At 68.9% G+C, this 57,671-nt stretch carries 46 protein-coding genes (2 of these 46 running past the window's edge); 13 read left to right on the top strand and 33 right to left on the bottom strand.

From position 1 onward, the window contains the following. Window positions 1-769 carry the 3' portion of a cystathionine gamma-synthase gene (locus VD997_07135; GenBank protein HYE61754.1) on the top strand. The gene continues 386 nt to the left of window position 1, outside the view, so only the last 769 of its 1,155 coding nucleotides appear in the window; its start codon lies off the left edge, out of view; it ends in the stop codon at window positions 767-769. A gap of 17 nt (window positions 770-786) precedes the next feature. Here the strand turns inward: VD997_07135 and VD997_07140 are convergent, their stop codons facing one another. Next, complete coding sequence (locus tag VD997_07140) at window positions 787-1,983, bottom strand: hypothetical protein (protein ID HYE61755.1); 1,197 nt, start codon at window positions 1,981-1,983, stop codon at window positions 787-789. Window positions 1,984-2,255: 272 nt separating this feature from the next. On the opposite strand from VD997_07140, the gene VD997_07145 reads away from it, so the two are divergent. Next, complete coding sequence (locus VD997_07145) at window positions 2,256-4,532, top strand: hypothetical protein (protein HYE61756.1); 2,277 nt, start codon at window positions 2,256-2,258, stop codon at window positions 4,530-4,532. Between the two features lie 461 nt (window positions 4,533-4,993). On the opposite strand, the gene VD997_07150 is transcribed toward VD997_07145, so the two are convergent. The 3 genes from VD997_07150 to VD997_07160 are packed head-to-tail and all read right to left on the bottom strand — an operon-like array spanning window position 4,994 to window position 7,491. After that, window positions 4,994-6,163 carry a hypothetical protein gene (locus VD997_07150; GenBank protein ID HYE61757.1) on the bottom strand — a complete coding sequence of 390 codons (1,170 nt, stop codon included), beginning with the start codon at window positions 6,161-6,163 and terminating at the stop codon, window positions 4,994-4,996. A 44-nt stretch (window positions 6,164-6,207) separates the two neighbouring features. Beyond that, entirely contained in the window at window positions 6,208-6,645 is a 438-nt protein-coding gene (gene arfB, locus VD997_07155; protein ID HYE61758.1) for an alternative ribosome rescue aminoacyl-tRNA hydrolase ArfB, read from the bottom strand. Between the two features lie 9 nt (window positions 6,646-6,654). Then, window positions 6,655-7,491, bottom strand: coding sequence for a CPBP family glutamic-type intramembrane protease (locus VD997_07160; GenBank protein HYE61759.1), 837 nt, complete (start codon window positions 7,489-7,491; stop codon window positions 6,655-6,657). Between the two features lie 115 nt (window positions 7,492-7,606). On the opposite strand from VD997_07160, the gene VD997_07165 reads away from it, so the two are divergent. After that, window positions 7,607-8,443 carry an indole-3-glycerol phosphate synthase TrpC gene (locus VD997_07165; GenBank protein ID HYE61760.1) on the top strand — a complete coding sequence of 279 codons (837 nt, stop codon included), beginning with the start codon at window positions 7,607-7,609 and terminating at the stop codon, window positions 8,441-8,443. Between the two features lie 35 nt (window positions 8,444-8,478). Then, a complete protein-coding gene (locus tag VD997_07170) occupies window positions 8,479-9,918 on the top strand; it encodes a TlpA disulfide reductase family protein (GenBank protein ID HYE61761.1) in 1,440 nt (479 codons plus the stop codon). A gap of 107 nt (window positions 9,919-10,025) precedes the next feature. Here VD997_07170 and VD997_07175 read toward each other — a convergent pair whose 3' ends face one another. The 4 genes from VD997_07175 to VD997_07190 are packed head-to-tail and all read right to left on the bottom strand — an operon-like array spanning window position 10,026 to window position 13,137. Further along, window positions 10,026-11,387: a glycosyltransferase gene (locus tag VD997_07175; GenBank protein ID HYE61762.1), complete on the bottom strand. Its 1,362-nt coding sequence runs from the start codon at window positions 11,385-11,387 to the stop codon at window positions 10,026-10,028. Beyond that, entirely contained in the window at window positions 11,387-11,782 is a 396-nt protein-coding gene (locus VD997_07180; protein ID HYE61763.1) for a HEPN domain-containing protein, read from the bottom strand. Before VD997_07180 ends, VD997_07175 begins: the two co-directional genes overlap by 1 nt. Further along, window positions 11,779-12,105: a nucleotidyltransferase domain-containing protein gene (locus tag VD997_07185; GenBank protein HYE61764.1), complete on the bottom strand. Its 327-nt coding sequence runs from the start codon at window positions 12,103-12,105 to the stop codon at window positions 11,779-11,781. The genes VD997_07180 and VD997_07185 overlap by 4 nt, the downstream gene beginning before the upstream one ends. 39 nt (window positions 12,106-12,144) lie before the next feature. Beyond that, complete coding sequence (locus VD997_07190) at window positions 12,145-13,137, bottom strand: tRNA pseudouridine synthase A (GenBank protein ID HYE61765.1); 993 nt, start codon at window positions 13,135-13,137, stop codon at window positions 12,145-12,147. Between the two features lie 224 nt (window positions 13,138-13,361). Here VD997_07190 and VD997_07195 point away from each other — a divergent pair, with 224 nt between their 5' ends. Further along, window positions 13,362-15,980, top strand: a complete 2,619-nt coding sequence (locus tag VD997_07195; GenBank protein HYE61766.1) for a choice-of-anchor X domain-containing protein — start codon at window positions 13,362-13,364, stop codon at window positions 15,978-15,980. A 153-nt stretch (window positions 15,981-16,133) separates the two neighbouring features. Here the strand turns inward: VD997_07195 and VD997_07200 are convergent, their stop codons facing one another. The 3 genes from VD997_07200 to VD997_07210 all read right to left on the bottom strand — a co-directional run bounded on the left by VD997_07200 (window position 16,134) and on the right by VD997_07210 (window position 18,968). Next, complete coding sequence (locus VD997_07200; GenBank protein HYE61767.1) at window positions 16,134-16,904, bottom strand: prepilin-type N-terminal cleavage/methylation domain-containing protein; 771 nt, start codon at window positions 16,902-16,904, stop codon at window positions 16,134-16,136. Window positions 16,905-16,969: 65 nt separating this feature from the next. Then, window positions 16,970-17,359 carry a DUF2946 family protein gene (locus VD997_07205; protein ID HYE61768.1) on the bottom strand — a complete coding sequence of 130 codons (390 nt, stop codon included), beginning with the start codon at window positions 17,357-17,359 and terminating at the stop codon, window positions 16,970-16,972. Between the two features lie 154 nt (window positions 17,360-17,513). Next, window positions 17,514-18,968: an alkaline phosphatase gene (locus tag VD997_07210; GenBank protein HYE61769.1), complete on the bottom strand. Its 1,455-nt coding sequence runs from the start codon at window positions 18,966-18,968 to the stop codon at window positions 17,514-17,516. 305 nt (window positions 18,969-19,273) lie between these two features. On the opposite strand from VD997_07210, the gene VD997_07215 reads away from it, so the two are divergent. Continuing rightward, window positions 19,274-20,074 (top strand): helix-turn-helix domain-containing protein, encoded by an 801-nt coding sequence (locus VD997_07215; protein HYE61770.1) that lies wholly within the window; start codon window positions 19,274-19,276, stop codon window positions 20,072-20,074. 76 nt (window positions 20,075-20,150) lie between these two features. On the opposite strand, the gene VD997_07220 is transcribed toward VD997_07215, so the two are convergent. Further along, complete coding sequence (locus tag VD997_07220; GenBank protein ID HYE61771.1) at window positions 20,151-21,512, bottom strand: alpha/beta hydrolase; 1,362 nt, start codon at window positions 21,510-21,512, stop codon at window positions 20,151-20,153. 66 nt (window positions 21,513-21,578) lie between these two features. Between VD997_07220 and VD997_07225 the strand changes: the two genes are divergently transcribed. Further along, window positions 21,579-22,253 carry a helix-turn-helix domain-containing protein gene (locus VD997_07225; protein HYE61772.1) on the top strand — a complete coding sequence of 225 codons (675 nt, stop codon included), beginning with the start codon at window positions 21,579-21,581 and terminating at the stop codon, window positions 22,251-22,253. Between the two features lie 199 nt (window positions 22,254-22,452). Here the strand turns inward: VD997_07225 and VD997_07230 are convergent, their stop codons facing one another. Beyond that, the gene (locus tag VD997_07230) at window positions 22,453-23,487 is read right to left on the bottom strand and encodes a glycosyltransferase (GenBank protein ID HYE61773.1); all 1,035 of its coding nucleotides are present in this window, start codon (window positions 23,485-23,487) and stop codon (window positions 22,453-22,455) included. Window positions 23,488-23,671: 184 nt separating this feature from the next. Here VD997_07230 and nadA point away from each other — a divergent pair, with 184 nt between their 5' ends. Then, entirely contained in the window at window positions 23,672-24,937 is a 1,266-nt protein-coding gene (gene nadA, locus VD997_07235; GenBank protein HYE61774.1) for a quinolinate synthase NadA, read from the top strand. A 58-nt stretch (window positions 24,938-24,995) separates the two neighbouring features. Here nadA and VD997_07240 read toward each other — a convergent pair whose 3' ends face one another. Both VD997_07240 and VD997_07245 read right to left on the bottom strand, forming a co-directional pair. Continuing rightward, a complete protein-coding gene (locus tag VD997_07240) occupies window positions 24,996-25,343 on the bottom strand; it encodes an HU family DNA-binding protein (GenBank protein HYE61775.1) in 348 nt (115 codons plus the stop codon). 346 nt (window positions 25,344-25,689) lie between these two features. After that, complete coding sequence (locus VD997_07245) at window positions 25,690-26,628, bottom strand: hypothetical protein (GenBank protein HYE61776.1); 939 nt, start codon at window positions 26,626-26,628, stop codon at window positions 25,690-25,692. A gap of 69 nt (window positions 26,629-26,697) precedes the next feature. Here VD997_07245 and tsaB point away from each other — a divergent pair, with 69 nt between their 5' ends. Further along, window positions 26,698-27,405 carry a tRNA (adenosine(37)-N6)-threonylcarbamoyltransferase complex dimerization subunit type 1 TsaB gene (gene tsaB, locus VD997_07250; protein ID HYE61777.1) on the top strand — a complete coding sequence of 236 codons (708 nt, stop codon included), beginning with the start codon at window positions 26,698-26,700 and terminating at the stop codon, window positions 27,403-27,405. A gap of 18 nt (window positions 27,406-27,423) precedes the next feature. On the opposite strand, the gene VD997_07255 is transcribed toward tsaB, so the two are convergent. From VD997_07255 to VD997_07265, 3 genes are read right to left on the bottom strand one after another with little or no spacing between them, the layout of a single operon-like run. Continuing rightward, window positions 27,424-27,846 (bottom strand): PIN domain-containing protein, encoded by a 423-nt coding sequence (locus tag VD997_07255; protein HYE61778.1) that lies wholly within the window; start codon window positions 27,844-27,846, stop codon window positions 27,424-27,426. Then, window positions 27,833-28,063, bottom strand: coding sequence for an antitoxin AF2212-like protein (locus VD997_07260; GenBank protein HYE61779.1), 231 nt, complete (start codon window positions 28,061-28,063; stop codon window positions 27,833-27,835). The genes VD997_07255 and VD997_07260 overlap by 14 nt, the downstream gene beginning before the upstream one ends. 33 nt (window positions 28,064-28,096) lie before the next feature. Further along, the gene (locus VD997_07265; protein ID HYE61780.1) at window positions 28,097-29,062 is read right to left on the bottom strand and encodes a cysteine synthase family protein; all 966 of its coding nucleotides are present in this window, start codon (window positions 29,060-29,062) and stop codon (window positions 28,097-28,099) included. Between VD997_07265 and VD997_07270 the strand changes: the two genes are divergently transcribed. After that, window positions 29,022-30,041 carry a TIGR01777 family oxidoreductase gene (locus VD997_07270; GenBank protein HYE61781.1) on the top strand — a complete coding sequence of 340 codons (1,020 nt, stop codon included), beginning with the start codon at window positions 29,022-29,024 and terminating at the stop codon, window positions 30,039-30,041. The genes VD997_07265 and VD997_07270 overlap by 41 nt on opposite strands. Here the strand turns inward: VD997_07270 and VD997_07275 are convergent. Next, on the bottom strand, window positions 29,983-30,870 hold the full coding sequence (locus VD997_07275; GenBank protein ID HYE61782.1) for a TerC family protein: 888 nt from the start codon (window positions 30,868-30,870) through the stop codon (window positions 29,983-29,985). The two genes, VD997_07270 and VD997_07275, sit on opposite strands and share 59 nt — an antisense overlap. A 220-nt stretch (window positions 30,871-31,090) precedes the next feature. Here VD997_07275 and polX point away from each other — a divergent pair, with 220 nt between their 5' ends. Continuing rightward, window positions 31,091-32,902, top strand: coding sequence for a DNA polymerase/3'-5' exonuclease PolX (gene polX / locus VD997_07280; protein HYE61783.1), 1,812 nt, complete (start codon window positions 31,091-31,093; stop codon window positions 32,900-32,902). Here polX and VD997_07285 read toward each other — a convergent pair. From VD997_07285 to recR, 7 genes are all read right to left on the bottom strand, one after another. After that, entirely contained in the window at window positions 32,899-33,402 is a 504-nt protein-coding gene (locus VD997_07285) for a hypothetical protein (protein HYE61784.1), read from the bottom strand. The two genes, polX and VD997_07285, sit on opposite strands and share 4 nt — an antisense overlap. 85 nt (window positions 33,403-33,487) lie before the next feature. Further along, window positions 33,488-34,732 (bottom strand): NAD-dependent epimerase/dehydratase family protein, encoded by a 1,245-nt coding sequence (locus tag VD997_07290; GenBank protein HYE61785.1) that lies wholly within the window; start codon window positions 34,730-34,732, stop codon window positions 33,488-33,490. A gap of 331 nt (window positions 34,733-35,063) precedes the next feature. Then, window positions 35,064-36,062, bottom strand: a complete 999-nt coding sequence (locus tag VD997_07295; protein ID HYE61786.1) for an NAD-dependent epimerase/dehydratase family protein — start codon at window positions 36,060-36,062, stop codon at window positions 35,064-35,066. A gap of 101 nt (window positions 36,063-36,163) precedes the next feature. Further along, complete coding sequence (locus VD997_07300) at window positions 36,164-36,505, bottom strand: hypothetical protein (GenBank protein ID HYE61787.1); 342 nt, start codon at window positions 36,503-36,505, stop codon at window positions 36,164-36,166. A gap of 61 nt (window positions 36,506-36,566) precedes the next feature. Beyond that, complete coding sequence (locus VD997_07305) at window positions 36,567-36,854, bottom strand: hypothetical protein (protein ID HYE61788.1); 288 nt, start codon at window positions 36,852-36,854, stop codon at window positions 36,567-36,569. Window positions 36,855-36,909: 55 nt separating this feature from the next. Continuing rightward, window positions 36,910-38,550, bottom strand: a complete 1,641-nt coding sequence (gene rpoN, locus VD997_07310; protein HYE61789.1) for an RNA polymerase factor sigma-54 — start codon at window positions 38,548-38,550, stop codon at window positions 36,910-36,912. Window positions 38,551-38,646: 96 nt separating this feature from the next. Then, on the bottom strand, window positions 38,647-39,324 hold the full coding sequence (gene recR / locus VD997_07315; GenBank protein ID HYE61790.1) for a recombination mediator RecR: 678 nt from the start codon (window positions 39,322-39,324) through the stop codon (window positions 38,647-38,649). A gap of 37 nt (window positions 39,325-39,361) precedes the next feature. On the opposite strand from recR, the gene VD997_07320 reads away from it, so the two are divergent. Then, entirely contained in the window at window positions 39,362-40,918 is a 1,557-nt protein-coding gene (locus VD997_07320) for a glycosyltransferase family 39 protein (GenBank protein HYE61791.1), read from the top strand. A 397-nt stretch (window positions 40,919-41,315) separates the two neighbouring features. Here the strand turns inward: VD997_07320 and VD997_07325 are convergent, their stop codons facing one another. The 7 genes from VD997_07325 to VD997_07355 form a co-directional block, all read right to left on the bottom strand. Then, window positions 41,316-41,666, bottom strand: a complete 351-nt coding sequence (locus VD997_07325) for an RNA-binding protein (GenBank protein ID HYE61792.1) — start codon at window positions 41,664-41,666, stop codon at window positions 41,316-41,318. Window positions 41,667-41,927: 261 nt separating this feature from the next. Continuing rightward, window positions 41,928-43,832 (bottom strand): PKD domain-containing protein, encoded by a 1,905-nt coding sequence (locus VD997_07330; GenBank protein ID HYE61793.1) that lies wholly within the window; start codon window positions 43,830-43,832, stop codon window positions 41,928-41,930. Between the two features lie 139 nt (window positions 43,833-43,971). After that, a complete protein-coding gene (locus VD997_07335; GenBank protein ID HYE61794.1) occupies window positions 43,972-46,011 on the bottom strand; it encodes a trypsin-like peptidase domain-containing protein in 2,040 nt (679 codons plus the stop codon). Window positions 46,012-46,489: 478 nt separating this feature from the next. Beyond that, window positions 46,490-48,616, bottom strand: coding sequence for a lamin tail domain-containing protein (locus VD997_07340; GenBank protein ID HYE61795.1), 2,127 nt, complete (start codon window positions 48,614-48,616; stop codon window positions 46,490-46,492). A 318-nt stretch (window positions 48,617-48,934) separates the two neighbouring features. Next, the gene (locus VD997_07345) at window positions 48,935-52,597 is read right to left on the bottom strand and encodes a matrixin family metalloprotease (GenBank protein HYE61796.1); all 3,663 of its coding nucleotides are present in this window, start codon (window positions 52,595-52,597) and stop codon (window positions 48,935-48,937) included. Window positions 52,598-52,692: 95 nt separating this feature from the next. After that, window positions 52,693-54,249 carry a PQQ-dependent sugar dehydrogenase gene (locus tag VD997_07350; GenBank protein ID HYE61797.1) on the bottom strand — a complete coding sequence of 519 codons (1,557 nt, stop codon included), beginning with the start codon at window positions 54,247-54,249 and terminating at the stop codon, window positions 52,693-52,695. Between the two features lie 101 nt (window positions 54,250-54,350). Continuing rightward, window positions 54,351-56,195 (bottom strand): hypothetical protein, encoded by a 1,845-nt coding sequence (locus tag VD997_07355; GenBank protein ID HYE61798.1) that lies wholly within the window; start codon window positions 56,193-56,195, stop codon window positions 54,351-54,353. Window positions 56,196-56,559: 364 nt separating this feature from the next. On the opposite strand from VD997_07355, the gene VD997_07360 reads away from it, so the two are divergent. Continuing rightward, window positions 56,560-57,671, top strand: the 5' portion of a protein-coding gene (locus VD997_07360; protein ID HYE61799.1) for a hypothetical protein. Its footprint extends 778 nt past the window's final position; 1,112 of the gene's 1,890 nt are visible here — the first part of the coding sequence; it begins with the start codon at window positions 56,560-56,562; its stop codon lies beyond the right edge, outside the window.

Consider the following 57,671-nt stretch of genomic DNA (forward strand, 5'->3'; position numbering starts at 1 on the left):
CATGGAGGCCGCGAAGGCGGCCTTCAAGCCCAGCACCAAGCTGGTGTGGCTGGAGACGCCCAGCAACCCGATGCTGAAGGTGATCGATATCGCGGCGATGGCGAAGATGGCCCGGCAGCACGCGGCGCACCTGGTGGTGGATAACACCTTCGCGACGCCTTTCCTGCAGAACCCGCTGGCCCTGGGCGCAGACATCGTGTGCCACAGCGCGACCAAGTACCTGGGCGGGCACAGCGACCTGGTGGGCGGGGCGCTGATGGTGAGCGACGAGAAGCTGGCGGAGCGGCTGCGCTTCACGCAGAACGCCGTGGGCGCGGTGCCCAGCCCGATGGACTGCTTCCTGATCCTGCGGAGCACCAAGACGCTGCACGTGCGGATGGAGCGGCACTGCCAGAACGCGATGGAGATTGCGAGCTGGCTGAGCAAGCACCCCAAAATCGAGAAGGTGATCTACCCGGGGCTGGCCAGCCACCCGCACCATGAGCTGGCGAAGCGGCAGATGAAGGCCTTCGGCGGGATGATCTCGGTGGTGCTCAAGGGAGGGCTGTCGGCCGCGAAGAACTTCCTGGAGCGGGTGGAGCTGTTCTCGCTGGCGGAGAGCCTCGGCGGGGTCGAGAGCCTCATCGAGCACCCGGCGATCATGACCCACGCTTCCATCCCCGCCGACGCGCGGGCCGCCCTGGGGATCGTGGACGGCTTCGTGCGCCTGAGCGTGGGGATCGAGGATGTGCAGGACCTGATCGGGGATATCGAGGCGGCACTCAAGTAATCACCGCGCGGTGAGCCTCAGTCCCAGAACACGCGGATGACGCCGGCGCCGCCGGCGGCGGCGGGCGGGGTGTTGCTCGCCTCGGCACCGTTGCCGCCCTGACCGGCGCTGATCACCGGGAGCGGCGCGACCGAGGGCGAGGAGTTGCCGCCGACACCGAGGGGCCCGGGGCCGCAGAAGATCGACGATGGGAAGCCGCCGGCGCAGGCGGGGCCGCGCCCGATACCGCCCATGCCGCCGACGTTGTTGGCCAGGATGTTGCCGCTGCCCAGGAGCTGCGCGGGCGCGCCCGAAGCGCCCGGCGCGCCGGAGGGCGGGTGCGAGCAGCTGCCGGTGGTGTTGATGCTCGCGTGGGTCGTGCCCTGCCCGCCGCCGCCGCCGCCGAAGGCCCGCAGCACCACCGTGGCCCCGCGCATGACGGTGGAGTTCTGGCCGGCCTGCCCGGCGCCCGCGGTTGGGGAGCCGCCCTGGCCGACGACGAGCGTGAGCGTTTCGCCAGGAGTGACATCCAGGATGGCACGGACGTAGGTGCCGGCGGCCCCGCCGCCCCCCGCGCCGGGGAAGGGGCCGGTGCTTGAGCAGTTGGCCGCGGCGATACCGGGGCCGCGGTTTCCGCCCGCGCCGCCACCGCCGTACATGTCGACGCCCAGGCGTGTGACGCCGGCAGGGACCACGAACGAGTGCGAGCCGACGGGGAAGGTCTGCGCGTTCGCGGGCGGGAGCGGGGCCCCCATCGTGAGCGGGTACCAGAACTGGCCGTCGGAGCCCTCGAAGCGGTTGTTGGCCGCGTTGTAGCGGAGGGCGCCGGGCATTGGCGGGGACTGCGCGGGCACGGCGTGGGCGTACACGGCCTTGGGTGCGGGCGTCAGGCTCTGGCGCGGCGTCATGGTGGTGTAGCCCGTCGCGCTCGCGCAGGTCCCGGCGGCGCCGGGACGGACCTGGACCTCCAGAAAGGCGTCGCCCACGGTGGGCGCGGTGAGCGGCACGATGACGGTGAACAGGCCGTTGACGACGGGCACGTCGTCGGCGCACACGACGCCGGAGATGGGGCTGCCGCCGGTCTCGACCCCAAAGAGCGTGAAGCGCACGTCGTAGGCGCCGTTGGCGGGCTGGCCGGCCTCATCCAGCCGTCCCTGGTAGGTGAAGCTGGTGGACTGGGCCTGCGCCGCGATGAAGCTGAGCAGGAACGCGAAGAGACAGGTGATCGCCCGCATGGCGGTAGCTCCCTCGGGGTAAAGCCCCAGCCTACCCGCATCTCCCTCTGCTGCAAGGCGATGTGCGGTGATCGGGAGCGCGTCACCTCGCCGACAAGCGGACGCGTGACGCCGACGGCATTTTTCTCAGACCCGGGCCAACGCGGCCGGGCCGTTGAGGGCTTGTAACCGCAGGCGAGGGAACTGGTTGGATCACCCGCCTCCGAGGGGGATCGGAGCGGCGCGAGAAGGTTTTCACCGCGCCACCCTCCGGGAGGGGGCACATTCGAGCCATGCGACTCCCCCACTGCTCCGCCCGTCCCGCCTGCCTCGCCGTCGTCGCGGCTGCCGCCGCGCTTGCTCCCAGCGCGCTGGGGCAATCGTGCAACCACAACACGTGGCGGTCGCCCGCGCTGGTTCCGACGTACGCCGGGTGGGTGATCGATCTCGAGATGTGGGACCCCGACGGGCCGGGGTTCGCGCCCGCGGCCATCGTGATGTCGGGCATCATCCCGGGCGGGCCCAACGAGGTCATCGGGTACTGGGACGGGGCGGCGTGGGTCACGCTGGATCGGGCCGCGGTGCGGAACGCGCGGGGGCTGGCGGTGCTGCCCGACGGGACGCTGATCGCGGGGGCGACCTTCCGTCAGCCCAACGGCGTGTTCGTCGACGGCGTCTCGCGCTGGACGGGGACGGCGTGGGAGCTCATGGGCGGGGCCTTCAACGGCTTGGTGCAGCACGTGGACGCGACTCCACAGGGCGAGATCGTGGTCGCGGGCGGGTTCACCTCCGTCGGCGGCGTGAGCGCCCGGCACGTGGCGCGGTGGGACGGCACGGCGTGGGTGGGGCTGGGCGGGGGGATCACCGACTCGGGCAGCCCGGGCCTGGACCCGCGGGTGGACCACCTGGTGGCGCTCAGCGGCGGGCGGGCGGCGGTGGCGGGGCTGATTGGGGCGACCGCGGACGGCCCCGCGGGGCAGTTCGCGTACTTCGACGGCACGCAGTGGCAGAACATGGGCATGCCGACGCCGGCGGGGGTGCGCACGGTGGGTCGGGCGCCGAGCGGTGACCTGGTGGTGGGCGGCAACTTCACGTCCATCGGCGGGGTCGCGGTGCCGCGTCTGGCGCGGTGGACGGGGACAACGTGGGCGGCGGTTGCGCCGGGCGTGCCCATGGGCGTCGGCGCGCTGGACTTCGCCGCGGACGGACGGCTGCTCATCAGTGACGGCGGGCGGGGGGCGCGGTGGGACGGCACTGCGTGGGAGGGCCCTGGGCCCTTCATCACGGAGTTCCGCGGCCTGATGGCCCTGCCCAGCGGCGACGCCGCGGTGTGGGGGATGTTCAGCAGCGCCAACGGCATCAACGCCCACGGAATCGGGCGGTTCGAGGGCGGGCAGTTCCGCTCCATCCAGGCGGGGGTGCCGGTGCGGCCGCTGGCGATGACCGTCGACGCCGCGGGGCTGGCGGTGCTGGCGGGCGAGCCCTGCCCGGGGTGCGTGCCCGGCACGGTGGTGCGGTACGACGGGCGCGACTCCACGGTGCTGGGCTCGTTCAACCAGAAGACCTACGCCCTGGCCACCATGGCCAACGGCGACATCGTGGTGGGCGGGGCGTTCACCAATATGACGGCGCCCTACGGCTTCCTGAACGTCAACAAGCTGGCGCGGCTGAGCTCGACGGGTGGGGGCGGGGGCACGTGGACCGCCCTGGGCTCGGGCGTGGCGACCAGCAACCACGAGGTCGCGGAGGTGTTCGCCCTGGCGGTGACGCCGTCCAGTGAGCTGATCGCGGGGGGGCGGTTTGATACCGCGGGCGGCGGGGCCGCGGCCAACGTCGCCCGCTGGAACGGCAGCGCGTGGTCGCCGCTGGGCGGGGGGCTGGCGGGGCGGGTGTTCGCCCTGGCGGTGACGCCCGCGGGCGAGGTGATCGCGGGCGGGCGCTTCGAGCAATCGGGCAGCTCCAACATCGCCCGCTACAGCGGCGGCGTGTGGACACCGATGGGCGTTGGCCTGGGCGGCGCGGGCGATCAGGTGAACGCCGTGCACGTGCTCCGCGACGGGCGGGTCCTCGCGGGGGCGAGCAACGGCGTGGTGGCGGTGTGGGAGGGCGGGGTGTGGCAGCCGGTGGGCTCAGCATTCAACGGGCGGGTGCTGTGCGTCATGGAGGACGCGCACGGCGGGCTGTACGCGGGCGGGGACTTCACCGCCAGCGGCGTCGAACCGACGCTCCGCGGGGCCAAGTGGGACGGGGCCAAGTGGGTGCAGCTGGCCTTCGGGTTCAACGACTGGATCGGGTCGATGCGGATGCAGGGCGGGGACCTCGCGGTGGCGGGCTCCTTCTCCACGCTCGGGCACCCCGCGGGCGGGTACGCCCGGCTCATCTTCCCGCACGCGGACTTCAACGGCGACGGGGACTACGGCACCGACCAGGACATCGAGGCGTTCTTCGCCTGCATCGGCGGGCACTGCTGCCCCACCTGCGGCTCGGCGGACTTCAACGCCGACGGCGACCTGGCGACCGACCAGGACATCGAGTCGTTCTTCCGGGTGCTGGGCGGGCACGCGTGCTGAGGGGGAGTTGAGCGCGAAGGGCGCGAAGGGGAGCGAAGGCGCGAAGAGGGAAGGCAGGTACGCGGAGTTGCGCGGAAGGGCGGAGTTGCGCGGAGAAAGGCAGTGCGAAAGGATGCCGCCTTTCTACTTCGCGATTCTGTCATCTGAGAATGACTCGATCCGCTTTTGCGATCTGCTCTTCAACCTGCCTTCAACTCCGCGCGACTCCGCCCTTCCGCGCCACTCCGCGTACCTGCCTTTATTCTTCGCGCCTTCGTCCGCCTTCGCGACCTTCGCGTTCAGAAGGCGTTCGATCGCTTGCGCGATCGGCTCTTTTCGCTGCCTTCCTCCGCGCGACTCCGCCCTTCCGCGCAACTCGGCGTACCTGCCTTTCCTGCTTCGCGTCTTCGCTCCACCTTCGCGACCTTCGCGTTCAAAGAGGGGTTCGATCGCTTGCGCGATCGGCTCTTTTGGACGCGCGGCTATTCCAGCACGAAGGACCGCTCGCGCCAGAGTTTTTCCAGGCGCTCCGCCATGCCGCCCTTCTCCGGCAGGCGCTGGGCGCACGCGGCGAGGAGGTCGACGAGGTTCTCAAAGTCGGAAAGGGCGATGAACTCGCGGGCGACCTTCGGCGGGCTGGTGTTGGTCCCCGCCTGCACGGCGGTCAGGTCCGCCATGTTGTGGTAGTTGCCCAGGGGCAGGCAGACGCAGGTGGACTCAAGGCCGGCATGGAAGAACACCGACGCCTCGCAGGCGCCCCCGGCCATGAGCTTGCGCTGCCACTTCCACGCGGGGGCGTCGGCGAGCTTCTGCGAGGCGGTGGGCTGGGAGCCCCCGGCGATCTCTTCTGCCCGCTTGGCGATGGCGTCGGTGAGGGTGGGGCTGAAGACGGAGATGCGGTCGCCCACGCGGACGATGGGGCCGCCGCCGATGGGGGATTCGGGGAAGCTGCGGCTGTTCTCCAGGGCGATGACGCGGGCGTTGCGGGGAATGGTGCCGTGGCGCACGGCGGCGATCGCGCCGATGAAGCCGATCTCCTCGGCGCGGGTGAAGAGCAGGGTGGGATTGGAGGCGGGGTCGTCGAGGGAGACATCCAGGGCGGCGAGGGCCGCGGCGGCGGCGGCCATGTCGTCGCACGCCTGCGTGTGCACGAGGCCGTCGATGAGCTCGGCGGGGCCCACGTCCCACACGCCCACGTCGCCGACGGTGAGGTCGGCCCTGCCCTGCAGCTCCGCGGTCCAGAACTTGAAGGGCTCGGTCTGGCCGGTGGCCCCGGTGATGCGGGCCTTGTGCCGCTGGCCGTCGCGGGAAGCGAGCACGACGCGGGCGTCGGTGAAGTAGTCGTCCATGACCCCGCCGCGGAAGGAGAGCTCGACGACGCTGGGGGCCACGACGCGCTCGACGACGAAGGCGGGGTGGTCGAGGTGTGCGGTGAGCCAGAGGGGGCGTTCGGGCTGCGGCTTGGTTCGGTGGGAGATGACCAGGTTGCCGGAGGGGTCCTTGTCGAGCTTCAGCTGCGGGCGGGCCGCGGCCCAGCGCTCGATCCACTCGATGACGCGGTGCTCGCGCCCGGAGGCGGTGGGGATGTCGGTGATCTCCAGCAGCCAGGCGAGGTGCTGCTGGCGCTGGGCGGGGGTGATGGGCACGGTCATGGCGGATGGTACGGGCCGCAGCGATCGCTCTTGTGGCGGGGTGCCTAGTCGTCGCCGCCCTGACGCCGCTTCTTGACCTCGCCGCGGCTCTTCTTCTCGCTGAGGCGGCGTTCCTTGGCGCCGCGGCTGGGCTTGGTGGGGCGGCGGACCTTGGGGGCGACCAACGCGCGCTTGACGAGGTCCTGCAGGCGCTCGGTGGCCGCGGCCTTGTTCTGGCCCTGGGAGCGGTGCTCGTCGGCGGTGATGAGCAGGTCGCCGGCCTCGGTGACGAGCGAGGGGGCGAGGCGTGTGAGGCGGTTGAGCTGAGTGCCTGTCAGCGGCAGGTCGGCCAGGCGCACGCGGAGCTGGCAGCGGGTCGCCCGCTTGTTGACGTTCTGCCCGCCGGGGCCGGAGGACGCGGAGAAGCTGTAGTCCAGCAGCCCCTCGGCGATGAAGAGGCCGGGGGCGAGCCGCACCGAAGAGGATGGCGTCTCCGCGTCCACGCTGCGACCTTAGGTGATGAGCACGGCCACGACCACGTTCATCGCGTTGAAGGCCATGTGCAGGGCGATGGGCACGGCGATGCTCCGCGAGCGCTCGAAGGCAAAGCCCAGGCACACGCCGAAGACAAACAGCGTGCCCACCGCATACCACGGCACGCCCGTGCTGACGTGGGCGAGGGCAAAGAGCGCTGCGGTGATTACGATCGCGGCCCAGGGGCGGCGCGAGAGCCGCAGGATCCCCGACTGCAGGAAGCCGCGGTAGACGAGCTCCTCGTGGATGGGGGCGAGGACGACCGCAACGGCGATCATGACCCAGGCCCAAGGGTCGCCGCCGTCGCTGGTGATGGTGCGGAGGGCAGGGTGGGCGATGGGGTCGGTGACGCGGGTGGAGGTCTGCAGCTCGTACGCGAGCTGGAAGACCCCGGAGCAGAAGTAGAGGATGGGCACGCACAGGGGCAGGCAGACAAGGCCGAGGGCGAAGGTGCGCGGGCGTGCGGTGAGGCCCGCCGCGGGCGCGGCTCGGCGGATCATGACCGCGAGAAACCCGGACACGGCGAGGGCCACGGTGAACGACGCGGCGCCGGTGATGGCCATGCCGCGTGTGCTCGCCGGGTCGGTGCCGCCCAGCAGCAGCATCGCCGGCAGGCTGCCGAGCATGAGGCCGGCGTAGCCGACGATGGACGCGATGAACCAGAAGGCGGGCTCGATGGGCGCGAGGTCGCGGAGGCCGCGTGCCAGCACGCCCGGGCGCAGCGTGCGCGTAGACCACAGGAGCCAGAGCACGCCCAGGGAGAACGCGAGCGCGGCCCAGGTCGACCACGAGGTAAGGAACGCTTCACCGGGCATTGCGGCGGCTGTTTCACCAGTTGGGGCTAGAGCTTCAGGAACGGGGGTCGTCCCGGTCTGCGCGTGCGCACGCGGGCTCGGGAAGAGGGCCAGGGCAAGGCCAACAATCAGGGGCGTGCAGGACGAACGCGTGACGCTTGAACGGATGGTCGAGCACAAGCGGCGGCGGCTGGCGGAGGCCAAGGCCCGGACGCCGCAGCATGAGCTGGAGCTGCTGGTCGCCCAGGAGGAGCCGCCGCGGAACTTCTTCCGCGCGGTGACGCGGCGCCGCGGGTTCCACGCCACATCGGTGATCGCGCAGGTGATGCGGCGCAGCCTGGGCAACGGGCTGCTGCGGCCGGAGTACGACGGCGAGGGGTACAGGCCCGCGGACATCGCCAGACGTTATCACGCGGCCGGGGCGTCCGCGATCGCGTGCGTGACCGAGGAGGACCATCATGGGGGGAGGCTGGACGACATCCGAGCGGTGAAGGAGGCCGTGCACCTGCCGGTGATGCGGTGGGACGTGATCGTGGACCCGTGGCAGCTGTGGGAGAGCCGCGCCGCGGGGGCGGACGCGGTGCTGCTGATCGCGGACATCCTGCGCGAGGGGGAGCTGGTGGATCTGCTGATCCTGGCGCAGCAGCTGCAGATGACCACCCTGCTGGAGGTGCACGACGTCGAGAGCCTGCTGCGGGTGCGGCCGCACTATGGGTTCCCGCACCGGAGCTATGCCCTGCTGGCGATTGACAACCGCGACCCCACGACGATGAAGGAGGACCTGCGGACGACGCTGCGGCTGGCGGACCTGGTGGAAGACCGTGCTACCTTGGTGTCCGAGGCGGCCGTGCACGACCGCGACGACCTGCTCAAGTTGCGTGGGGTGGGCGTACGGATCGTGCTCGTCGGCGAACACCTGCTGCGGAGCGACGACCCCGGGTTCGCGCTCCGGCAGCTGCTCGGGTCTGATTGAGAGAGGTCCCCAGCGGACCGTTGGAGAGGTTGATCATGCGGACGACGGCGATTTCGCGGGTGCTGTGGCTTGTGCTCACCGCGGGCGGGGCGGTGGGTGTGGTTGGTGCTGCGCACGGGCAGGAGAAGTCACCCGAGGATGGGGGGCAGCCCGCGAGCGCTCCGCAGCCGGAGACGCCCGCTACGCCGGCACCCGCGGAGGGCGCCGCCCCGGCTGCTTCGACCGATCCGGGGCGGGCGGTCTTTGAGCAGGCCCGCGAGGCGGTGAAGCGGGCCCAGGCGTTCACCTACCACGCGAAGTACTACGGCACGGGCGGCATGGAGATGTACACCTCGCGCGTGGAGGCCGACGTGCGGCTGATGCGCTCGCCGCGGGGCACGGCGTGGCTGGGGCGGGCCATCGGCACGGGCGAGAGCCGCTCGCTGCCGCGGTTTGAGATCGACGTTGGCTGGCGCGAGATCACCAACGAATGGATCGACCACAAGGAGAAGAAGCTGTTCGAGAAGAACAAGCGCGACTCCAAGGGCGTCGCCTTCACCATGGGCAACAGCGCCCGCCTCGAGGAGCTGGTGGACCCGCAGCCTTTCAAGAACGAGCTCGCGGCGGGCGTGACGTACGAGGTGGAGCCGGCGGTCGAGTTCGCGGGCGTGACCTGCGACTCGATCCTGGTCAAGACCGGACGGACGAACGTGCGGTGGCTGATGGGGCAGCAGGACAAGCTGCCGCGCAAGCGCGAGGCGGTGCTGAACAGCAGCACGGTGTCGGGCACGATGGTGATCGAGCTGCACGACATCAAGGCGGACGAGAACCGCCCGCCTCGGATGACCGAGGAGATGGTGCGGGTGGCCCTGCCCGAAGGCTACACGGAGGAGCGGGTGGCCCCGCCCCCCCCACCGCCGCCGCCCCCGCCGCCCCCCGCGCCGATGCCGATGGAGTCGGGCAAGGGCGACCCCATGCCGAGCCCGGGCAAGGGCGAGGAGCCCGCGCCGCCGCCGAAGGTGGAGGAGCCCCCGCAGCCCACGGTGCAGATGGCCCCCGACTTCGAGTTGAGCACGCCCACGGGGGAGAAGGTGTCCGCGGCCTCGCTGCGCGGGAAGGTGGCGGTGCTGCAGTTCGGCGGCTCGTGGTGCCTGCCGCTGCGCGACGCCAACCCCGAGGTCCAGGCGATGGCCTCGGCGCTCAAGGACCGCGGCGTGCAGGTGTACTACGTGAACGTGCGGGAGAAGAACCCGGCGCAGATGGTGGATGAGTTCGGCAAGGCGGGGTTCACCTTCGGCGTGCTGCTGGGCGGGGATGAAGTAGCCAAGGCGTTCGGCGTGAAACGCTACCCGACGTACTGCGTGATCGACCCGAGCGGGATGGTGGTGGCCCGTGAGGCGGGGTACACCAAGGACGCGACCATCAACGCGGTGCGGCAGGCGGCGGAGGCGGCGCTGGGGGGGGCGGCGCCCGCGCCGAGCACGGCGGGGAAGTAGCCGGGGGGAGGGCTTTCGGCCCGCACGAGGGGCTGAGGAGCGCGGCTAATTGCGGGTCGGGGAGGCGGGCTTTCAGCCCGCAGTCAGGACCAGAGGAAGTGTGCGGGCTAAAACCCCGCCCCCCCGGGGTTGAGTGCCTTTGCATAGACCTGCTCGAGGTCGCTGATCATCCTCTCGGTGGAGAAGAGTTCGGCGCACTCGCGCTGGCCTCGGGCCGCGAGGGTTTGCCGCTCCTGCGGGTGCGCGGCGCACCAGAGGATCGCTTCCCGGAGCTTCTCGAGGTCGGCGAGGGGGACGAGGCGGCCGGTCTGCATCTCGCGGCAGGCCTCGCCGGTGCCATCCACGTCGTAAGCCACCGGGCACACGCCCGCGAGCAGGGCCTGCGGCACCGTGCGCGGCAGGCCCTCGCGGTAGCTGGGGTGGGCGAGCACGTCCATCGCCCGCATGAGGGCGGGGATTCGCTGCGGGGGGACCAGGCCGGTGATGAGGACCTGAGGCGGTGAGTCGGTGAGACGGTGAGACGGTGTTGGCGCGCTGCTTGCCCGGTCGAGTTCGGTGACGGTGAGGCCCATGGCGCGGGTCTTCTCGATCAACCGCTCGCGCCACCAGCCATTGCCGACCCAGAGCAGCTTCCACTGCGGGTTACGCCTTAGGTCGTCGGCAAGGGCGTCGAGCAGGTCGTCGTGGCCCTTGTGCTCGGCGAGGCGGGCGACGGTGCCGATGACGAAGTCGGTGTCGTTGAGGCCCAGTTCGCGCCGGACCTCGCCGCGCGATTCGCCGGGCGCCGCGTGCAGGAATGGGGCGGTCTCCATGCCCGAGCGGACGGTGACGTACTGCTCGGGAAGCCCGATGCCGCGGGCGAGGAACTGGCGGGTCATGGCGTCGGCGACGCTGACGATCGTGTGGCAACGCTCCGCCGCGTGCCGCTCGGCGACGGTGTAGATGAGGTTGTTGAGGCGGACCTTGGCGCGCTTGAGGGGGCCGCCCTCGATGGGCATGAAGGGCGGGCCGTGGATGGTGTGGGCGACGCCCGGGCGCAATCCCGCGATGCACTCCGCGACCTCTGCTGGCTCACCGTGCGGGCCCTTTGCCAGGTAGGTTTGCATCGTCATTCGGCAACGACTTGCCCACCCAGCACGGCGGCCAAGGATGCCCGCTTTCGACGAGTGCGTGTGCACGATGTCGGGCTTGATGTCACGGATGAGCGCGAGCAGCTCGCGCTCGGCACGCCAGTCGGAGAGTGGGTTCACCTCCCGCACCAAGTGCGGGACGACGTGCGTGGTGATCCCGTGCCCCTCAGGTGTGCGGAAGTTCTCCACCCGCTCCAGCAGCGAGCCCTCGGGGCCGTAGATCGGCCCGAACGCGAGGTGCACATCATGCCCCAGGCGCGCCTGCCCTTCGCAGGAGAGCACGGTGTTCTCCTGCGAGCCGCCGAGGATGAGGCGGGTTGAGATGTGGAGGATGCGCATTAGACGAGAGGTCGGAGGATCGTCCAGATTGAGTGTGCGATTCGCTGCAGGTCCGCCACGTTCGCCGGCGTAAGTCGCGGCCCGGGGTAGCGGAACCGTACAGCAGCGGCGGAGAGCTTGAGCAGGTCCTGCACCGACGCGGTCGGACCGATCGCGAACTGGCCAAGCAGCTGATCAAGCACTTCCAGGTCGTGCGTCTTCGGCGGGGTCACGCCCTTCTTCGTGAGCACCGCCTTCATCAGCTTCTCTGTGGCCTGCTGGTACAGGAACCCGACCTGATCAAGGTGTGGCCTCTGAGCACCCGACTCGCGCCGTGCCATATCAAGGTCCGCTTCAGCGATCTGAACCCACTCGAGAACCAGCGCCGCGACAGGGTTCGAGGGCACCTGGCTCACGCCGCGGCCTCGTACAGCACGCGCCCGCGATCAACCGCCTCGCGGATGATCGGGTCGCCCCCCTCGTAACGCCACTTCATCTCCTCAGGGGTCCTCACGATCACGTCGATTGGAAACCGGTGCGGATGGATCCGGGCCGCAATCTCGGAAGTGATGTCCAGCCATGAACCGTCGTAGGGCATCACGACAAGCAGATCGACGTCTGAATCGTCATGCGGAGTTCCGTACGCGCGGGACCCAAAGAGAATCACCTTCCGCGGCTTGAACTCAGCCGCGATCTTGGCGGCGAGTTCCTGGATGTCGCTTTCGGTGACCGTGAACATGCACCCATTGTATCGGCTGGGGCCGGGCCACTGTTCGAGCTAGTACCTGATCCACTCCAGGCACAACCCCTCCGGCGGCATGGTGCTGCCGGCCTGGCGGCGGTCTTTGCTCGCGATGATCCGGGGGATGTCGTCCGGCGTGAGCCGCCCGCGCCCGACGTCGGCGAGGGTGCCCGCGATGATGCGGACCATGTTGTAAAGGAAGCCGTTGCCGCTCACGTCGATGCGGATGCGGTCCTCCGCGGCGCGGGTCACGGTGCAGTCGTAGATGGTGCGGACGGTGGTCAGCCGCCCGTGCCCGGCCGCGGCGAAGGCCGCGAAGTCGTGCTCGCCCGTCAGGTGCTTCGCGGCCTCGTGCATGCGGGCGTGGTCAAGGGTCTCCCACACGTGGGCGACGTAGCGGCGGTCCCACAGGGGGCGGGTGCGGGAGGCGTGGATGGTGTAGGAGTAGCCCTTGGCCCTGGTGTCGCCGATGGGGTCAAAGTGCGAGGCGACCGGCTCGATGGAGGTGATGAGGGCGTCGGGGGGAAGGCGGCCGTTGAGGGCGTAGAGCAGGCGGTCGGTGCCGCGGGAGAGGGGCCAGCCAGAGTGGCGGGGGCTTGTTGGAGGGGTGTCGTCGTCAACCCGGGACTTCGCCCCGAGCGGCTCAGTCCCGGCGTCGTCATCGCCCGAGCAGCTGAACGCGGCGACCTGACCCTTGGCGTGGACCCCAGCGTCGGTGCGGCTGGAGCCCATCAATATGACGGGCTCCCGCACGATCTCGCGCACGGCCCGCTCCACCACGTGCTGCACGGTCCGGAGCTGCACCCGCGGCCGGTCCTCGCCCTCGCGGTGCACCGACCCCTGAACCTCCAGTTTCAGCTCCCCCGCGGTGCCGCGCCGGATGCGGTCCTCGAGGGTGGCGTGCGTGGCGCCCGCCTGGTGGGGGCGGGCCTGGGGGTTGGCGTGCAGAGCGTCGGCGAACGGCTCCTGTTTCTGCCAGCCGCAGAAGTCGGTGCCGTCGTAGGCGATGGTGAGCTTGTACCGGGGCACTGGGTGAGGGTAGCTCGAACCGGGTTTTGGCCGATGGAGCGGCACGGACGGTCTGTGGGGCGAAGGCCCAGGCCAGAAACAGACAGCGGTGTCCGCTGCGGGTTCAAGATTCCATTCAGTTTTTCCGGTTTACGGGAACCCATGGGCGCGGTACAACGGCAGGCGGCCGTTCGGCCAGTTCTCGCCTCGTTCGTGGATGTGGTCCCTCAACTTGTGGAGGAGTCATGAGTCGCAACCGGATGTTCGGGGTCGGTGTGTCCAGCGCGCTCGCGCTCGCGTGCGCGGCGTATGCCACGCCTCAGGAAAGCGTTACGTTCAACAACGTCATCACCGAAGGGCTGCTGGGCGACCCTGCGAACACGGTGCTGACGCACACCTTCACCGGCACCTACACGGTGACGAAGCTGCGGCTGAACGCCTCTCTCTTCTCCACCAGCACCGGCACGTGGCCGGCGGACTCCCGGATCCAGGTTCAGACCCCCTCGGGCCAGATTTTCGAGGTTCAGCCGTTCACACAGATCGGCGGGTTCACCTCGGTGAGCACCCCCGGCGACTTCATCGTGAACATGCCCAACCCCGAGGTGGCCGCGGGCACATGGACGTTCACGTTCTTCGAGGATTACAACGACACCGGCACCGACGCGTACTGGGAACCCGCGGTCATCACGCTCGATAACGAAGCCCCGCCGCCGCCGCCGCCCCCGGCCAACTTCCAGGAGATCGAGGGCAACGACATCAAGGACGCTGCCAACCTCGTCATTGACATCGCCGCGGGCCAGACCGTCGGTGGCCTGACGATGGGCGCCAGCACCACCACCCCCGGCAACACCTCCGCCGACTACTTCAAGGTCAAGACCCGGACGGCGCCCTCCGGGATTTACCGCCACCGGCTCTCGTTCGTGTCCACGGGCGGCACCGCCGTTCCCACCGCCAGCATCCGCGGCCTCAGCCAGACGGACGGATTCATCAACCCCGGCACCGACGTGGCTGTGCAGACCGCCGCCACCACGACCGACCCGGCCAGCACCGTGCAGTGGTACGGCTTCGGCCGGCAGGAAGAGCTGTACGTCGCGGTGATGGGGTCCTCGGCCTCCAACACCGAGTACCGCGGGACGTATGACGTCTCCCCGGTGACGCCGATCGAGGCGGGCTCCTTCATCACCGGCGAGATCACCATCGACCGCGACCCCGGCAACTTCGCCGACGCCGACTTCATGGTGTACGACAGCACCTTCACGGCGATGCCCGGATATTCCAACGACGGCGGCAACACACTGACCCGCAACTTCGAGCCGGGCACCTACTACATCGCCTTCAGCAACTGGAACACGGCCAACGATCAGCCCGCGCCCATCGACGACACCTACCCCAGCGAGAACGTGATGGACTTCCCCAACGTGGTGGTGAACAACAGCACCTCCACGTTCGCGAACATGAACATCCAGGTGACCGACATCACCGGCGCCCCGACGATCATCACCGGGTCCAAGGACGGGTTCTTCGACGTCGTGTGGTACCGCTTCACGGTGGCCAACCCCACCGGCCCGATCCCGCCGCGGGGTACCGGGACCGCGATCCCGGGCACGGCCCAGATCACGAGTGACGTGCTGCTGACGGTGCAGGCGTACGCCGGCATCAACCCGCCCAGCACGGGCCTGCAGGTGCGGGCCGACCTGACCAGCCTCAACGGCGGGGCGAACCAGGCGTTCTATGACGATGGAACCCACGGCGACGAGGCCGCGGGCGACAACGTGTTCAGCTACCTGGCCACGCTCGCGGAGCCGATGACCGCGGGCCCCGTCAGCGTGCCCTTCACGGTGTCCGACGCCGAGCTCCGGACCGGCACCGGCACGATCACGTTCAACGCCACGGCCGCGCCCACGGGCGGCTGCTGCGTCGCGAGCGACTGCAGCCTGATGTCCGCCTACGCGTGCAACCAGGCGGGTGGCACGTACCGGGGCAACGGCTCTGATTGCGGCAGCGTCAGCTACAACTTCAGCGACAGCAACATCGAGTTTGCGACGATCTCGGGCACGGGCGTCATGCTGAACACCGTGTCGAACTGCGACGACTGCACCGAGTCGGTCGCGCTGCCCTTCACCTTCAACTTCTTCGGCACCGACTACACCACGATCTACGTGTCCTCCAACGGCAACGTGCAGTTCGGCGGGTTCGGCAGCGCCGCGTACTTCAACACCGGAATCCCCAACACCGGCACGCCCAATGATGCGGCGTACCCCAAGTGGGACGACTACGACACCTCCGACTCCACCGGTTACGGCCAGGGCTCGATCTTCATGCAGGAGTTCGGCACCGCGCCCAACCGCCGCGTGGTGATCGAGTGGAACAACGTCACGCAGTTCACTGCCGCTGCTACGTACCCGTTCACCTCCGAGACCTTCCAGGTCATCCTGCACGAGGGCAGCAACAACATCGAGTTCGCGTACGGCTCCAACTCGCCGGTGGACACCTCCGGCTTGAACCAGGGTTCGGGCACGGACGGCAGCGGCGGCGACTGCACCATCGGCGTTGAGAATGCCTCGGGCACGACGGCCTACAGCATCCCCAGCGCCGGGTTCAACTTCGGGGCCCAGCTGCTGACCTTTACCAACACCCCCGTGTGCGGCAACCCCTGCCCCGGCAATGAGTGCGGCCCGCAGGACTACAACGGCGACGGCGACAGCGGCACCGACCAGGACATCGAAGCCTTCTTCGCCTGCCTGGGCGGCACCTGCTGCGAGACCTGCTACTGCCAGGGCAGCGACTTCAACGGCGACGGCGACTTCGGCACGGATCAGGACATCGAGGCGTTCTTCCGCGTCCTTGGTGGCAACCCCTGCTGAGTTGCAGTTGACATCCCGATGAACGATCAACCCCCACGGGCCCGCGCCCGTGGGGGTTTTCTCTTGAGGAGCCGATCGCGCAGGCGATCGGTCTTCCCATACGGAAGTGCAAGACACGGAGAAGAACTCGATCGCTCGCGCGATCGGCTCTTTTCAGGGCTCCGCGTCCGGCAGCAGGGCGTCGTCCTCGTCTTCGGTAAAGAACCGCAGGTGCGTGTCGAGCGTGCCCTGGGTGACGCTCACGCCGTCCCGCTGCTCGTCTCCTCCCTCGCCCATCCACTCGTTGTGGTGGTACATGTTGGGGTCCTGCTGCCCCGCCAGGCTGCGGGTGCGCACGAACTCCGCGTGCTGATCGGTGAACGCCACGCACATGCCCTCCCCGCCCCAAGCGGCCGAGAGCGTCCGGCCCAGCCGGTAGTCGGCCCTGTCGCCGATATAAACGATCGGTTTGAAGGCGCGCAGCACCTTCACATCGTTGTCGAAGGCGAAAGAGGCGTGGAAGCGGACGCGGGCGATGGAGCCCGGGTCGATGGTGGTCGCGGCGTCCACCTCTGCTCCGTCAAACGTCGCGAGCACCGGGCGGCGGTCGTCGGTTTCCAGGGGCGAGAGCGTGTCGCCGGCATTGGGGTTGATGAACGCCTGCGCGGGCAGGCTCTGGACTTTCGCGAGCAGGCTCAGACCCAGGAAGGCCTTCTCGTCCGGATCTTCCATTGTGGGCAGCTGATCCTTGTACTCATGCGAGTACGCGGCCATGGCGATGCCCAGGTCGTGCAGGCGGGCGAGGGTGACGGTCTGACGCGAGGCGCGCCGGGCCTTGCCCAGCGTGGGAAGCAGGATGCCGATGAGCAGCGCGATAATGGCGATGACCACCAGCAGCTCGATGAGCGTGAACGCGCGGACGCGGTCACGGCGTGCGTGAGGCATGGTGTGGCTCCGTGGATGGTGGGTGTGGGCGCGCTGGGCGCGCCTGTGAGTGCGGTGTCGTGAGTTCAGGCGGCCGTCAGGCGCGGCGGCCCGCGGGCGGTGGCCTGTCTCACGAAGCACACCGCCGGGTGCTCGTCCTGTGCGAGCTCGATCACGACGGCGAGCGGGGCGTGGAGAAAAAGAGCCGTCGGTGCAGGCAGGTCACGCGGGCCGGCATGGAGCACGGCATGGCAGACCTCGCACGCTGGCTCCTCATCGTGGTGATCGCGGTTCTCGTGCTCGTTGTGCGCGTGCTCGTCGTCTGCACGCTGCTCTTCGGGGCGCTCACAGTGGGCGAGCTCATCGCCCCCGGTCTGGTGGCCCGCGTGGTCGTGGTCATGCCACAGCGGCGATGCCGCCATCAGCAGCAGCGCGACGATGCAGGCCAGAGCCGGGATGGACCGCGGGAGGGCCATGTGAGAACGCGTTCTCATTATGGCATGGCGCGGCGGTACGGCAAGCTGAAAAGAGCCGATCGCGCGAGCGATCGGAATCGGAACCAGCATTTCACGCTTCACCAGCCCGGCAAGCACAAAACCGATCGCTTGCGCGATCGGCTCTCTACTGAACTCAGTCGTCGTTCACGCCCCGAGCCGGCTCGATCCGGTGCTCCATGCCCGGCAGCAGCTTGGGCGCGGGCAGCTGCATCGCGCTCACCATCAGGCGGTGCAGGTCGGTGTTGTCGAGCGCGGGCGTGAGCAGCTCGCTGCCGGGGCCCATCGCGGTCACCTCGACCATGTCGGAGGTGTGGTTGGGGCCGGTGAAGGCAACGCCCAGGTGGTCGGCGAGCAGGCCGCCGAGCACACTGGTCCACACGCTGGCCTGGCTGAACGCGGCCGTGCGGCGCTTGCTCACCGCCATGGCCAGCAGCGTGCGCTCGTCCTGGTCGAGCCCGATGCCGGTTGCTGCCTCCACGATCTCAGCGACCGCGGCGGGCTGGGCCTCCGCGGGCCGCTTGGCCAGCTCCTCCCAGATCCAGTCGAACGAGTGCTTGACGTTGTTGATGCGCTGGAAGGCCTCGCGCCCGGGCTTGCCGTAGAGGGTGAGGCCGGGGTTGGCGTTGGCGTGGTCGGTGGTGACGATCAGCAGCGTGTCGTCGCGGCCCTCCATCCAGTGCAGCACTACCTGAAGCGCGAAGTCGAAGTCGATCTGCTCCATGATCAGGGACGCGGCGTCGTTGTTGTGGGCCGCGTGGTCCACACGCCCACCCTCGACCTGCAGCACGAAGCCGGCGGGATTCTCCAATCTCTTGAGCGCTACGCCTGTCATTGTGGAAAGTGCGGGAACCTCCGGCGTCCGTTCGAACACCATGGGCACATGGTCCTGTGCGAAAAATCCCAGCAGTCGTCCCTGGCCGGCGGTCAGCAGCTCGGCCTTGTTCCGCGCTACCAGCAAGCCGGGATGCTGCTTGAGCAGCTGGTCCGGGAAGTGCTTCCCACCCCCGCCGAGCATCACGTCGACGCCACGCTCCAGCATCTGCTGCGCGATGGGCTGCCACAGGTCGCGCTTGGGCACGTTGGCGACGAAGCTCGCCGGAGTTGCGTGCGTGACACGGGTGGTGGTCACCACACCCGTCCGTTTGCCGCTCTGGCGGGCGTGCACGAGGATGGGCACCAGCTGCTCACCCTCGTTCGAGATGTTGATCACGCCGTTGTTGACGTGGACCCCGCAGCCCCACGCCGACCCGCCCGCGGCCGAGTCCGTCACCCAGGCGTCAGCCGAGTAGGTGGTGGCGGTGCCCCGCCGGACCCCCTCGCGCGACCACAGGGAGACCCAGTGCGACGGCCGCCCCTCACGCTGGCGGTAAGCCAGATCGGCCAGGGTCAGTGTCCCCGTGCTCATGCCGTCGGAGACCATAAAGATGATGTTCTTCGCCACCCGCGCTGTGGGAGGCGTCGCGGGCGGCCCCTGCTCCCGCGCCTGGGTGGCTCGGGTGGGGCCGGCGCCCAGAGCGGCGCCTCCCACGCCGAGGGCGGCCAGGGTGGAGGAGGTCCGCAGGAAGGAGCGGCGGTTGATCGGGGGCATGGGTGGAGAGCGTACCGGGGTTGGGGAGGCCGCAAGGTCGGCTTGGCAGAACCTTTACAGATGCCGCCCGCCCGTTCCCCGTCCGCGGAACCGCGCGTGGCCCGTGCGGGGGAGGCGAAGCCGCGACTCCACCGCTGCCGCACAGTGCTTTGGAACCCGGCCCCTCCGGAATCCGTACCGCTGCCTGGGTCCTTGAGGAATCCGGCGGGTTCGGGTAGCCTCATCCCCCCGGTCCACAGGCAAGTGCCACTGGCGGCTTGCCCGCCGGACCGACAACGATCTCGCAGTCACCGGAGCGTCGCCCCATGGACAAGATGTTCTATTCGATCGAAGAGGCCGCCCAGAAGCTCGGCAAGACGACGGACCAGGTCCGCGACATGGCCGCGCGGGGGCAGCTCCAGGAGTTCCGCGACCGCGACGCCCTGGTGTTCAAGCGTGAGCAGGTCGACCTGCTTGCCGGCGACGACGTGATCCCGCTGGCCGACAGCGGCGAGCTTGAGCCCCTCACCCTTGCCAGCAGCGGCAGCGCCCCCGGCCTCGTTGAGGCCAAGGAGTCGACGGGCATCAACATCTTCGAGGCCGAGGGCACCGACGAGGCCGACCCGTCGGCCGTGACGCGCGTCACCACCTCGCCCGGCTCGCTGGTTGACCCCGGCGACAAGAGCGCCAGCGGCAGCGGCGGCCTGCTCGACATGACCCGCGAGCCCGACGACACCTCGCTCGGCGCCGACCTGCTGGGCGATGTCTACGGCAGCGAGACGATGGCGGCGCAGACGGCCGCGGAGCCGGCGATCACCGACGGGGGCGGCGCCCTCTTCGAGACGCCCGGCGCGGTCATGGAGACTACCGAGACCACCACCGCGATCGCGATGATCCCCGCCGAGCCCTACGACGGCGCGGCCAGCGGCTGGATGGGCGGCCTGGCCCTGGGCGCGATCGTCGCGATCGGCCTCGCGGCGTTCACGCTCATCATCGGCCTCACCAGCACCGCCGGCGGCGGCATGCTGAAAATGATCGGCGACCAGTACATGATCTTCGTGGGCGCGGCCGCGGCGTGCCTGGTGCTCTTCGCGGGCATCGGGTTCGTGCTGGGGAAGAAGAGCTGAACGCGATCCACAACTGAGTGAAATGAGAAACGGCCGCTCGTGCGGCCGTTTTCTTTTGTTCGGATCGTAGAGCGAATCACTTCGAGCGCTCGAGCATCCACGCCTTCACCGCGTCGAGCACTTCGGGATCGATGGTCGTGGCGATGGTGCCGTACTCCTCGAGGCCGCCTGTGGTGGCGGGCTGGAAGAGGTGGTTGCACTTGGGGAACACGCGCACGGTCGCGTCCTTCATCGGCTTGAACGCGGCATCCAGCGCGGGCCGGTTGTAGGACGCGGGCACCTGCACGTCCTTGCCGCCCAGCAGCGCGAGCACGGGAACGCGGACCTTCTTGAGGTCGTTGCGGATGTCGTTGGCGAGCAAGTCGCGCATGCCGGGCGAGCGGAGCTGCTTGAGGGCCTCATCGACCTCGGCCTCGGGGATGTCCTGCACGCTGGTCTGCGCGAGCATCAGGGCGCGGGCGAGCTCGCGCAGCTTGCTCTCGGGGGCGTTGGCCAGCACGCCGTCGAAGAGCGCCTTCGCCGCCTTGCACACCTTGTCAGCGCCCTCGTCGCTCATGCCTGCGGCCTTGAAGATCGCGCGGTTCTGCTCGGCGAGGTTGCTGGCCCCGTCGGTGCCGATGCCAGCGAGCAGCACGACCCACGCGACCTTGGGGTCGTTCGCCGCGACGCGGGCCGCGACCTCGGCCCCCTGGCTGTGGCCCAGCAGGCCGACGGAGCCAATGTCCTTGCGGGTGCGGAGGTGGCGGACGCACGCTGCGGCGTCGGCGACGAGGTCGGTGAAGCGGCTGGCCACGCCGGTGGACTGGCCGACGCCGCGGTCATCGACGCGGAGCACGGCGAACCCGGCGCGGGTGAGGTGGTCGGCCCACACCAGGAACGGGCGGTGGTCAAAGAGTTCGCTGTCGCGATTCTGGGGGCCGCTGCCGGTGATGAGCAGTACGGCCGGGAACGGGCCCTCACCCTGCGGCAGCGTGAGCGTGCCCGCGAGCTTGGCGCCGGCGGACTGCACCGTCACCTCCTCGCTGCGGTATGGGAACGGCGGCTTGGGGTCCTGCGGGCGACGCACGGCCTCCGCGGTGGTGCGCTTGAGGGTGAACGGGAACGAGCCGCCGCTCTGGGTGAACTGGCCGGTCATCTCGTCGCCCTTCACCGTGCCCTTGAACGACGGCTCGCCGGGGACCTCGGGCATCCGGAACGTGACGGCCGGCGGCGTGTACGTCACATCGCTGAGCTTCATTGCGGTGACGCCCTGGTCGGGGATGTCGATTGTCGCGGCGGTGTCGGTCGTGAACTTGACGCGGATGCCGAGCTTCTGGCCCATCACGTCGATGTGGCCGGACCAGAGGCCTTTGACGCCGTCAGCGATGGGGGCAGCAGCGAGGGCGGTGGCGGAGATGACCAGCGCGGCCATGGCCGCGAACACACGGGCGAACTGCATCGGGGAACCTCCTGAAGGCCGCGCCCCACCCGGCGCGTGCTTTGAGTTTTTGGTATTATTCTCAATATGCCGCGCCAGTCAATACGCGTCAAGGGGAAGGGCGTTACACGAACGCCCAAGAATGGCGGTCCCACGGGCACGCAGCTGCCGTCGCGTCGGCCGCTGATGACGCTGACGACCTCGAAGCAGGTGCGGGCGATCGCCAGCCCCGTGCGGCTAGAGGTCATCAGCTTCCTGGTGTCACTGGGGCCGTGCACGGTGGCGGAACTGGCCGCGGCGATGGACCGGCCCGCCGACGGCCTGTACCCGCACCTGAGGGCGCTCGTACATGCGGGCGTTGCGGTCGCGGCGCGGCGCGAGCCGGGCCCGGGCGAAGGGCGTGGCGAGGCGGTGTTCGATGCCGCGGCCGATCACTTCAGCACCGAATGGGACGAGGAGACTGGTCGTGGCACGGCGGCGTTCATGGAGGTTTCGGATGCGGTGCTGCGGGCAGCGGGGCTGGGGCTGCGGCGGGCGTTTGAGGCAAGGGCCGTGCGGCTGACGGGGGACAAGCCGAACCTCACGTGCATGCACGAGAGCGGGTGGGTGGACGAGGAGACGCTGGCGAAGGTGATGGGGCACCTGCGCGAGGCCCGCCGCCTGCTCGTGGAGGGTCGCACGCAGCGACGCGGGCAGCTGGTGCAGATGACAACGGTGCTGGTACCGACGGTGAGGAAGCGGGGAGCGGCAGAACGAGAATGAGAGCGCGAACGGCAAAGGCGGGCGCACATCTTGCACGTTCGTTACGAGCCCGGAACGTAGTGACGGGTTCTCGGGGAGACCTGCGACACCCGGCACGCCGGCACGCCCGTCAACGAGAGCAGCACCGCCCGCTCACTTCGTGGGCGGACGCCGCGCGAAGACTCGTCGGGGCTCGTTACGAACGTCGTCTGTTTTCGATTCACTCCGGCCACTCGACCTGCATCGGCCGGTTCTCCGCCGCGGCGATGAGGCCAGCGCGCCACATCCAACGCTTGAGCAGCAGGTGCTGCTGGTACAGCGCATCGCGGAGGGTCGCGCCTGCGGGGCCGTCGAGCAGCGAGGGCGGGAGCTGCGTGAGGGCACGGAAGGTGGGCAGTGCCCGGGCCGCGCCGGTGCGCTCTCGGCGCACGAACTCGCGCGAGTAACTCAGCTCGGGGGCCTCGTTCACCGCCCGCCCGAAAGTGGCGCGGGCGAACGCGGGCGAGGTCTGGGCGACGCCGAAGGCCGCGTAGCCGAGAGAGAACTCGCGGGTCAGGTACGCGTCGGGCTCCATGCGGTGGTCGTGCCACAGGCGGGCATCGGGGCGGTAGAGCACGGGCGCGCTGAAGCGTTCCTTGAGCTTGAAGGCAATCTCGTTGTCCTCGTAGCCGTACCAGGCGGGGAAGACAGTGAAGTTGCCGACCTCACGCACGGCCTGCGTGGGCATCGACATGTTCAGCCCCCACGCGTGGCGGAAGCCCCAGTCCTTGTCGGGTTGTGCGAGTGACTCGGGGGTGTCCATGCCGTTGTAGAAGAACACCATCGACGTCTCTCGCACGAGCCGGTCGAAGAGACGGTCGGGCTGGTGCACCACCCACGGCGATGCCCCGCTGATGACGACCACGCGCCGTTCCGCCCGGGCCTGCTCGTGGGCCCTCAGGTGCGCCTCGAGGAACCCCGGCTCGGGGAGCACGTCGTCGTTGGTTGACAGCAGCACCCACCCGCGGACCGTCGCCATGAGGCGGTTGCGCACACCGGTAAGGCCGACGCGGTCGCCTTCGACCAGCCGCACACTGCCGCGGATCCGCTCGGGGCAGGCGCGACGCGCGGCCTCCGCGCCTTCGGGGTCGTAGCCGTCGAAACCGATGAGCACCTCGAAACGAGATGGGTCGAGCGTCTGCTCGCCGAACGCGCGGAGGCACGCGTGCAGCTTCTCCGGACGCCTGTAGGTCGGGATGATCACACTTATGTCCACGTGAATGGGTTATCGGCCGGTCTCGGCGGGGCGGGTGAACGGAGCAGGCCCTCGCTCGCGCGTCGGGCTCGTTGGACGAAGGCAAGCACCCGAGCGGGTGGATATGCACGTGGTTACCGCGCGAGAGGCGATCCTGCGAGCCGCTCCCTGACGGTCGCGGTTCTTATCGCACCTACAATCACCCATGCTCTGGCAACCGCCCCTCCCAGAGTCCTACACGAAGATGACGCCGGAGAACCTCGCGGCCGCGATCTCGACGCGGCGGCGGGAGCTGGGCGACCAGCTGGTCATTCTGGGGCACCACTACCAGACCGACGAGGTCATCCAGCACGCCGATATCACCGGCGACTCGCTCAAACTCTCGCAGCAGGCAGCGCTTGTCGCCGCCAGCGGGAAGGTGAAGTACGTCGTGTTCTGCGGCGTGCACTTCATGGCCGAGACCGCCGACATGCTCACGCCCGAGGAGGTCGCGGTGATCCTGCCCGACCTGTCGGCCGGCTGCTCGATGGCCGACATGGCCCAGTACGACGACACCGTGCAGGCGTGGGAGGACATCCACGCGAGCCTCGCCGAGCAGGGGTGGAAGGGGACCATCGTCCCCATCACCTACGTGAACTCGTCCGCGGCCATCAAGGCCTTCGTGGGCGAGCACGGCGGCGCGTGCTGCACCAGCAGCAACGCGGGCGAGGTGTTCCGGTGGGCAATGAGTGGCGGGACCACCGGTCGGGAGACCGGTGCCACCCAGGACATCAAGGTCCTCTTCCTGCCCGACCAGCACCTGGGGCGCAACACCGCCTCCGCTTACGGCATTGATACGAAGGCCCACACCTGCCTCTACGACCCGCGCCTGACCCGGCGCGGCCACGCGCTTGGCGGGGCCACGCCCGAGCAGCTGCTGGCCTCGAAGGTCATCCTGTGGGCGGGCCACTGCTCGGTGCACAAGCTCTTCCGCCCCGAGCACTGCGACCAGATCCGCGCTGAAAACGCCGCCAACCCTGACGCGGAGCCCACCACGATCCTCGTGCACCCCGAGTGCGCGAAGGAGGTGGTGGACAAGGCCGACCTTGCGGGCTCGACTGAGTTCATCATCCGCACCATCCGCGAGGCCTCAGTCGGCTCGCGCTGGGCCATCGGCACCGAGGTGCACCTGGTGGCGCGCCTGGCGAAGGAGGCCGCGGCCAGGGGCGTGGCGGTGCGGATCCTCAGCGACTGCCAGTGCCTGTGCACGACGATGTACCGCATCGACCAGCCGCACCTGCTGTGGGTGCTGGACAACCTCGCGGGCGACTCGGCGGGGCGCGACCCCAAGATCAAGAAGCCGAAGGTCGTCAATCAGGTCAGCGTGCACCCCAAGGTGCGCGAGCTGGCGCTGCTGGCGATCGACCGCATGCTGGCGCACGCCGGCAGCGGGAGCGTCAAGGCAGGGCCCACAACGGGCGCGAGGGCATAGGTCCTATAGGTCTTATGAGTCCTATAGGTCCTATGAGTGTTTGGGTTGTCCTGCGGTGTTAGACCCCGACCTTGGCGCCGCTCTTGACCTCAACGATGGGGGCGTGGCCGTTGCGGTGCACGTCGAGTTCGACGCTCTCGCGCATCAGGCGGCCGACCTTGAACTTGACGGCCCGCTTGGCCGGGACCTCGACCTTCTGCATGGTCTTGGGGTTCTGGGCGAGGCGCGCGGCCCGCTCCTTGACCTCGAACACGCCGAAGTCGCGGAACTCGAGCCGATTGCCCTTCTTCAGTTCCACGATCACCTGATCCAGGAACTCCTGGATCGCCTTCTTCGTGTCGGCGCGCTTGAGCTTGGTCCGCTCGGTGATGCGCTCGATGAGGTCCTTCTTCGTGATCGTGGCCATGCGTCGGGTCCTTGTTTCCGCGTTGCGTTCGCTTCCCACTCATCCGTCGGGCGTGGCGGTGGCCTGCCCACTCCCCGCTTATTCGCGGGGCGTCCCACACGTGACTTTTCACCATTGCACTCGCACCGGAAAAGACTCAGGAGTTGCTCGTCCGGTGTTCCCTCCGCCTGCTGTCATCCTCCCACGAATGACGGCTTTACGCGCCGACTCGGGTCCAAGTATGGCGCGCATCAGCCGGTCAGTCAATGGGCTGCGCCCAAGTGCACCAGAATGAGGGCCCCCTTATCACAGGCCATCCTCACGCAATACACATCAGATTTGCTTGACACGCGGGCGGCTGCACCCATCAGAACCGGACCACCACGCCCGCATACAGCCCCTGCAGCGACCCGTCGAAGCTGAACTCCCCGTCCCCCTCGCCCCCGCCCAGGCCGAAGAACACGGCCCGGTAGCCGAGCTGCACGCCGATGTTGGTCCAGGGCCGCCACTGCGCCCCCACGATGATGTCCAAGGAGTATGAGTCATCGCCGGTGGGCAGGCCGCCGAAGGTCATCTGCGCATCCAGCGTGACCTCCTCGTAGAGGTCGGCCGCGAGCTTGAGGCCGATCAGCGGCTGCACGAACCAGTCGCTCTGCTTCTGGCTGGTGACGCCGGTTCCCCCGGAGAGGTTCTCGATCGTCCACTCCTCGGCGTAAATGTGGGCGCCGAACACCACGTCCAGGCGCGGATCAAAGGCGAACGTGCCGTCCGGCTGCCGTTCCTGCGGACGCCCCGCGAAGGTGTACGCCCCCTCAAGCTCCAGAATCGCGAGGTCCAGGCCCGTGCGGATCGTGTCGGAGCTGTCGAAGCTCACGTCGCCCAACTCGCCCGTGAGTCCCGTCGTATCGCGCTCGGCCCCGAAGTAGGAGCCGCGGAAGGTGGCCCGCCAGTCGCCGCGTCGGGCGTTCACTTCGAGCAGCGGCTCGAAGCGGGGGTTGTCCATGTTGAGGTCCACCAGCCGCTGCTTGGCGGGGGCGCCGGTGGTGGTCTCACGCGGCAGGACCACGCGCCCGCTCGCGCCCACGAACCAGCCGGCGGGCTCAATGCTCACATCCCACTTGCTGGGGTCGCGCTCGAAGCCGGCCTGCGCGTTCAACGTCTTGTCGGTCGAGGTGGTGGTCTCGGTGGCGGTCGTGGTCTGCACGTCGCCTGTGGGCCGTGCCGAGTCCTGCGCCCAGGCGCGACCCGCGAGGCCTCCGGCCACCAGTCCGCAAAGTCCCGCCACTCCCAGCACCCTCTGCACCATTGCCGCGCACTCCTGTAAGGCCGCAAGCGTACTCCATGCGGCGCTCCGCTGCCGACCTAGCCTTCAGCGGTGAAGCCCCCACTGACGCTCGGTATTGAGACCAGCAACCCTTCCGCGGCCCCGCCGAGCGTGGCTCTCCTTCCCGGTCTGCCCACCGGGGCAACTGGTGCGCAAGAAGTGCTCTGGCGTGAGACGGTGGGCACGCAGCCCCACACCGACGACCTTATTACCGCGATCGACCGGTTGTTCCGGCGGGCAGGACGCCAGCCGCGGGACCTCACAGCGGTCGCTGTGTCCGCGGGGCCCGGCGGGTACACCGCGGTCCGAATTGCTATCGCCACGGCCAAGATGATCTGCGAGGCCACCGGGGCGGCGTGTCATGCGGTGCCCACGGCGCACGCTGTGGCCGCGCGGGTGGTGCACGGGGGCGTGTTCGGGGTGGGGCTAGGTTCGAAGGGGGAGTCGGTGTTCGTGACGCGATTCGAGGCTCGCGCTGACGGCGGATCGGTGCGGGCGCTGGACCAGGGGCGGCTGATCACGGCCGCGGACCTTGCTGCACTAAGCGCCTCGCTGCTGGTGGTGGACCGGTTCGTGCCCCCAACCGTGGCTGCGCGGGCAGCGGAGCTGGGGATAGGGGTGCGTGCGCCGGAGTTTGATGCGGTGGCGGTGGCGGAGCTGGCAGCGGCGTTCGCGCCGGTGGACCCTGCCGCGCTCGCCCCGATCTACCCGCGCGAGCCGGAGGCGGTGACGAAGTGGCGGCAGTTGAAGGGTGGGTGAGGACGCCGCGGTCGAAGATTAGCTGGCGAAGGGGTTGATGAGCGTGACGCCGTCGATCTCGGGCTGGCTCTGGGCGTCCTGTGTGTACAACAGTCGGACACCTGCGTCGGCGCAGGCCGCGAGCAACATCGCATCCCAGTAGCTCACCTGATACTTCAGGTGGATGTCCCAACCGCGGGCAAGCACCCCAGTGCCAGGGTACACGAGCCTGAAACGCTCAACCAGAAGCTCGACTGCCTTACGAGGATCATCGACATGCCGGTGCTTTGCGCCCTGCTCGCGCTGAATTCGTTCCAACACAGCACCGGTCTCGCACGCGACCTGCCAGAGCAGCACCGTGCCATCGTCTGGAAGCTTCTCCAGAAGTTCGAGCGCTGTCGCACGGTGCGGGTCACCGACCGTGAACGCCGCGACGCAGACGTTCGTATCAATGGCGTTCATGCATCTCGTCGCGCGTGATCGTCCGACCGGGATACTTGAACGCTCCGCTGTCACCGAGCCGGCGAATCTCGGCCATGATCTCCGCCTTCGTTCGCTTGTGACCTTCCTCGACGTGCACGGTCGCACGCACCCGAGCGCCCTCAGGAAGGTTCAGCTTCTCGTCGGGCCTCAGCACCCCATTGGTGTACGTGAAGGAGATTTCGCCGCTGAACTCCATGACCTGATCATACGCGGAGGGCCGGAAAGCCGCTCAGAACTCCCCCAGCCCCTCCACGTGCTTCACCATGCTCGACACATACTTGAACACACTGTCGCAGAAGATCATCACACCCACCCCCTGCAGCCGGTCCCTCCGCAGCACCCGCCTCGCACCCTCGAAGATCAGCCCCGAGCTCGGCCCCGCGAAGAGACCCTCACGCTGGCAGAGCTCCATCACCGCGGCGTACGCGGCCTCGGTCTCCACCTCCAGCACCTCATCCACCAGCTCCGGCCGCAGCAGCTTCGCCACGTGCAGCTCGCTCTTGCTGCGGATGCCCGGCACGTCGTGCCCCTCGGTGGGCTGCACGGCGATGATCTTCACCTTGTGCTGCGGGTGCTTCTCGCGGAAGTACTGGGCCAGCCCCATGGCCGTGCCGCACGTCCCCAGCGAGCAGAACACGTGCGTTACGCGCCCGTCGGTCTGCCGCCAGATCTCCGGGCCCGTCGTCTCGATGTGCGCCCGCTCGTTCGCCGCGTTTTCGTACTGGTTGGGCATCACGTACTTGTCGGGCTGAGCACGGGCGTAGCTGCGGGCCATCCCGATCGAACCCTCGCCCATGCCCGGCGACGGGCACATCGAGTCGGTCATGACGTCCACATCCGCCCCGGCGATCCGCAGGATGACCTTCTTCTCGTCGGGCACCTTCTCGGGCACCACCGCCCGCGCCTTGTACCCCCGCACGCTCGCCATCGCGGCCAGGCTGATGCCGGTGTTGCCGCTGGTGGGCTCGACGATCCCGCGCGTGGCCGAGACCTGCCCTCGCACCTCCAGGTCCCGCAGCATCGACCACGCGGCCCGGTCCTTCACGCTGCCGAAGGGGTTCATCCATTCCAGCTTGGCGAAGAGCTCGAATCCCTCGACCGGCGCCAGGCGCGTGATCCGCACCATGGGCGAGGGGTTCTCCTCGCGCGGCAGCATGTCGAAGACGTCGTCGTACACCCGGGTCTCGGCGTTCATGGCCAATGCTAAACCATCGCCGCCGACCGTGGGGCGCGTCCGCAGCATGGGCTCGCTCGAGTTCACCAGCTGGCCAACACTTCCCCGCGTGCCCCTCCGACTCGCCATCTCCGGCAGCCGCGGCCTCATCGGCGCCGCGCTCATCGAGCAGCTCCAGGACTCTGAGGTCCTGCGGCTCGTGCGGCACAAGCCGACCTCGCCCGCCGAGGCTCCACTCCTGCCGCCCGATCCCGCCGCACTGGAGGGGCTCGACGCCGTAGTCCACCTCGCGGGCGAACCCGTGGCGACCGGTCGCTGGACGAAAGCCAAGCGGCAGGCGATCTACTCCAGCCGCGTCGACACCACGCGCGCCCTCGCCAAGGCCCTCGCGCAGCTCCGCGATCCGCCGCGCACCTTTATCGTCGCATCCGGAGCCCATTACTACGGCCACCAGGGCGACGCCGAGCTGACCGAGGACTCGGGCCTGGGCAGCGGGTTCTTCCCCGAGGTCGTGCGTGATTGGGAGGCCGCCGCAGACCCCGCGCGGGCCGCGGGCATCCGCACCGTACACCTCCGCATCGGCATCGTGCTCTCTCCCCGTGCCGGGGCCCTCGCCGCCATGCTCCCGGCGTTCAGGCTCGGGTTCGGGGTCGTGATCGGTCGCGGGGATCAGTGGTGGCCGTGGATCGGTCTGCCCGACACCGTCGCCGCGATCCGGCACGTGCTGAATACGCCCGAACTCCGCGGGCCCGTGAACCTGACCTCACCACAGCCCGTCACCAGCCGCGAGTTCGCCGCCACGCTCGCGCGCGTGCTCGACCGCGGCCTGTTCGCCCGAGCGCCGGGCTGGGCCCTCCGTGCCGCGATGGGCGAAAAGGCCGACGGCGTGCTGATGAGCACGCGCGTGCTGCCCGCAAAGCTCCGCCGCTCCGGGTTTCAGTTCAGTGAGCCGGCGCTGGAGCAGGCGCTGCGGGCTTCGATGGATCGACCGGCACGTTGACGTTGGGCGAGCCCTTATCGAGCCCGCGCTTCTTGCGGCTGCGGATGTTCAGCACCTCGACAATGAGCGAGAACGCCATGGCGAAGTAGAGATAGCCCTTGCTGATGTGCCCGCCGAAGGACTCGATGATCAGGATCAGGCCGATCATCAGCAGGAACGACAGCGCCAGCATCTTCATTGTCGGGTGCCGGTTGATGAACCGCGAGATCGCCCCGCTCGCCGCGAGCATCACGCCCACCGAGATCAGAACCGCGGCCATCATCACATAGATGTTGCGGGCCATTCCCACCGCGGTGATCACCGAGTCGATCGAGAACACCAGGTCCACGACGAGAATCTGCCCGATCACGGCCCCGAACGTCGCCGCCTTCTTCGACTTGACCTCCTTCTCGGGGTCGCCCTCCACGTACGCGTGGATCTCGTGTGTCGCCTTCCAGATCAGGAACAGGCCGCCCACCGCGATGATGAGGTCCTTCCACGAGAAGTCGTGCTGGAGCTGCCGGCCCAGAACGTTGAAGTCGATGGCGAACAGCGTCTTGTTCGCGAGCTGCAGGATGACGGAGATGAGCGTCAGCAGCCCGATGCGCGTCACCACCGCCAGCATCAGGCCCATCTTGCGGGCTCTGTCCCGCTGCTCCTCGGGCAGCTTGCCTGCGATGATGGCGATGAACACGATGTTGTCGATCCCCAGGACGACCTCGAGCAGCGTCAGTGTGAGCAGCGCGATCAGGTTCGGCCCGAGGTGCTCGGGCGCGATCAGCTGTGAAAAGTCCCACAACGAGGTGTTCGTCGCCGCCGCTGCCGTCTCCGCCGCCATGGTCAGGAACATACAAGGCCCTCCGAGTAGGCGGGAAGGATATCGGAACTCCGACCCTCAGGACGGCCATCACCGCGCTTCGCGGCGCTCCGAGCAGGAACCCCGACCGTCAGGGAGGGACACAGCCGCGCTTCGCGGCTGTCCGTGGTACTGGTTGAACCCGCAAGCGGCGAAGCGCCGCTTCCGCTCCCTTACGGTCGCGGTTCTTACTCACACCCGCCTAGCATGCAAAATGCCCGCCGCGAACCAGGCTCTGGCGTCCCTGCTGCACGAGATGTCCCAGATGCTCGACCTGCTGGGTGAGGATTCCTTCAGGGCCAGCTCCCACGCCCGCGCAGCCCGCGCCATCGAAGACCTGCCCCACGACATCGCATCCATGGACCGCAAGCAGCTGCTCGAGGTCCAGGGCATCGGCCCCAAGATGGCCGACAAGATCCTCGAGTTCGCCGCCACCGGCGAGGTGAAGGAGCACAAGGAGCTCGCCTCGCGCGTGCCGCCGGGCCTGCTCATGCTCCTTCAAATCCCCGGCCTGGGCCCCAAGATCGTCCGCGCCATGTGGACGCAGTGCAGCATCTGCGACATCCCCAGCCTCAAGAAGTGCATCGACGACGGCACCATTCTCGGCGTGCCCCGCATGGGGCAGAAGCAGGTGAACAAGATCAAGGCCGCGATCGCGCTGGCCGAGCAGGGGCAGCAGCGGCTGTGGCTGGGGCGGGCCTACGCCCTGGCTGAGCGGTTCGCCAGCCGCCTGCGCGAGCTGCCCATGGTTGAGCGCGTGGAGCCCGCCGGCTCGCTGCGGCGCGGGCGCGACACCGTCGGCGACATCGACATCCTCGTCGCCATCAGGCCCGGGCACGACCACGAGGCCGCGCAGATTGGTGAGGCCTTCCGCACCACGCCCGGCGTCACGCAGGTGCTGGTCGCGGGCGACAACAAGTCCTCCGTCCGCGCCAGCCTCAACTTCGACGTGGGCCGCTGGAAGCGCACCGTCGATGAGGGCGAGCAGGGCCCCACGATCCAGGTCGACCTCCGCGTGCTGCCCCTCGCCTCCTGGGGCGCGGCCCTCATGTACTTCACCGGCAGCAAGGAGCACAACGTCCGCCTCCGCGAGCGCGCCCTCAAGATGGGCATGACCCTCAACGAGTGGGGCCTCTTCCCCGAGGACGACGAGAAGACCCCGCCCCAGGCCCGCGGCGTCAAGCCAGTCGCCGCCGCGACCGAAGAAGAGGTCTACGCCGCCCTCAAGCTCCCGTACATCCCGCCCGAGTGCCGCGAGGACCGCGGCGAGTGCGACTGCAACACGCCGATCCGCCTGGTCGAGGTCGCCGACATCAAGGCCGAGCTGCACGCCCACACCACCGCCTCCGACGGCCAGCTCTCGATCGAGGAGCTGGCCGAGGCCGCGAAGGCCCGTGGCTACCACACGATCGCCGTGACCGACCACTCGCGCTCATCGGCCGTCGCCGGCGGCCTCACGGTCGAGCGGCTGCTGACGCACATCAACGCGGTGCGCTCGGCGAAGGTCAAGGGCATCACCATCCTCGCGGGCAGCGAGGTTGACATCCTCGCCGACGGCACGCTCGACTACCCCGACGACATCCTCAAGCAGCTTGACATCGTCGTCGCCTCGCCGCACGCGGGGCTAACGCAGGACCCCCCCACCGCCACCGCGCGCATGCTCAAGGCGATCGGCAACCCCTATGTGCACATCGTCGGGCACCCCACCGGCCGCCTGATCAACCGGCGCGCCGGCCTCTCCCCCGACCTCGCGGCCATCATCAAGGCGGCGCAGGAGCACGACGTCGCACTCGAGATCAACAGCCACTGGATGCGCCTGGACCTGCGCGACTCGCACGTGCGCGAGGCTGTAAAGGCCGGGTGCAAGATCGCCATCGACTGCGACGTGCACGCCCGCGATGAGTTCGACAACATCCGCTTCGGCGTGGCCACCGGCCGGCGCGGCTGGCTGACGCCGGAGCTGTGCATCAACACGTGGGACGCGGAGCGGCTGCATGGGTGGTTAAAGAGCAAGGGCGGGCGCTAAGGCCCTGATTGCCCACGCCGACGGCGCCGCCACACGACGAGGCCCACCCCAACCCCTGCCATCAGCAGCGCGATCGGCGTCCCCACGAAAGGCACTCCGAGCAGGGCGATCGCCCCCTGCGCATCCACGTGCAGCACGAACACGTCCAGGTAGAGCAGGAGGATGAGCGCCGTCACGACCACCGCTGCAGGCAATGACGCGAGCAACGCTTCACGTCTGTTCTTCGGACGCGCACAGGTAGCGAGGACACCCCACGCGGCGGTCAGCGGCACGACGTTCAGCAACAGCACAATGAGGAATGCAGGAAGCGGGGTGTCGCGCGACATGATTCCCAGCCCGATCATCGTCGCAACGGCCGCCAACCCAAACACGAGCGGCATCGTGAATCGGTCACCCATGCGCGCGAGCGTCTCCCGCTGCTTCGGAGTGGCCCCGCATTCCGGGCAGTTGCCCCTGGGGTCGGTCGCGCTCAGGTCGTAGTGGCACTTGGGGCACTGCACGCCCGCAGTCTACCCCGTGCACCAAAAACGAAGCCACCGAGATGAGGACATCTCGGTGGCACGATTGTCGTGTGATGACTGCCGATCAGCGGCGCTTCGCCACCTTCTTCTTCGCACCCTTCGCCGCAGCCTTCTTGACCGCCTTCTTCACCACCTTCTTCTTGGCCACCGCCTTCGCCGCCTTCGCAGGCTTCGCCTTTCCGTTCGCCCGCGCGTTGTACCCCGCAGGAATGCCCTGCTGCCACGTGTCCATGTTCTTGGACTCGGGGTTGAAGCCGTCGCCTGGGATCGGGTGGCTCCCCTTGGTGAAGTTGGAAACCGCGCTCAGGTGCGCGGTCTTGGCGTCGTACTTGTCGCGGAACTGCTGCTCGATCCAGCGGTAGGTCTTCTCCATGCCGTCACGCAGGCGGGTGTCGGGCTCCCAATTGAGGTACTGCTGGATCTTGGTGTTGTCGCTGTTGCGCCCCGCCACGCCCCGCGGCGCGTCGAGCTTGTACTTGCGCTCCAGCTTGATGCCCGCGATCTCCTCCGCGATGTCCACCAGCTGGTTGATGCTCACCAGCTCGCTGCTGCCCAGGTTGATCGGCTCCAGGATGTTGCTGTGCGTGATCGTCTGGATGCCCTTCACGCAGTCGTCGATGTACATGAACGACCGCGTCTGCGTGCCGTCGCCCCAGATCTCGATCTCGTGCTTCCCGCTTACCGCCGCGGCGATCACTTTGCGGCAGATCGCGGCCGGCGCCTTCTCACGCCCGCCCTCCCACGTGCCGAACGGCCCGTACACGTTGTGGAACCGCGCGACCCGCGTGTGCAGGCCGAAGTCCTCGCGGAAGTGCCGGCACATGCGCTCGCTGAACAGCTTCTCCCAGCCGTAGCCGTCCTCGGGCAGCGCGGGGTACGCGTCCGCCTCCTTGAGAGCGGTGACGTTGGGGTCCTTCTGCTTGTCGGCGTTATAGACGCACGCGGAGCTGGCGTAGAAGAACTTCTCGACGCCCGCCTCCTGCGCCGCCAGGATCATGTGCGTGTTGCTCAGCACGCTGAGCATGCACAGGGCCTTGTTGTTCTCGATGAAGCCCATGCCGCCCATGTCGGCGGCGAGCTGGTAGACCTCGCTCGCGCCCTTGCAGATGCGGCGGCAGTTCTGGAAGTCGCGCACGTCGCCCATGAGCGCACCCGCGGAGTTCTCCGCCTTGCGGTGCACCTGGTACCACTCGTCGAGCGGCTTGATGTCGGCCGCGCGAACGCGGAAGCCCTGCCGCAGCAGGTCGGCCACGAGGTGACCACCGATGAACCCGCCCGCGCCCGCGACGACAACCACACCCTTGCTCACGCGAACTCTCCTGAAGGCGCCGCAGCGCCGTGATGAAGCCCTTGAGAAAACCCGGCCACCTTCTAGCCGCGCCCGGGCCGATGGGTTCGCCCGGGGACAGCGGGAAAGCGGGGAGAAAGTGTACCCGTGACGCCCGGGCACCCCTCCGTTCTGACGCTCCCAACGCCGATGTTCCCGGACCTTGGGGCGTTCAGCCTACCCGGGTTCATCGGCCGATCCGGGGGGTGACTGAACCTCAGGCAGCCTCGGAGCCGCAAACAACGTTCGCAACGAGCCCCGAACGAAGTGAGCGGGCCACGTCTTCTGCGGCGAAGGATCGCACCAAAACCCCTCACTTCGTTCGGGGCTCGTTCCGAACGGTTCTGAAGAACTCGATCGTGCGGGCCAGCCCCTCATCAAGGGAGGTCTTCGCCTCCCACCCCAGCAGCTCGCGCGCCTTGCCCGTATCCAGCGCCCGCCGCATCACCCCGTCGCCCTTCGACGCGTCCCACAGGACCCGCCCCTGATAACCCGCGTGCTTCGCCGCCAGCTCGGCCAGCTCCCGGATCGACGGCTCCGCCCCCGACCCCAGGTTGATCGCCTGCACGGGGGTGCTCGCCGTCTGCGTCAGCACCCACTCCGCCGCCCGCACCACACCCGCGGCCGCGTCCTCGATGTACAGGAAGTCCCGCGTCGGCCGGCCCGTGCCCCAGCACGTCACCTCGGGGAGGTTCTCGCGGGCCGCGTCCATGAACCGCGCCACCATCGCCCCGCACGCGTGCGTCCGCGCCGGGTCCAGCGTGTCGCCGGGCCCATAGAGGCTCGTCGGGATCAGGTACACCGAGCGAAGGCCGTGCTCGAGCCGGTACGCCTCCAGCATCTGCAGCAGCGCGAGCTTGGCAAGCCCGTACGAGGCGAACTCGGCGTCGGGCTTCCCCGCAAACAGCGACTCCTCGCGGTAGGGCTGCGGGGCGTCCTTCGGGTACGACGTCATGCACCCGATCTGCACCACGCAGCAGTGACGCGCGAGGCCGGTGCGTCGCAGCCCCTCGATGAGGTTCACGCCCATCGCCAGGTTGTCGTAGAAAAACTTCGCCGGGTGCGCCCGGTTGGCCTGCAGCCCCGCGCTGTACGCGGCCACATGCACCAGCACCGTCGGCCCATTCCCGCCGAACGCGTTCGCGAGCAGCGCCTCCGCCTGCCGCGGGTCGGTCAGATCACCATCCGCCCGCGTCGCCGCGAACACATGCAGCGGCGGCACCCCCACCCGCTCCAGCGCACCAACCACATGCCGGCCCAGAAACCCCGCGGCGCCGGTGACCAGGATGCGTTCGCTCGCAAGCGTTGTCATGTCCCCTCACGACGCCGGGACTGAGCCGCTCTGGGCGAAGTCCCGGGTGGAACGCGACGCACTTCGCGTCCTCTCCGCACAGCTGCGACGCGCCGCAACCCTCACACCGTAATCGTCCCCAGATCCAGCGTCTGGTTCGCCACCCCCGATACCCCCGTCTTGCGGTCGGGGTCGAAGTCATGGAACACGCGACTCTTCTTGAGCTCCTGCCCGCCGTGCAGCAGCGTGCAGTACACGTCCGGCTTGCCCTCGTGCGTGAACCCGCGCACATCGACGATCGCGCACACGGCCTCCGCCACCCCATTCCCGTCCAGCCCCGCCTGCCCCAGTGTCGAGCTGCTCATCAGGTCCTTGTCGTGGAACACCACGCGGTACTCAGGCCCCTGCAGCGGCTTCCCGGACTTGTCGACAAAGCGAACGCGGAGTTTGAAGAGGTCGGCCATAGCGGAATCCTAGTGCAACCACCAACCCGTGCCACCGAGATGTCTTCATCTCGGTGTCTGCTCACCGACCGCCCGAAAGCTCAAAGAGCACATACGCCTGCCTGAGCGCGAGCAGCAAGTGCACACCAACGGCAACCACAAACAATGCAAGCAGCGGCCGATCCCTTCGCAGCGGACGGGAGACGACCGCGAGCACCAGACCCCCAACCAGCAGCAGGACAACCTCGACCGCACCCCCGCCGACCCTGCCTATCACCATCATCCAGGCGACGGTGCCCAGCAGCGTTGCAATCACGAGCCCGGTCGCCCGGAGCACCCTCGGGTTCCCAAGATCGAGGCTACACCCCATCGCCCCCTCCGCGCAACTCCGCCCCCTCCGCGAAACTCCGCGGTAGAGCTCCCCCTCAGAACTGCTTCCGCAACCGCGCCGGCGCAATCCCCAGCTGATCCCTGTACTTCGCCACCGTCCGGCGCGCAATCTCGATCCCCCGCTTCTTGAGCTCATCCACCAGCGCCTCGTCGCTCAAGGGCCGCGCCTTGTCCTCGCCGTCGATGACCTCCTTCAGCGCCACCTTGATCGCGTCCCACGCCACGTCCTCGCCGCCCTCGGTGTGCAGCCCGCCGCTGAAGAACTTCCGCAGCGGAACCACGCCCCGCGGCGTCGCCAGGTGCTTCTCCGCCACCGCGCGGCTCACCGTCGCGACGTGAATCCCCAGCTGCTCCGCCACCAGCGTCATCGGCAGCGGCTTCAAGGCCTGCGGCCCGAAGTCGAAGAAGTCCCGCTGGGCCTCCACCACCGCGCGGATCACCCGCAGCAGCGTGTGCCGCCGCTGGCCCACCGCGTCCAGCAGCCACTGCGCGTTGCCCAGGTTGGTCTTCAGGAACTCGCGGTCCTTCTTCTCCATCCCCTTGTCGCGCGACAGGCGGGCGTACTCCTGGTTGATCCGCACGTTCGGCAGGCGGGCATCATTCAGGTACGCGATGTAGCGGTCCTGGTCCGCGTCGTACTCCACGATCGCATCAGGGATGATCGCGCGGTTCGTGTCCTCCACCAGCCGGCGCGCCGGAGCCAGCGACAGCCGCCGCAGCAGCGTCAGCGCCTCTTTGATCTCGTCGAGCCTGAGGCCCGTCTTCTCTGCCACCCGCGGCAGCCGGTTCTGCGTCAGGTCCTCAAGGTGATCAGCCACCAGCACCCGCGCGTTGTGGAACGCCTGACGCGGCCAGCCCAGGTCCTCCGCCTCATCCTCCAGCGCATCCAGCTGCAGCAGCAGGCACTCGCTCGGCGTGCGCGCCGCCACGCCCGCAGGCTCCAGGAACAGCTGCACGGCCTTCAGCGCCCGCTCCAGCTGCGCCACCGTGGGCCGCTCCTTCAGCACCAGCGCCCCCGGCCCACCCTCGCCCGGCGCGGGCTTGCCCACCGGCGCCTTCTCCGCGATCGCCTCCAGCGGCGTGCGCAGGTACCCGTCGTCCTCCAGGAACGTGATGATCAGCTCGCCCAGCGGCCGCAGCGAGCCCTCCACATCCACCAGCGCCCACTGCCCCCGCAGCTGCTCGGTGAGCGAAGCCCCCCGCGCCGGTGCCGCGGCCATCGCGTCGATCTTCGCGTCCCGCTCCCCCGCCGATCGATTCACCGAGTACGTGCCCGGCTCCAGCGAAATGCCCGCGTCGCGGGCCTCCGCCATGAGCTCCGACCGGTCGTGATCGCCGTAATCCGACGCGGAGAACTCGTTGTCGGCCGCGTCAGGGTTGTTCTCGGCAAAGCTGTCGAGCCGCTCGAAGTCATCGCCCGCGGACCCCTCATCGACCGACATCGGCCGGTCCGCCGCCGCCTCCTCGCGCCGCAGCTCCTCCAGCTCCATCCGCACGCCCGGGTCATCCGCGTCGCCGTCCGAAAGCTCGAGCGTCGGGTTGTTCTCCAGTTCCTGCTCGATCCGCTCCTCCAGCTCCGCGAGCGGCATCTGCAGGATCTCCATCGACTGGATCATCCTGGGCGCCAGCTTCATCTGCTGGCCGAGCTTCATGTGCTGGGACGTCTCGAACCGCATCAACCCTCAGATCAGCAGCTCCGCTGCAAAACTCTCCGCTCTCCGACTTCCGACTTCCGACTTCCGACTTCCGACTTCCGACTTCCGACTTCCGCCTCACTCTACCTTCTGCCGCCCCTGGATCGCATCCGCCAGCACGGCCTTGTTCGCGTATTCCAGCTGCGAGCCCGTCGGCAGCCCACGCGCCAGGCGGCTCACCTTCACGCCCCTCTCGCGCAGCTGCTCCGACAGGTACAGGCCCGTGCCGTCCCCCTCTATTGTCGGGTTGAGGCCCAGGATCACTTCGCTTATGGCGGTGCCGCCCGGGTTCGCCTCCGGGTGCGCCAGCCGCTCCATGAGCCGCGGGATGGTCAGCTCGTCGGGCCCGATCCCCTCAAGAGGGCTCAGCCGCCCCATCAGCACGTGGTACAGCCCGCGGTACATGCCCGTCTGCTCCAGCGCGATCAGGTCCTTGGGCTGCTCCACCACCAGCACCAGCGTGCGGTCGCGGTTCTCATCGCGGCAGATGTCGCACGTGCTCGCGTCGGACAGGTTGTAGCACGTCTCGCAATGCCGCACCGTCTTCTTGACGTCGATGATCGCCTGCGACAGCCCCAGCGCCGTCGGCTCGTCGCTCTTGAGGATGTAGAACGCCAGCCGCTCCGCCGTGCGACGCCCGATCCCCGGCAGGCGCGCGAACTCCGCGATCAGCCGATCCACGGCCTTGGGGTACGCCATCCCGCGCTTCAGCGGCGCGGGCTCGGCTCCATTCGTGCTGGAAGGGCGCTTGGCCACAGGTACAACAGTCTACCCGCCCGTATCATCCGCCCCGATGCCCGAAATCAGTGTGGGAAAGCCGCCACTTTGGCAGAGAGCCTGGTTCCAGCTCACGCTCGTGCTGGTTGTGGCAGCCTGCATCTACTGGCCCATGCTGGGCTCCTCGGGCTTTGCCTTCAGCGAGGGCCAGCGCGTATTCCCCGGCTGGGCCTTCGCCCGCGAGGGCGACTGGTGGATGCCGCGCCTGCTCGACCAGCCCTACCTCCGCAAGCCGCCGGGCATGCCCTGGGCCGTGGGCGCGTTCGCGCTGCTCTTTGGCGAGAGCGAGTACTCCGCCCGCGCGGTCTCCGCCCTCGCGGTCACGCTCGGCGGCATACTCGCCTTCGCCTTCGCCCGCCGCTGGTTCGGCGGCGTGTGGGGGCTGATCGCCGGCCTCGCGTTCCTGCTTACGCCGCTGTACTGGTACCCCGGCCGCAGCGCCGAGATCGAGGCCCTGCACAACCTCTTCGTGCAGCTGGCCATGCTCAGCGCCATCGACATCATCGTGAACCGGCCGCGCACGCGCGCCTCGCTCCTCTGGGCCATCCCCTTCGCGCTGGGCCTCGCGGGCATGGCCACCGTCAAAGGTCCCGCCGCGCTCCCTGCCCTCATCGGCGCCCTCACCGGCGCCTGCATCGCCGCCCGCTCCGCCCGCGGCCTCGTCACCGGCCACCTTATCACCGGCTTCCTGATCGCCCTCGCATTCCTCGCCTTCGTCGCCGGCCGCATCCTCGAGCGCAGCGCGGACCTCCCCGAAGCCCCAGTCCTCCAGGGCGCCGAGCAGTTCCTGTGGAAACCCGGCCGCCGCCTCGAGGTCCTCATCCTCCCCGCCTCGGCCCTGCTGGCCGCGCTCCCCTGGTCCGCCCCGCTGCTGCTCGCCCTCGCGCGCCCTCAGGACCGCGACACCCGTGAGCACACCCTCGGTCGCGCCGTCAGCTTCTCCGTGCTCGCCGCGCTCGCCATCTACACCGTTATCGGCGTGTACAACAACCGCTACACCATGCCGATCACCACTCTCCTCCCCATCGTCACCGCCTACGCGGGCTGGCGCCTCTCGCGCCACGATCTCCCCGCGTGGGGCCAGCGCGTGGCGCGCCACTCGCTCATGCACCGCCCGTGGGTGTGGGGCCTCGCCCTCCTCATGGCCGCGCTCACCAGCCTCGTCTACACCGAGCACCGGCGCGACGTCCGCACCAGCGGTCGCGACACCGGCGAGCGCCTGGGCGAGCTCCTGCCCGATGGCGCGCTCCTCACCGGCGACCTCCTCATGGACCACCGCCCCGAGGTTGCCTGGTACGCCCGCGAACGCGCGGCCAAGCTCCGCAAGTCCATCACCGTGCGCTGGACTCCCGCGCACAAGAACGGTCAGGGCCAGTTCCCCCTCCCGCCCCCCGGCAGCTTCATCGCCCTGCTGGAGCTTCCCCTTGACCCTGACCAGCCCAGCGAACTGGAACAGTGGCACGCGGCCGGCATGCTCGCCGGCCTCCAGCAGGTCCACATCGACGCCGCCCACAAGTTCGTCTTCCGCGTCTACCGCGTCCTTCCCATGGAGCGGCTGGTCGCGAAACCCTGATCCCGCTCACCGTGTGGCAATCTGGGCAGTTTTCCGGGCATTTCCCGGGGGTCATAACGCTTTCTTTTCAGCAAAACGCGCGGGAAAGCCCTTGATCCACACGCCCGTTTTTGTACCTTGGTCCTGGCGATTCCGCCCGCGGCCAAGAACGACAACAGCACGGTTTGTTCATTCAGACCACCTGCTGGTCGAGCGACAGCAGTCCTTAGGAGAGAGGGACTGCTGTCATGCTTTTTGGACCGAATCGGTCCCCAAAAGAGCCGATCGCGCAAGCGATCGAGTTTTCGTCACCATCCGCTACCCGATCCCTCGCGCGATCGGCTCTTTCAAACGAAAAAGCGCCGCGTCGCCGCGGCGCTCGATCACTGATCAATCGATCACTCGCCCGATCGGCTCGTTACCAGCCGCCTCCGCCCCCGCGACGCCCACCACCGCCGCCATAGCCCCCACCACCGCCGCCGCGGTAGCCACCGCCACCACCACCGAACCCGCCGCCGCGGGCCTCGCGGGGCTTGGCCTCATTGACGACGAGCTTGCGCCCGCCCATGTCGTAGCCGTTCATCGCGTTGATGGCCGCGTCGCCCTGGGCGTCATCGGGCATCTCGACGAACCCGAAGCCGCGGCTGCGCCCGGTTTCGCGGTCGATGACGACCGAGGCACGGGACACCTGCCCGTGCTGGCTGAACAGCTGCTCGAGCTCCGATTCCGTCGTCGAGTACGGGAGATTGCCAACGTAAATGTTCTTCATCGATCGACCGAGCCTTTGCCCGAGCATTCCGTTCGCACCATGGACCACCCGCCGCCGCCCGGGCACGTCGCCGATGGTCCATACGCCCGCCCCATCCCGGGGAAAGCGGCGCGGAGTATACAGACAACCTGCCGCAAGTGGGCGGTAGGAACCCCGACCGTCAGGGAGGGGTACAGCCGCGCCCCGCGGCTGTGCGCTCAACGCCCGCTCCCGCAAGCGGCAAAGCGCCGCTTCCGCTCCCTTACGGTCGCGGTTCTTACCTCAGCACGGGCTCCCGCCCAGCACCCTGAAGAACGCCTCGATGTCCTGATCCGTCCCGATATCGCCATCCCCGTTGAAGTCAGCCCCCGCGGGCCAGCACGCCGGGCAGCAGTTCCCGCCCAGGCACGCGAAGAACGCCTCGATGTCCTGGTCCGTGCCGCTGTCGCCGTCGCCGTTGAAGTCCTGCGGCCCGCAGGTCGCCCCCGCCTCCACCGTCACCACCACCGTGTCGCTGTGGGTCGCGCTGCTGTTGTCGGTGACCGTCAGCGTGATGGTGTGCACCCCCACCCCCAGCGGCACGCTGGCCGTCGGCGAGGGCCCCTGCGCCAGCACCGTCGCGCCCTCGCTCCAGCGGTAGTCCGTGATCGTTCCGTCGGGGTCGTTGCTCGCCGAGCCGTCGAGCGTGACGGTCTCGCTGCCGCTGTTGTCGGTGTCAGTGACCGTCTGGTCCGCACCCGCGTTGGCAACTGGCGGCTGATTGGCCGCGATGACCGTGCCCGTCACGTTGACTACCACGCTCGGTACATCCGCGCCCGTCGCGTTGATGGTGATGGTGCCGTTCTTGGGCCCCACCGTCGCCGTATTCATCGAAACCGTGTGCGCGTTCAGCCCGCCGCCCGGCGCGTCGTTGAACGTCCCGCCCGGCGCGGTGAACCCGCCCGAGGCCGTCAGCGTGTACGACAGGCTCGCGATCCCGTTCGCCGTCCACAGGGCCGTGTTCCCCCCATTTCCGATGCTCACGCTCTGCTGGGCCGTCGAGCCCTGCACCACCGTGCCGAAGTTCACGCTCACCGGCGTGCTCACCTTGGCCGGCACCCGCAGGTCCAGGAACACCGGCAGGTGCCCGCCGCTCGTTGTCGCCGCGTCGATCAGCGCCTGCGCGATCGTGGCCCCCACGTGCGCATTGCCCGTGGTCCGCAGCATCGCGTTGAACGTCGTGCCGTCGTTGCCCCAGCAGCGGTACGAATGATTCGGGTCCGCGAAGGTGTTGAGGTTCCACCGCTGCGTCGGGTTGCCGATGTAGTCCATCCCCACGCCGTCCACCAGGCTCCCGCCCAGCAGGATCTGGTCGTGCCGGTCGTCCATCCCCGCGCTCGTCGCCGGGTCCTGCGTGTGGATCATCTGGAACGCGGCGTTGTTGTTCCAGTTGCCCGCGTCCGTGCCGCTGCCCGGCGTGTAATAAATCCCCGGCCGGCAGATCGGGTCATAGAACCGCCCCGCGTTGCCCCCCACCCCCGAGATCAGCTCCTGGTAGCTGCTCTGCCCCGCGTTCTGCATGTTCATGTCGCCCGCGAGGATGTAGTGGTACCCCGCCGGCAGCGCCGTGCCCGCCCCGTTGGTGTCCATCCCCGAGGCGTTGTCACGGATGTTCGTGCTCTCCACCAGCCGGCGCGCGTTGTCGCTGCTGGTGTCCCCCGCCTTCATGTGCACGCTGTACACCGCGAACGTCGCGCTGGTCGTCGTGTACCCCTTTGCCCGCAGGTCGTACCGGTACGTGTTCCGCGGCTGGTTCGTGCTCGCCGTGCTCCCCAGCGCGATCACCTCGGTGTTCAGCAGGTCCACCTTGCTCGTGCGGTACAGCAGCACGCTCTCGCTGTCGGGCCCATCAATAAACGGCGCCGCGGCCCAGTCCCCGGGGCTCCCCGGCGCGCTGTTCAGCACGTTCACCAGCGTGCTGAGCGCCCCCGCCGTGCTCACCTCCTGCACCGAGAACACATCGGGCGCCATGCTCTTGCCGTTGAACACGCCGTACACCGCGGTCTGGATCGCCGCCGCCCGGTCCGTGCCGTCGTAGAACGAGATGTTCCAGTTCGCCACCCGCAGCTGCGCCTGCGCACCCCCGGCCAGCGCCGCCAACACGACAGCCGACGCCCCCAGCGTCACGGACGTCACCGCCCTCAGCATGCACCTCTCCCGAGAGAAAACCGGCGTGGGGATTCCAGCCCCCACGCCGGTACAAGTATACCGCACGCCTCCGCGCCAACACCCGCCGTTTCAGGTGTTTGCACGCGCCGCAAGGCCCGCTAACACGCGGGCGACGCCCCTAGCACGAGTGCCCGCCGAGCACGCGGAAGAAGGCCTCGATGTCCTGATCGGTGCCCACGTCTCCATCCCCGTCCATGTCCACCGACCCGCACGTGGGGCAGGGGTTCCCGCCCAGGGTCGCAAAGAACGCCTCGATGTCCTGATCGGTCCCGGTGTCGCCGTCGTGGTTGAAGTCCGCCGTGCAGTTGCTCACCTGCACCTCGCGGGCCGCCATGCCGTACGCCGCGCCGAACACGCCGTTGCTCGTGCCCACCACGCTCGCGGCCCCTGTATCGGGGTTGATCGACAGCAGCCGGCCCGTGGGAGCATCCACGGTGTACAGCCGCTGGTCGTTGGGGTTGAACGCCAGCCCGTTGCAGTCCGTGGCATTCACGCCCAGCGGGCCCACCACCGTCTGCGACCCGTCCACCACGCTGATCCGCACCAGGCGCGTCCCGCCCGAGGCATCATCCACGCCGAACAGCGCGTTGCGCGTAGGGTCAAAGTCGATCCCGCCCACGTTCCCGCCCCGCGCGGGGCCCAGGCCCTGCACCAGCCGCACCCGCAGGTGCACCTGGAACAGCTGCCCCGTCGCCTGCGCGATTCCGTAGCACGACTGCGCCCCGGCGTTGTACGCCAGGCCGCTGATCACCTGCGTTGTCCCCGCTAGCGTTCCGTTCAGCGTCACCTCGCCATCGGGCGTGATCGAGTACACGTTGCGGCTGCTGTCCACCGCGATGAACCGCTCCTGCGCCGGGTCATAGGCCATGCCCTGCATGTTGGGCATCGTCTGCGCCACCGCCGCGAACGCCCCGCCCGCGCTGAACGCGCCGAAGTTGTTGCTCGCGTCGCCCGCCGCGAAGATCGCGCCGTCGCCGGGCCCGCCGCCCGGGGGCGTGGTGCCGCTGGCGCACACGCCGCGCGGGTTGGCCAGGGCGAACCGCAGGTCGGGGTTGTCCAGGCTCGTGCCCTCGTTGTTCGTCCCCGGCCCCTCGCACCCGCCATTGGTGTGGATGCCGATGACCCGCCCGCTCACCACGTCGATAATCGGCGAGCCCGAGTTGCCGCCGGTGGTGTCCACCTCGTAGCCCAGCACGCTGCCCGTGCGGCTCACGTAGGCGCCCGTCCCGGTCTGCTGCGTCTGGTTGCGGCTCAGCGGGATCGGGTTGGTCACCAGACCGTAACCCGTCACCCGCACCTGCCCGCCCGCATTGGGCACCACCGCCGCCAGCGCCAGGTTCTCGCCCTGGGCCTGCACCGGCGTCATGTGCGTATTGCTGTTGGGGAACACGCCGAAGTAGGCCCAGTCGCTGCCGATGGCCGTGTCGCGCGTCTGCACGCTCGCGGGGTCCACCGGGTACTGGTCCTGCGGCGCCGGCATCACCAGCGTCCCATCCGGATTGCTCGGCGGCACGTTGAACTGCACCACCGTCTGGCTGTTCACGTTGCAGTGCCCCGCCGACAGGAACATGCGGTTGGCGTCGTTGATCATGAACGCCGAGCAGCCCATCGGCATCAGCCGCGCCACCGACGCGTCGCTCGAGGGCTCGCGCTGGTCGCTCCCGCACAGCGTGCGGTCGGCGTAGGTCAGCCCCTCGCCCGCCGTGGCCGACTCGATTACCAGGCGGCTCTCGCCCGTGCCGGGGAACCCGATCAGCTCCACCGTCACCGTGTCGCCGTTGAAGTACGCGCTGGTGTTGCCCCACTGCTTCAGGCTCTCGCCGTTGAGGAACTGCACCCCCCCGTCCAGCTTGCTCGTGATGCGGATCGTCGCCCCGTTGGCCGCGGCGTCGCCCGCCAGCTTCACCTCGCCGAACTTCAGCCGCACCCACTTGGCCCCCGCCACCGTGACAGGGGTGGAGAACAGGATCGCGGTCTCGTTCTGGTCGCCCTTGGCCTTCACCGCCCCGGTGTCGATGCCGATCGTCGCCGTGCGGGACGGAATACTCGGCAGCCCGTCGGCCGCGGCCGTGCCGGCCAGACCGGAAAGCGTGGACAGAGTGATAGCGACACCCAGCAGCATCCCAGCTGCCGGGCCCTTGTTGGCCCGTCGGTTCATGCTGTGAACTCCCTTTCAGTCCCGGCGTCGCTCAGCCGGCGGAGCCCGCATCGGCAGAGCCGGTGGAGGCAAGCCTGCTGTTCGCAGCCGGTGAGCCGAAGATAGCGGAGTTCTTATCGGAACCTATCGGGGCCCTTAACCCACCCGGACGCGTCACCCGGGAATGCGGGCTCCAGAGCGCGTTAGCACGCGCTACGTAGGGAAATCACCCCACGCCCAAGCCGGTGAGCTGGACGAGTTTCTCACCAGCTGTCCACGTGGCCTAAGCAGGTGAGAGCGGGTTTAGATCAGCTCGCTAGCACCTGGCCATGAGACGGTGAAACGAGTCCCCTCCCCTTCGACCTTCCGACTTCCACCTTCCGACTTCCACCTTCCGACTTTCCACTTCCCGCTTCCCACCCCGTCACTCCGTCACTTCCCAAAAGAAAAGGCCCGGCGTTCCCGCCGGGCCCTTCGTCAACTCAGTTCACTCACCAGCTCAGCAGGGGTTGCCACCGAGCACGCGGAAGAACGCCTCGATGTCCTGGTCGGTGCCGAAGTCACCGTCCCCGTTGAAGTCGCTGCCCTGGCAGAAGCAGGTCTCGCAGCACGTACCACCCAGGCAGGCGAAGAACGCCTCGATGTCCTGGTCGGTGCCGCTGTCACCATCGCCGTTGTAGTCCTGCGGGCCGCACTCGTTGCCGGGGCAACCGCCGCCGCAGGGGGCGGGGGTCGTCGCGGTGTTGCGCGGCGCGGGCGTGTACACCACGAAGTCCATGCCGTTGTTGTTGGTGTCCCAGCACCCGCCGTTGCGACGGATGAGGCCCGTCGTCGCGTTCAGCGTGGGGGCGTGGAAGTCACCCTCGCGGCAGTAGCCGCGCCCTGCCTGCGGGGCCGGGTTGGCGGTGTAGTCCGAGTACCCGTAGCCCACCATGTCCAGGATCGACGTGCTGCCGCAGCTGTTGGTCCCCAGCGCCGCCGTGCCGTTGACCAGCGCGATCGTGCCGCGGTCGGCCGACATCGTGATGCCGCCCTCGGTGTCCACCGTCACCGGGCCGGTGCCGCCCGCCATCTTCACCAGGTAGTACTGGCCCGGGGCAAGGGTCACTCCGCTGGGCAGGACGTACATGCGGGTCGCCCCGCTGACGCCCAGGCCGTTGGTGTCGGTCTCGCCGCTGGCGTACTGGATGCTGAGCCCGTCCAGGCTCTGGTCAGAGTTGCTGCGGTTGAAGATCTCAACGTAGTCGTGCGCGAAGTTGGAGCCCGCGTTGCCGCCGGCGCCATAGATCGCGCTGATCACGAGGGTCGAGTCCGCCGGCGTGCACGCGCCCACGAACACCGTGGAGTTGCGGTTCACGTTGCGGGCCTGCGCGTCCTGGGCCGTCGCCGCGATGGCGAACGCCCCGGGGGTCGTGCCCACGCCGGTGGCGAGGTACGAGAAGGTGTTGTCGCCCGCAGTGACGTCACCGTTGGTGCCGTCGTCGAACAGCTGCTGCGAGGCGCTGCCCCCGATGCTAGAAAGGTCGGCTGTCGCCGTGATTCCCGTGCTGGTGGGGCCCTGCGCGGGGTTCACCACGAAGGTCACCAGCGTGCTGCCGCCGGTGCACACCGGCTCGGCCGAGAAGAAGCCGCTCATGCCGCAGAACGCCACGTTCACCGTCGCGTTCGCGATGCCCTGGCGGTTCAGCTGGTCCGTGATCGTCATCGGGATAGAGCGGGCGCCGGTCTGGCTGCTGAACACGGTCACCGTCGCCGACCACGTGTTGTCATTGGCGGTCACGTCGCCGTTGGTTCCGTCGTTGTACATCAGCTCGCCGGGGCCGCCGCCAATGCTGGTGGTGTCCATCGTCACGCCCGTGATCGGCGAAGCAGGGTTGGCACCCTGCGTCACCGCCACGCTGACCACCGTCGATGCACCCGCGCACAGCTCGGGGCTGCTGCTGCCGATGCCGCTCGGGGGCGTGCTGCTCGGGCAGTTGAAGGTGGGGCTCTGCGTGCTGCGCGGCGCCGGCGCCGCGGCGAAGAAGTCCGCGTTGTTATTGCCCGTGTCCGTGCAGCCCTCGGCCGCGCGGAATAGCGCCGTGCTGTTGGACCCGGCCGGAGCCGCGCCCGTGCCCTCGAAGCAGGACGCGGTGCCGTAGCCCACCAAGTCGATGATCGCCACGTTCTGGCAGTTGCTGGTCGAGTTCAGGAGGGTCGTGCCGTTCACGAACGCCACCTTGCCGTTGGTGCCCGAGAAGTTCGGGTTGGTCGACACGCCGCCGGTGGTGACGGTGCCGTCAACGTCGAAGGCCGGCAGCGCAGCCCCCGGAGGGTTGGTCGTGGTGTTCGGCGCCGCTCGGACCAGGAAGTACCCGCGCGGGGCGATCGTGCCGGTCAGGTTGATGCGACCGCTGAAGTTCGAGGTGCTGCCGCTGGATGCGTACTGGATCGAGGTACCGGTCAGGTCCACCGCCACATCGCCCTTGTTGTACAGCTCGACATAGTCGTGCGTATAGGTCGAGGTGGCGTTCACGCCACCGCCGCCGTACACCTGGCTGATCTTGATGTTCGTCACCTGCCCGTTCGCCGCACCCGCGAGGGCCATCAGGCCCATCGCACACACCGCCGCCATCACCTTCTTCATCTGCGTCCCTTTCTGTAAGTCCGTCTCGCTGCCTCGTCTGCTGCTGGCTGCTACATCACCCCAGCGCACCCGCGCTGGCGTGGTCGATATCCCGCGGCCCTCGTGGCCTGCCCTTTGGAACCTCTCTCGCAGGTCCGGCGCTGCCCCCTCCACGGGGCTGACGCCTGATGAACTCGCTCTCACTATCAGGGTACCGACGCCCGCACCCCCGTCAACGCCCCGCGCAGGTTTCGCGCATTCCTGACACGCAGGTACGGCACCTGTACTCCCCTGCCGCCCGTTTTCTGGGGCGTGCCCCGCCGCCCTCCCTCACCGACCTCAGCACCCACCGCCCAGCACGCGGAAGAAGTACTCGATGTCCTGGTCCGTCCCGATGTCCCCGTCGCCGTTGAAGTCGCTGCCCCCGCACGTGGGGCAGCACGACCCACCCAGGCAGGCGAAGAACGCCTCGATGTCCCCGTCGGTCCCGAAGTCCCCGTCGCCATTGAAGTCGGAGCTGACCACCGTCACCCCCGCCTCCCCGCTCACCGCCGTGCCGCACGTGTTGCTCACGACCGCCCGCACCACGTCGCTGCCGACCGGGAAGCTCGGCGACAGCGACAGCGTGCCCGCCGTCGCGCCGCTCACCGTGTACCGCGGGCTGCCCACGGGGAACTCGCCGTCCGCGAGATTGACCCACCCGCCCTGGCCGTCGGCGATCTGCCACTGGTACCCCACCGGCGTGCCGGCCGCGCCCACGGTCACCACCGCCGGCCCGTTGCACGCCCGCGCCGCCTGCGGCTGAGCCGTGACGCTCGGCGCCACCGGGCTCACCAGCCGCCACAGCTCGCCGCTCATCGTCGTGCTCCCCGCCCCGCCGACGACGCCGCCGAAGAGGTACGTCGTGCCGTTCGAGGGGTCGTGAGCGATCGCCGCGCCCGAGCGCGGCGTTGGCCCCCCGCCCCCGCCCCCGAGCCGCTGCGACCACGCCGTGCCGTTCCACTCCCACGTGTCGTTCACGCGGTGCGGCATCGCGCTCGTTCCGTCATCGCCGCCAAAGAGCAGCACCCGCTGGCGTGCCGCGTCCCACACCACCGCGTGCGAGTGGCGCGCCGTCGGCTGCGCCCCCGCGGGCGTCACACCCGTCCACGCGTGCGTGGTGTTGTTCCAGAGCCAGGTGTCGGTCGCGGTGCCGCTCGCGGTGAGCCCGCCAATGAGCACCGCCCGCGCGTTGACCGGGTCGTACACGAACCCCGGCCGGATGCGGGCCGCGGGGGAGGCCGGCGGCTGGGGCGTGAGCCTGTTGGTCCACGTGGCCCCGTCCCAGTCCCAGCTCTCGCGCTGGTAGCCCGCCGGCGAGATCCGCCCGCCGAACATCAGCACCTGCCCGCGCACACTGTCGAAGGTCATCGCGTGGTCGTACCGCGCAAAGGGCCGCACGCTCGCCCTGTGGTTCCACGTGCTGCCGTTCCACTCCCATGTCTGGTCGCTGGCGTTCCCGCCCGCGTCGATGCCGCCGTACAGCACGCACACGCCACGCCCGCTGTCAAAGGTCATCGCCGCGCCGGTGCGCGCCGAAGGACCCCCGGTGCTCGCCAGCGTCCACGCGCCACTCACCGGGCTGAACTCCCACGTCTCGCCGCTGACACCCCCCGCGGTCGAGCCCCCCACCATGACCAGCCGCCCGCGCACGGTGTCGAACGCCATCGCCGCGTCCGTCCGCGCCGAGGGCCCCGAGGCCGCCACCAGCTCCCAAGCCCCCGCGCACGCCGCGGGCGTGAACGCGCACGCCAGCCCCGCGAGCCGCACCTCATCCACCGCGGCCTCCACCGTCGAGTCCGCCCCCCCATCCGCGGCCGTGAACCGCACCCTCACCCCCCCACCCTGCGACGAGAGCACGATCGGCAGCTGCGACAGCGTGAACTCCCGCTGCACCCACCCCGTGCTATGCGTCGTGAGCGTCTCGAGCGTCGCCCACGTCTGCCCGTTGTCGCCGCTGATCTGGGCGACGAAACTGTCGGCCGCGTCCGTCGCCGAGTACCACCGCCAGTAGGTCAGCCTCCCATCGGCGAAGCCCGACAGGTCCACCGCCGGGCTGGTGAGCGTGGTCGCACCGCCATCAACGTCCGCCGCGTTCACGCCCCCGCCGACCGCACCCTGCCCCGTGAACCAGCAGCGCGTGCCGGCCGCGCTCACATCGTTCTCCGGCTGCGCATTGGTGCCGTTGGGATCATTCCGCACCCACGCCCCGCCGCTCAGCCCCGCCCCGTTGCTCACGGCCCAGCCCTGGTCCGTCTCGAAGTCGTCCGTCAGCCCGCCCGTCAGCGCCCCCACGCCTGCGCTGTAGAACGCCGTGGGCGCCGTCGCCGGCGAAGAACCCGCCAGCCCCGTGCTGCTCACCGCCCTCACATAGAACTGCGGCGTCTGCCCGCACGCGAACGCCGGCAGAGTCGCTGTCCACGCGCTCCCCGACACGAAGCTCAGCGGCGCACTCGCCCACGCCCCCGACGCCGACGCCCGGTACAACAGCTCCGCGCTCGCCACCGTCCCGCTCGTGGTCGTCACCGTCACCGGGAAGCTGACCCCGCTCCCCGCGCTCACCAGCGACGGCGTGCCGCTGGGCGCCGTCACCGTCACCGCCTCGGTGCCCGCCCCGACTGTCAGCAGGTACATCTGCGTGTCCTCGATGTCGGTGGTCAGCGTCGGCGGGTAGACCCGCGCGTAGTACACCCCCGGCGTGTTCAGCGGCAGCGTCAGCGTTTCCACGCCCCCCGCCGGCGCGCCCGCCGCTGTGCCCAGCACCGCAGCCCCGTCCGGTCCGATCAGCTGAACATTGAGGTTCTGCAGCACGCTGCTGTCGATCACGTTGCCCGAGCAGCAGCTCCCCGACCCGCCGCACGCCTGCTCCGAGCTGTCGTAGCTCGCCCCCACCGGCGTCAGCGTCACCGTCACCATCCGCGGCGAGTCCACCGCGAACTTGTACCAGTCCTGGTCTCCCCACGCCGACAGGCTCACCGTCGACGTATCCGGGATCGCCGGGGCCGGCGGCGTGCCCACGGTGATCGTCGCACCCGACGCCAGCGCCCCGAGGTCCGTCGCGTCCTCCGCGCTGTTGTTCCGCTCGTGGATGTCCCCGTAGTACGCCTGCGCCAGCCGCACATCGTCATGCCGCGGCCCGTCGTACCCCGTCGACACGAACGGCTCCATCAGCTTGGTCTGGTTGATCGGGCACACGTGCTGCTGCCCCATTCCATGCCCGTGCTCGTGCGCCACCACGTTCCGCAGCCGCCTCGAGTTGTTCGTCGTCGTGTTGAAGAACGTGTCGTTGGTGTCCAGCACCATGTCCCCGCCGTTGGCCGGGAAGTGGTTGAACGCGAGCACGTTGCCGTTGCCGTCGATCGAGTTGCCGCCGATCCGCACGTCGCCCCGCACGTTGATCACGCCCACCGAGCCCTGCCCCACCGCGATCCCGTCGTCATTGGCCTCGTGGATGTACGTGATCCCGCACAGCTGCCCCCACCGCGTGAACACGCTGTGGAAGTGCGCCTGCCACGCCGCGTCTGTCCCGTAGATCTGCCGCATCCGCGCGAACAGGTTGCTCGTCCCGGCCGGGTCGCTCGCCGACAGCGAGGGCAGGCTCGTCCCATCGGGCACGAAGCTGTAGGTGATGACCGTCGGCGACCCCGCGCCCCCCGCGGGCGAGTACGCCGTGGCCCCCCACCGGCCACCGGCGTTGAACCCCACCGGCTGGCCCTCCGCCATCGCCCCGTTGAACGCCGCGATCACCTCGTTGTCGGTCCCGGGCGCAAAGCACAGGGCCGGGTTCGATCCCGCCCCAGCGTTGGCGCGCAGCTGCGCGATCATCCGCTGGTGCAGCGGGCTCAGCGCCCCCTGCGGTGCAGCCCCATCAAGTCCGGTGCGCAGGCACCCGAGCCCCGCCGCGCCCAGCACCAGCCCGACCATCACCGCGCGCGACACACAACGCCGGAGTTCCAACGCCATGAAATACCCCTTGTAGCGGCCCCGGAACCGGGACCTCTCAGAAAGAAAACAGCGGGCGCCGGCTATCGCCCGCGCCCGCGTGAGTCACTGTGCTCTCAGCACGTCCCCCCGCCCAGCACGCGGAAGTACGCCTCGATGTCCTGGTCGGTCCCGGTGTCCCCGTCGCCGTTGAAGTCCGCCCCGCCCGGCCAGCACGTCGGGCAGCAGTTCCCGCCCAGGCACGCGAAGAACGCCTCGATGTCCTGGTCCGTGCCGCTGTCCCCGTCGCCGTTGAAGTCCTGCGGCCCGCACCCCAGCACCGTGCAGTTCTGCGTGGGGCTGCCCGGCACGATCTTGAACACCTCGCCGCCGGTAGCATCGACAATGTACACCTCGCCCCGCGCATCCTCGCCGAAGGACACCACGTTGTTGATGGCCGCGCTGCCCGGCGGGTCCAGCTCCGCGGTGCGGTTCACCGGGTTGGCGATCCCCCCGCCCGGCGAGTACGTGAGGCTGATGATGGTCGAGCTCAGGTAGTCCGTGAACATGTAGTGGCCGCGGAACCACGGGATGTCGCACCCGCGGTACACGTACCCGCCCGTCACCGCCACGCCCGTGATCGTCAGCCCCGGCTGGTTGAACGGCGGGATCGCCGCGTTGGGCTGGTTGGCGTAATCAAAGATCGGGTACGTCACGCCGCTCGGCACGGTGGGGCACGTCGGGCAGTTGACCAGCCCCGTGCAGCGGAAGCCCTCGACGCACTTCCACCCGTAGTTGCGCCCCGCGGGGTTGCCGATGGCGACGTTCACTTCCTCGCGGGCATCCTGCCCCACGTCCGCGATCCACAGGTCGCCGGTCTGCCGGTCAAACGAGTTCCGCCACGGGTTCCGCAGGCCGTACGCCCAGATCTCCCGCCGCTGCCCCGCGCCCGTGAACGGATTGCCCGCGGGGATCCGGTAGTTGGTCCCCGCCGCAGTGTCAGCGTCGTCCGCGTTGCCGGGGATGTTGTCCGCCCCGTCCACGTCGATCCGCAGGATCTTGCCCAGCAGGCTGGTCAGGTCCTGGGCGTTGCCGATGGCCGAGTGCCCGGTGCCCGAGTCGTTGCCGTTGCCGCCATCGCCCAGCGCGATGTACAGGTGGCCATCAGGCCCGAAGTCGATCCAGCCCCCGTTGTGGTTCGTCTGCGGGTGCGGGATCGTCATCACCACCTGCAAACTCGCCGGGTCGGCCGTGGTCGACGTCGCGTACGGCGCGTTGGCCCGGAACCGCTCGATCAGCACCGCGTTGTCCGCCCGCGTGCGGTGGATGTAGAAGTACCCGTTGCTGAGGAAGTTGGGGTGGAACGCCATCCCCAGCACCCCCTGCTCGCTCACGTTGGCCATGTTCACCGTCGACGCCACCCCCGTGAACGACAGGTACGGCGTCGCCGACGAGCTCACCGTGTTCGTCGCCAGGTTGATCCACCGGATGCGGGCCGTGTACGGATCGCCCGCCACCGCCGGGTTGAACCGCTGCTCGATCACGAACAGCCGGTTATTGTCCCCCGCCGGCGAGCCCACCCACACCGGGCGCGTCAGACCGCTGGCGATGGTCTGCGTCGCCAGGGTCTGCCCCTGCGCCGCCCCCGCCGCCATCAACACACCCGCCGCCGCGATCAGTCCCAGAGTCTTCATGAACGGTCCTTTGAGTGCGGGCGCAAAACGCCGCCCGCACGAATGTATGTCACCGGTCAAGCCACCCGTGCAAACCCACGGCCGCACGCGCGACCGGAGCCTCAGCACGCCCCGCCGCCCAGAACACGGAAGAACGCCTCAATATCCTGGTCGGTGCCGGTGTCGCCGTCGCCGTTGTAGTCCGCCGAGGCGCACGTCTCGCAGCAGGTCCCCCCCAGGCAGGCGAAGAACGCCTCGATGTCCTGGTCGGTGCCGCTGTCCCCGTCCGCGTTGTAGTCCTGCACGCACGAAGCCACGTTCGAAATCACGAAGTCCATCAGGGCCGGCTCGCTCTTGCCGTGCAGCACCCACTGCTCGTACGCGATCTGCCCCTTGTCATTCGTCGTGTTTGCGTCCCGCAGGAACTCGATGTACTCCTTCGTCGTCGTCTGGTGGTACACCCTCACCTCGGCCCTCACCGCCCCCTCCGGCACCGTGTACACCGTGTCGTCCCAGTACTGCCCGTCCGGGTACGTGTAGTTGATCGGCTCCGCCTGCACGCTGGCGAACTCGACGTTGTTGAACCCCCGCGGCGGGATCCGGTTGTCCAGGAACCGCACGTTGTTCAGCGCGAAGTGGAAGCCCGGCCCCGCCGGACGCCCCGCCGCCGCCGCCACGTCGGGGCTCATCCCCAGCACCATCTCGTACACCTTGGTGTCGCCGGTGATCAGCTCCGCCGTCATCGGGTTGTAAGCCCCCCGCTCCGCCACCAGGTTCCCGCCCGCGTCCAGGAACTTCACGTTCACCCACATCCGCCGCCCCTCGGGGTACCCCGTCGGCAGCTTGTGCCCCGTCTGGTTGATCACCGTCACCGTCAGCTGGTTGCCCGCGGCTCGCAGCTCCACGTCCGACGCCGCCTGCAACATCGCCTCCGCCCGCGCGATCGATGCCTCCACCGCCTCCGCCGTCGTCCCCGTGATCGAGTCGTCGTACAGCGTCCGTATCGCCCGCAGCACCCACGTGTTCGCCCCGTTGAACTGGTGCTTGGGAAGGTCGGTCCGCACCGGCGTCTCGAAGATGGGATCACACCCGGTGCCCGTCCCCTTGGGCATGTGGCAGTCCTGGCACGTAGAGACCAGCGGGTTGTTCCCGCCAAACCGCCCGCCCATGTCGATCGGCCCCTCCGCGAAGTCGCTCTTGAGCCACTCGCTGTAGGTCCGCTCCACCGGGAACTGCTCGTACTTGTTGCCGCTGTCGTGGGGCGCATCCAGCGAGTTGAGCGCGTACGTCCCGTCCGGCTGCCTCGTGAACGCTGGATTGCTCACCTCGTGGCAGCTCGCGCACAGCGCCGAATCCCGATGGAATGGGCTCTGCAGCCACTGGTGCGGGTTCATCGTCAGGCGGAACGGCCCGCGCCGCCGGTCATTGGGATCAATCACCAGCTGCCCATTGCCGTCATTCACCGGCAGCTGCGCCACCCCAGCCAGCACGCCAACATCCTCCGGCGGGCTCACGCCGTCCTCGTACACCGGGTCCGTCATGCGGTGGCACACCGAGCACGACACACCCTGGGCCTCGACACCCAGGTCCGGGATGTCCCCGCCTGTCGGGTCGTTGTACCCGTTCAGGTGGGCCGCCGGGTTGTGGCACCGCAGGCAGAAGTTCCCCGCGAACGCCGCGTCCTGGTTCGCAATCGTCAGGCACGCGTGGAAGATCGGGTCCCGCCCCGCCTGCGCCATCATGCTCGCGGACCACGCGGTGTACGGCTCGTGCTCCGTGTCATACCCGCCGTGGCAGTTGGCGCACTGCGTCGCCGTGATCAGCGGCTGCACCATCTGCCCCGCCTGCGTGCCCGCCGCGTAGAAGTCGTTCCGCGTGGTGTTAATCCCCGCGAGCGCGATCGCCACTCCCACGGCCCCGCACGCCAAGACCCCCACCCAGGCGCTCTCCACGAACCTGCGACCCATGCCCACTCTCCTATAGGTCCTATAGGACCTCTTGGACCTATAGGGCCTACCGAAATGCCAATGCGCAACCTCCCCGCGAATGCGGAGCGGCCTCCAATACGAGCATCGGCCGATGCCGGATTGCAGACAAGCCGGCCATTGCAGGAAAAACCAAAATCACCCGGATTCCCGGACCCGCTCGCCCTCTCGCCCTTCCCCCAACCTCCCCCCCAGCACTCAGTCATGTGAAGACAGGGAACTTGCGCGCCGCCCAAAGCGGATCGTCCCACGCCGCGGGATTCCCTTTTGAGGGGTTCACCCGCGTGGTATGGTGGGCAGGAGCACCAGGTTGGGGTCTGATTCTGACTGGCCGGGAGGTCCCTCGATGAGCCACTGGACGCGTCGTTTGTCATTCGTACTGCTGTCCGCGCTCGGCGTGACCGCCCTCGCCCCCGTCGCGCACGCCCAGCTCGCCCGTGCCGAGCACCAGTACACCATCACTCTCGACCGAGTCGAGCAGATGCACGTCACCTCGCTCGGCCGCATCCTCGCCGGCGCCACGCCCCCCGCCACCCCCGCACCCGGCGGCTACCAGCCCCGCCTCTGCGACCAGATCGCCACGCACACCGGCGCCAGCTTCACCGGCGGCACCTACACGCTCCAGGGCGGCATGGGCGAAGGTGAGATGTTCGCCCAGACCTACACCGTCCCCGCCAATGAGTGGCCTATCAAGATTGTCCGCACCGAGTGCATCTTCGGCACGCAGAACGCCAGCGTCGCCACCGTCACCGAGTGGAGCGTGCTGTTCTACCAAGGCGTGCCCAGCGCGACCAACCCCCCGGTGGCCACCTTCTCCTCCGACGACGTCATCCTCCCCCACATCCGCATGAACCCGGGGACCAACGGCGTCAACGTGCAGTTCTCCATCGATCCCACCGACCCCGAGCAGCTCTTCATCCAGAACAACGGCACTAACCAGTTCACCGTTGCCTACCGCATCGACAACCACAACAACCAGACCGCCAACCCCTGCTCCACCCCGCCCCCTTCCAACTCCAACGCCTTCATCGCCACCGACAACACCCAGAGCCCCGCCCCCTGCAACCAGTACCCCGAGCTCCAGCAGCCCACGCTCAACTGGCTCTTCGGTCTCAACTGCGGCGGCAGCGGCTGCCCCAGCAACGGCGGCTGGGCCCGCTTCTCCGCCCTCCAGGGCGACTTCCAGTTCGGCAGCTCCTGCTTCCCAGGCTGCCGGCCCCACGGCGACGTCGTCATGCGGGCCGTCTGGTCCGGCGTCAACTGCCAGCCTGGCGTCGGCGCCTGCTGCATGCCCGACGGCCAGTGCGCCCAGATGACCGTCTCCGACTGCGGCACAGCCGGCGGCTCGTACGCCGGTGACGGCATCAGCTGCGCCAGCGCCAACTGCCCGCAGCCCCAAGGCGCCTGCTGCTTCAACACCGGCTTCTGCTCCGTCATCGGCCAGCAGGACTGCGTCGG

The sequence above is a fragment of the Phycisphaerales bacterium genome (assembly GCA_035627955.1).
Classification (GTDB): domain Bacteria; phylum Planctomycetota; class Phycisphaerae; order Phycisphaerales; family UBA1924; genus JAEYTB01.

Excerpts from the sequence above, each read along its gene's own strand:
- VD997_07140 (HYE61755.1), bottom strand. The coding sequence starts at position 1,983 with ATGCGGGCGATCACCTGTCTCTTCGCGTTCCTGCTCAGCTTCATCGCG.
- VD997_07145 (HYE61756.1), top strand. The coding sequence starts at position 2,256 with ATGCGACTCCCCCACTGCTCCGCCCGTCCCGCCTGCCTCGCCGTCGTC.
- VD997_07150 (HYE61757.1), bottom strand. The coding sequence starts at position 6,163 with ATGACCGTGCCCATCACCCCCGCCCAGCGCCAGCAGCACCTCGCCTGG.
- VD997_07160 (HYE61759.1), bottom strand. The coding sequence starts at position 7,491 with ATGCCCGGTGAAGCGTTCCTTACCTCGTGGTCGACCTGGGCCGCGCTC.
- VD997_07170 (HYE61761.1), top strand. The coding sequence starts at position 8,479 with ATGCGGACGACGGCGATTTCGCGGGTGCTGTGGCTTGTGCTCACCGCG.
- VD997_07175 (HYE61762.1), bottom strand. The coding sequence starts at position 11,387 with ATGCGCATCCTCCACATCTCAACCCGCCTCATCCTCGGCGGCTCGCAG.
- VD997_07185 (HYE61764.1), bottom strand. The coding sequence starts at position 12,105 with ATGTTCACGGTCACCGAAAGCGACATCCAGGAACTCGCCGCCAAGATC.
- VD997_07195 (HYE61766.1), top strand. The coding sequence starts at position 13,362 with ATGAGTCGCAACCGGATGTTCGGGGTCGGTGTGTCCAGCGCGCTCGCG.
- VD997_07200 (HYE61767.1), bottom strand. The coding sequence starts at position 16,904 with ATGCCTCACGCACGCCGTGACCGCGTCCGCGCGTTCACGCTCATCGAG.
- VD997_07205 (HYE61768.1), bottom strand. The coding sequence starts at position 17,359 with ATGGCCCTCCCGCGGTCCATCCCGGCTCTGGCCTGCATCGTCGCGCTG.
- VD997_07210 (HYE61769.1), bottom strand. The coding sequence starts at position 18,968 with ATGCCCCCGATCAACCGCCGCTCCTTCCTGCGGACCTCCTCCACCCTG.
- VD997_07215 (HYE61770.1), top strand. The coding sequence starts at position 19,274 with ATGGACAAGATGTTCTATTCGATCGAAGAGGCCGCCCAGAAGCTCGGC.
- VD997_07220 (HYE61771.1), bottom strand. The coding sequence starts at position 21,512 with ATGCAGTTCGCCCGTGTGTTCGCGGCCATGGCCGCGCTGGTCATCTCC.
- VD997_07225 (HYE61772.1), top strand. The coding sequence starts at position 21,579 with ATGCCGCGCCAGTCAATACGCGTCAAGGGGAAGGGCGTTACACGAACG.
- nadA (HYE61774.1), top strand. The coding sequence starts at position 23,672 with ATGCTCTGGCAACCGCCCCTCCCAGAGTCCTACACGAAGATGACGCCG.
- VD997_07240 (HYE61775.1), bottom strand. The coding sequence starts at position 25,343 with ATGGCCACGATCACGAAGAAGGACCTCATCGAGCGCATCACCGAGCGG.
- VD997_07245 (HYE61776.1), bottom strand. The coding sequence starts at position 26,628 with ATGGTGCAGAGGGTGCTGGGAGTGGCGGGACTTTGCGGACTGGTGGCC.
- VD997_07255 (HYE61778.1), bottom strand. The coding sequence starts at position 27,846 with ATGAACGCCATTGATACGAACGTCTGCGTCGCGGCGTTCACGGTCGGT.
- VD997_07260 (HYE61779.1), bottom strand. The coding sequence starts at position 28,063 with ATGGAGTTCAGCGGCGAAATCTCCTTCACGTACACCAATGGGGTGCTG.
- VD997_07270 (HYE61781.1), top strand. The coding sequence starts at position 29,022 with ATGTCGAAGACGTCGTCGTACACCCGGGTCTCGGCGTTCATGGCCAAT.
- VD997_07265 (HYE61780.1), bottom strand. The coding sequence starts at position 29,062 with ATGAACGCCGAGACCCGGGTGTACGACGACGTCTTCGACATGCTGCCG.
- VD997_07275 (HYE61782.1), bottom strand. The coding sequence starts at position 30,870 with ATGTTCCTGACCATGGCGGCGGAGACGGCAGCGGCGGCGACGAACACC.
- polX (HYE61783.1), top strand. The coding sequence starts at position 31,091 with ATGCCCGCCGCGAACCAGGCTCTGGCGTCCCTGCTGCACGAGATGTCC.
- VD997_07295 (HYE61786.1), bottom strand. The coding sequence starts at position 36,062 with ATGACAACGCTTGCGAGCGAACGCATCCTGGTCACCGGCGCCGCGGGG.
- VD997_07300 (HYE61787.1), bottom strand. The coding sequence starts at position 36,505 with ATGGCCGACCTCTTCAAACTCCGCGTTCGCTTTGTCGACAAGTCCGGG.
- VD997_07305 (HYE61788.1), bottom strand. The coding sequence starts at position 36,854 with ATGGGGTGTAGCCTCGATCTTGGGAACCCGAGGGTGCTCCGGGCGACC.
- rpoN (HYE61789.1), bottom strand. The coding sequence starts at position 38,550 with ATGCGGTTCGAGACGTCCCAGCACATGAAGCTCGGCCAGCAGATGAAG.
- VD997_07320 (HYE61791.1), top strand. The coding sequence starts at position 39,362 with ATGCCCGAAATCAGTGTGGGAAAGCCGCCACTTTGGCAGAGAGCCTGG.
- VD997_07325 (HYE61792.1), bottom strand. The coding sequence starts at position 41,666 with ATGAAGAACATTTACGTTGGCAATCTCCCGTACTCGACGACGGAATCG.
- VD997_07330 (HYE61793.1), bottom strand. The coding sequence starts at position 43,832 with ATGCTGAGGGCGGTGACGTCCGTGACGCTGGGGGCGTCGGCTGTCGTG.
- VD997_07335 (HYE61794.1), bottom strand. The coding sequence starts at position 46,011 with ATGAACCGACGGGCCAACAAGGGCCCGGCAGCTGGGATGCTGCTGGGT.
- VD997_07340 (HYE61795.1), bottom strand. The coding sequence starts at position 48,616 with ATGAAGAAGGTGATGGCGGCGGTGTGTGCGATGGGCCTGATGGCCCTC.
- VD997_07345 (HYE61796.1), bottom strand. The coding sequence starts at position 52,597 with ATGGCGTTGGAACTCCGGCGTTGTGTGTCGCGCGCGGTGATGGTCGGG.
- VD997_07350 (HYE61797.1), bottom strand. The coding sequence starts at position 54,249 with ATGAAGACTCTGGGACTGATCGCGGCGGCGGGTGTGTTGATGGCGGCG.
- VD997_07355 (HYE61798.1), bottom strand. The coding sequence starts at position 56,195 with ATGGGTCGCAGGTTCGTGGAGAGCGCCTGGGTGGGGGTCTTGGCGTGC.